General features: G+C 59.4%; 38 protein-coding genes. 19 read left to right on the top strand and 19 right to left on the bottom strand.

All coding sequences use genetic code 11. The features are described from left to right. Positions 1-341 precede the first annotated feature (341 nt). Positions 342-590, bottom strand: a complete 249-nt coding sequence (locus VJV58_RS21660; protein WP_324139413.1) for a hypothetical protein — start codon at positions 588-590, stop codon at positions 342-344. A gap of 1,443 nt (positions 591-2,033) precedes the next feature. Here VJV58_RS21660 and VJV58_RS21665 point away from each other — a divergent pair. After that, positions 2,034-4,262 carry a fused MFS/spermidine synthase gene (locus VJV58_RS21665; RefSeq protein ID WP_324139414.1) on the top strand — a complete coding sequence of 743 codons (2,229 nt, stop codon included), beginning with the start codon at positions 2,034-2,036 and terminating at the stop codon, positions 4,260-4,262. Positions 4,263-4,615: 353 nt separating this feature from the next. Then, the gene (locus VJV58_RS21670) at positions 4,616-4,888 is read left to right on the top strand and encodes a hypothetical protein (RefSeq protein WP_324139415.1); all 273 of its coding nucleotides are present in this window, start codon (positions 4,616-4,618) and stop codon (positions 4,886-4,888) included. A 282-nt stretch (positions 4,889-5,170) separates the two neighbouring features. On the opposite strand, the gene VJV58_RS21675 is transcribed toward VJV58_RS21670, so the two are convergent. After that, positions 5,171-6,310, bottom strand: coding sequence for a TIGR03118 family protein (locus tag VJV58_RS21675; RefSeq protein WP_324139416.1), 1,140 nt, complete (start codon positions 6,308-6,310; stop codon positions 5,171-5,173). 1,053 nt (positions 6,311-7,363) lie between these two features. Here VJV58_RS21675 and VJV58_RS21680 point away from each other — a divergent pair. After that, positions 7,364-8,029 carry a protocatechuate 3,4-dioxygenase gene (locus VJV58_RS21680; protein ID WP_324139417.1) on the top strand — a complete coding sequence of 222 codons (666 nt, stop codon included), beginning with the start codon at positions 7,364-7,366 and terminating at the stop codon, positions 8,027-8,029. A 324-nt stretch (positions 8,030-8,353) separates the two neighbouring features. On the opposite strand, the gene VJV58_RS21685 is transcribed toward VJV58_RS21680, so the two are convergent. The 7 genes from VJV58_RS21685 to VJV58_RS21715 all read right to left on the bottom strand — a co-directional run bounded on the left by VJV58_RS21685 (position 8,354) and on the right by VJV58_RS21715 (position 14,295). Next, positions 8,354-9,685, bottom strand: a complete 1,332-nt coding sequence (locus tag VJV58_RS21685) for an aminotransferase class III-fold pyridoxal phosphate-dependent enzyme (RefSeq protein ID WP_324139418.1) — start codon at positions 9,683-9,685, stop codon at positions 8,354-8,356. Positions 9,686-9,855: 170 nt separating this feature from the next. Beyond that, entirely contained in the window at positions 9,856-10,704 is an 849-nt protein-coding gene (locus tag VJV58_RS21690; protein ID WP_324139419.1) for a carbohydrate ABC transporter permease, read from the bottom strand. A gap of 1 nt (position 10,705) precedes the next feature. Next, complete coding sequence (locus VJV58_RS21695) at positions 10,706-11,638, bottom strand: sugar ABC transporter permease (RefSeq protein ID WP_324139420.1); 933 nt, start codon at positions 11,636-11,638, stop codon at positions 10,706-10,708. A gap of 3 nt (positions 11,639-11,641) precedes the next feature. Then, positions 11,642-12,940, bottom strand: a complete 1,299-nt coding sequence (locus VJV58_RS21700; protein ID WP_324139421.1) for an ABC transporter substrate-binding protein — start codon at positions 12,938-12,940, stop codon at positions 11,642-11,644. A 247-nt stretch (positions 12,941-13,187) separates the two neighbouring features. Next, positions 13,188-13,679, bottom strand: coding sequence for an isoprenylcysteine carboxylmethyltransferase family protein (locus VJV58_RS21705; RefSeq protein ID WP_324139422.1), 492 nt, complete (start codon positions 13,677-13,679; stop codon positions 13,188-13,190). A 101-nt stretch (positions 13,680-13,780) separates the two neighbouring features. Beyond that, entirely contained in the window at positions 13,781-14,170 is a 390-nt protein-coding gene (locus VJV58_RS21710; protein WP_324139424.1) for a RidA family protein, read from the bottom strand. Continuing rightward, positions 14,167-14,295 carry a hypothetical protein gene (locus tag VJV58_RS21715; protein ID WP_324139425.1) on the bottom strand — a complete coding sequence of 43 codons (129 nt, stop codon included), beginning with the start codon at positions 14,293-14,295 and terminating at the stop codon, positions 14,167-14,169. The genes VJV58_RS21710 and VJV58_RS21715 overlap by 4 nt, the downstream gene beginning before the upstream one ends. 102 nt (positions 14,296-14,397) lie before the next feature. Between VJV58_RS21715 and VJV58_RS21720 the strand changes: the two genes are divergently transcribed. The 5 genes from VJV58_RS21720 (at position 14,398) to pncA (ending at position 18,489) form a co-directional block, all read left to right on the top strand. Then, positions 14,398-15,351, top strand: a complete 954-nt coding sequence (locus tag VJV58_RS21720) for a LysR family transcriptional regulator (protein WP_324139426.1) — start codon at positions 14,398-14,400, stop codon at positions 15,349-15,351. Between the two features lie 432 nt (positions 15,352-15,783). Continuing rightward, positions 15,784-16,269, top strand: a complete 486-nt coding sequence (locus VJV58_RS21725; RefSeq protein ID WP_324139427.1) for a GreA/GreB family elongation factor — start codon at positions 15,784-15,786, stop codon at positions 16,267-16,269. Between the two features lie 14 nt (positions 16,270-16,283). After that, positions 16,284-16,697 (top strand): nucleoside diphosphate kinase regulator, encoded by a 414-nt coding sequence (gene rnk, locus VJV58_RS21730; RefSeq protein ID WP_324139428.1) that lies wholly within the window; start codon positions 16,284-16,286, stop codon positions 16,695-16,697. A gap of 467 nt (positions 16,698-17,164) precedes the next feature. Further along, positions 17,165-17,785: a hypothetical protein gene (locus tag VJV58_RS21735; RefSeq protein WP_324139429.1), complete on the top strand. Its 621-nt coding sequence runs from the start codon at positions 17,165-17,167 to the stop codon at positions 17,783-17,785. Positions 17,786-17,862: 77 nt separating this feature from the next. Then, positions 17,863-18,489 carry a bifunctional nicotinamidase/pyrazinamidase gene (pncA, locus tag VJV58_RS21740; protein WP_324139430.1) on the top strand — a complete coding sequence of 209 codons (627 nt, stop codon included), beginning with the start codon at positions 17,863-17,865 and terminating at the stop codon, positions 18,487-18,489. Between the two features lie 4 nt (positions 18,490-18,493). Here the strand turns inward: pncA and VJV58_RS21745 are convergent, their stop codons facing one another. Together VJV58_RS21745 and VJV58_RS21750 are read right to left on the bottom strand one after the other, a co-directional pair. After that, positions 18,494-19,090, bottom strand: a complete 597-nt coding sequence (locus VJV58_RS21745) for an ANTAR domain-containing response regulator (RefSeq protein ID WP_324139431.1) — start codon at positions 19,088-19,090, stop codon at positions 18,494-18,496. A 2-nt stretch (positions 19,091-19,092) separates the two neighbouring features. Further along, positions 19,093-20,271, bottom strand: a complete 1,179-nt coding sequence (locus tag VJV58_RS21750; RefSeq protein WP_324139432.1) for a transporter substrate-binding domain-containing protein — start codon at positions 20,269-20,271, stop codon at positions 19,093-19,095. A 340-nt stretch (positions 20,272-20,611) separates the two neighbouring features. Here VJV58_RS21750 and VJV58_RS21755 point away from each other — a divergent pair, with 340 nt between their 5' ends. Genes VJV58_RS21755 through VJV58_RS21795 form a run of 9 tightly spaced genes read left to right on the top strand, consistent with a single transcriptional unit; the run spans position 20,612 to position 30,201 of the window. Further along, complete coding sequence (locus VJV58_RS21755; protein WP_324139433.1) at positions 20,612-22,129, top strand: amidase; 1,518 nt, start codon at positions 20,612-20,614, stop codon at positions 22,127-22,129. Positions 22,130-22,179: 50 nt separating this feature from the next. After that, positions 22,180-23,175, top strand: a complete 996-nt coding sequence (locus tag VJV58_RS21760; protein WP_324139434.1) for an acetamidase/formamidase family protein — start codon at positions 22,180-22,182, stop codon at positions 23,173-23,175. A 33-nt stretch (positions 23,176-23,208) separates the two neighbouring features. After that, positions 23,209-24,432 (top strand): ABC transporter substrate-binding protein, encoded by a 1,224-nt coding sequence (locus tag VJV58_RS21765; RefSeq protein ID WP_324139435.1) that lies wholly within the window; start codon positions 23,209-23,211, stop codon positions 24,430-24,432. 36 nt (positions 24,433-24,468) lie between these two features. After that, positions 24,469-25,335 (top strand): branched-chain amino acid ABC transporter permease, encoded by an 867-nt coding sequence (locus tag VJV58_RS21770; protein ID WP_324139436.1) that lies wholly within the window; start codon positions 24,469-24,471, stop codon positions 25,333-25,335. Continuing rightward, positions 25,332-26,405 carry an ABC transporter permease subunit gene (locus VJV58_RS21775; protein WP_324139437.1) on the top strand — a complete coding sequence of 358 codons (1,074 nt, stop codon included), beginning with the start codon at positions 25,332-25,334 and terminating at the stop codon, positions 26,403-26,405. The genes VJV58_RS21770 and VJV58_RS21775 overlap by 4 nt, the downstream gene beginning before the upstream one ends. Continuing rightward, a complete protein-coding gene (locus tag VJV58_RS21780; protein ID WP_324139438.1) occupies positions 26,405-27,127 on the top strand; it encodes an ATP-binding cassette domain-containing protein in 723 nt (240 codons plus the stop codon). Before VJV58_RS21775 ends, VJV58_RS21780 begins: the two co-directional genes overlap by 1 nt. After that, positions 27,124-27,831, top strand: coding sequence for an ABC transporter ATP-binding protein (locus tag VJV58_RS21785; RefSeq protein WP_324139439.1), 708 nt, complete (start codon positions 27,124-27,126; stop codon positions 27,829-27,831). The genes VJV58_RS21780 and VJV58_RS21785 overlap by 4 nt, the downstream gene beginning before the upstream one ends. A 39-nt stretch (positions 27,832-27,870) precedes the next feature. Continuing rightward, on the top strand, positions 27,871-29,385 hold the full coding sequence (locus VJV58_RS21790) for an amidase (protein ID WP_324139440.1): 1,515 nt from the start codon (positions 27,871-27,873) through the stop codon (positions 29,383-29,385). 60 nt (positions 29,386-29,445) lie between these two features. Further along, positions 29,446-30,201, top strand: coding sequence for an SDR family NAD(P)-dependent oxidoreductase (locus VJV58_RS21795; protein WP_324139441.1), 756 nt, complete (start codon positions 29,446-29,448; stop codon positions 30,199-30,201). A 65-nt stretch (positions 30,202-30,266) separates the two neighbouring features. Here VJV58_RS21795 and VJV58_RS21800 read toward each other — a convergent pair whose 3' ends face one another. The 8 genes from VJV58_RS21800 to VJV58_RS21835 all read right to left on the bottom strand — a co-directional run bounded on the left by VJV58_RS21800 (position 30,267) and on the right by VJV58_RS21835 (position 39,058). Continuing rightward, the gene (locus VJV58_RS21800; RefSeq protein WP_324139442.1) at positions 30,267-31,358 is read right to left on the bottom strand and encodes a HupE/UreJ family protein; all 1,092 of its coding nucleotides are present in this window, start codon (positions 31,356-31,358) and stop codon (positions 30,267-30,269) included. Beyond that, positions 31,355-32,416, bottom strand: a complete 1,062-nt coding sequence (locus VJV58_RS21805) for a DUF4340 domain-containing protein (RefSeq protein WP_324139443.1) — start codon at positions 32,414-32,416, stop codon at positions 31,355-31,357. Before VJV58_RS21805 ends, VJV58_RS21800 begins: the two co-directional genes overlap by 4 nt. After that, positions 32,413-34,026 (bottom strand): Gldg family protein, encoded by a 1,614-nt coding sequence (locus VJV58_RS21810; RefSeq protein WP_324139444.1) that lies wholly within the window; start codon positions 34,024-34,026, stop codon positions 32,413-32,415. Before VJV58_RS21810 ends, VJV58_RS21805 begins: the two co-directional genes overlap by 4 nt. Positions 34,027-34,034: 8 nt before the next feature. Continuing rightward, positions 34,035-34,736, bottom strand: coding sequence for an ABC transporter permease (locus VJV58_RS21815; protein WP_324139445.1), 702 nt, complete (start codon positions 34,734-34,736; stop codon positions 34,035-34,037). Continuing rightward, positions 34,733-35,680: an ABC transporter ATP-binding protein gene (locus VJV58_RS21820; RefSeq protein WP_324139446.1), complete on the bottom strand. Its 948-nt coding sequence runs from the start codon at positions 35,678-35,680 to the stop codon at positions 34,733-34,735. The genes VJV58_RS21815 and VJV58_RS21820 overlap by 4 nt, the downstream gene beginning before the upstream one ends. Positions 35,681-35,786: 106 nt before the next feature. After that, the gene (locus tag VJV58_RS21825) at positions 35,787-36,677 is read right to left on the bottom strand and encodes an N-acyl homoserine lactonase family protein (protein WP_324139447.1); all 891 of its coding nucleotides are present in this window, start codon (positions 36,675-36,677) and stop codon (positions 35,787-35,789) included. 155 nt (positions 36,678-36,832) lie between these two features. Beyond that, entirely contained in the window at positions 36,833-37,927 is a 1,095-nt protein-coding gene (locus VJV58_RS21830; RefSeq protein ID WP_324139448.1) for an alpha/beta fold hydrolase, read from the bottom strand. A gap of 42 nt (positions 37,928-37,969) precedes the next feature. Next, a complete protein-coding gene (locus tag VJV58_RS21835) occupies positions 37,970-39,058 on the bottom strand; it encodes an alpha/beta hydrolase (RefSeq protein WP_324139449.1) in 1,089 nt (362 codons plus the stop codon). Positions 39,059-39,345: 287 nt separating this feature from the next. Between VJV58_RS21835 and VJV58_RS21840 the strand changes: the two genes are divergently transcribed. Both VJV58_RS21840 and rbsK read left to right on the top strand, forming a co-directional pair. Next, positions 39,346-40,332: a nitronate monooxygenase gene (locus tag VJV58_RS21840; protein ID WP_324139450.1), complete on the top strand. Its 987-nt coding sequence runs from the start codon at positions 39,346-39,348 to the stop codon at positions 40,330-40,332. A gap of 59 nt (positions 40,333-40,391) precedes the next feature. Continuing rightward, entirely contained in the window at positions 40,392-41,291 is a 900-nt protein-coding gene (gene rbsK, locus VJV58_RS21845) for a ribokinase (RefSeq protein ID WP_324139451.1), read from the top strand. Positions 41,292-41,321: the final 30 nt, after the last annotated feature.

A 41,321-nucleotide genomic window follows, 5' to 3' on the forward strand; every position in this document is an offset into this window, starting at 1 on the left:
AAGTGATCGAGTTGCCGGTGGAAGGCACCTGCAATCGCCTGATCGTATCCTCGTTTAGCTTCTGAGGTGCGCGTGTCCGCATTATGTCCGCACTATCAATTCACTTGAGTGTCCTTCATTGTGGATCCGATGTCTTCCGAGCGTCAACGCAAATGCTTGGTAGTGTTAATGTCTTGTACAAAAATCGAAGGGCATTTTGCAGGATCAATAACTTGCCGAAATCGGGTGCGCGTGACTCTTAATCATCGGGTCCCAGGTTCGAGCCCTGGTGCGCCCACCAACTTTATCAAGCAGTTACCGATTTAGCCGACGCGAATATCAGCCGCGTTTTACAGCTCATTTCACAGTTTTGTCCTCGCTCCGAGCTTGAGTACCGCCGCTTCCGCCAGCTGGACGTCGCGACCGAGGTAGTGCACGTCAAGGATCGCCTCGACGTCCTTGAGGCTGTGGCCAGTGAAGGTCGCGATCTGCAGCACGGTCGCCTCGGCCAGCGCCAACCGCACCACCGCCGACCCACGCAGATCGTGAAAGATCAAGCCACTGACGCCAGCGCGATGGCATGTCTTGGACCACGACGTCCGTGTTAACACCGGGTGATCCATGCCCGCCGAATGTGTTCTGTGCCAAACCGCCTGCGAACGCTTCAGATCCTAACGGGCCCAAGGTCCCGGGATACCCGGGGCGACCCGGAAACTGGCCACCCGGATTATACAGATCCGAAGGGAGGACCTGATTGGGTTCCGAATCCGAACGGCCAGGGTATGGGTTGGCGGGATGCAAATGGGGATGTAGGTCCCGACACGTCAAGGTGGGGCTGCGCATGGGGGACCTCACTGCGACGTGCAAACTCCAGGTGGCGGAGATCGCAACGTGCGCCCACTCAGGTAAGCGCAGGAAACTAGAAGTTCGTCCAAGGATGGAACTATGAAGAACATCCAAGTCATCGACGGTGCTGACAATTGTACGTTCAGCATTTTTCAAGCGACCGACGAGGAATTTGCGGCGATCTTTCCTCTGAGCGGACAAGACATTCAGCTTTCTGAGGATCTCTCCGAGTTCGCTCTATCTGCATACGAGCTATTTGGGAGCGCCTGTAGCAAAACCGCAGGCGAAAGGAATTCACGGTACATTGTTCTACGGGTTCGAACGGAAGCGAAAATATTCCCCTGCATCGAAAGGCGAGGCTGATTGGGAACGTTCTGCAACTAACCGCGCAGAACGGCGAATGTACCAGCAGCTTGGCTGACGACGTACTCAGGTCGTAATGTGGCTATCGCTTAGTCACGCCGTGGATCGGTGGCGTAGGCACCACTGCCTAGGCGGTGGGACAGTTTACCACCTTCGATGCCTGCTTACATGGAATAGGCAATCGTAGGGTCGAACCAGTTCGTGACCGCAGACAACTCGAAGCGCGTGACAGACTCGCGCAGCGAATTGGGTATCCGCACCGACAAATCACTCGGCATGGCCACCGGCATTCTCACGCTGCGTGGCTGTCTCGCTTGAGCCCATGTTTGTTTTCAATCCCGACCGCTCGATGACGGGGACATTTCCAAATCTTGGCCGGTGCATCCTTCAGCGCGAACTGCGCAGGCAAGCGTCTGATTCCGCACTCGCGACGGCGTCTGCCGATGGAAATGGCTCAACGGCTGGATTGCGCCTACGAAGCGCTTGCTGCAGCTTGGGCATACCTGGAGAACCAGTTTCTGCCCGCTCATTCACATGCAGCGGGCTGGCGATTGTGGGCAGCGGCGCTTCCCCCTCGCCTACGAGGAGGCGAGAGCGCATAGGGTCGCTGTCGCAAGCCGCCATTGGCTCACAGACGGAAAATACATCGCGATCACATCTATATTCATGGTGAACGCTGGGTTTTGACCGGAGCGGACGTTAAGCCTTGCTAAGCAAGAGTCCTTTGGGAACTCGCCCGAAGGCTTTCGATATGCAGTCGTTGCTGTAGCGACTTCGCCCCCGCGAACAACTTTTGATTGACGATTCCCATTTACGTTCCCTTGGCATTCAACCTGGAGCTGAGCATGAGGACATTCGAACCAGCTGCGACCGCCCCGCGCATCTCGGCCGCGCCCTCGCGGATTCGTACGCTCTACGTCCTGTTCTTCTTCTCCGGGTTTCCGGCGCTCATCTATCAGCTGACCTGGCAGCGCAGCCTGTTTCGTGTTTTCGGCGTCAATACCGAATCCGTGACCATCGTTGTCACGGCGTTCATGCTTGGCCTTGGTATTGGAAGCATCGCTGGCGGATGGATCACACGGCGGCGCAAAATCAATGCGCTACTCCTCCTAGGTATGATTGAACTCTCCACCGCACTGTTCGGGATCGTATCGCTTGCGATGTTCGAGTTCGTGGGACGGCTCGTCCTGGACTGGCCGTTGCCGGCGGTAGCTGTCGTCAACCTTCTGCTCGTTCTGATTCCGACACTCCTGATGGGCGCAACGCTGCCAATCCTCGTCTCACATCTTGTGCGGACATCCGGGCACACCGGAGCAGCCGTGGGTACTCTCTACTACGTTAACACGATCGGCGCGGGCGCTGCCTCCCTTTTGTGCGCTACACTCATTTTCCCCTATACCGGCATGCACGCCGCAGTCTGGATTGCGGCGAGCATCAACGCCATTGTCGGTCTCGGCGCGCTGCTGGCGCAGAATCGATATCGCGAGCGCGTCGTGGAGGATGCATCATCAATAGCAGCCCCGCTTCAGCGACCCATCCTTTCGATCCCCTTTGTCATGGTAATGGCCGCAATGGGCGGTTTCATCTCCCTGTCCTACGAGATATTCCTGTTCCGTACCGTTTCGTTCGCCTCCGGATCGAGCTCATTCGCGTTCGCACTGGCGCTTGCCGCGTTTCTGATAGGGATTGCCGGCGGGTCTTATGAAGCCGGTACTATCTGCGCGAAGCATTCGCAGCGCGACGCGATGCGGAAAATTGTCGTCAACCTCACTTGGGCGAATGTGTTTGCCGCAATCTTCCTGCCGCTGATCACTCAATTTGCTTGGATGAGCATGGGGGTGATCAGCGTTGCGCTGGTTCCAATCTATCTGGTTGCCCGGCAGTGGGGTGGACTTCTGCCTTATCTCTCCGAATTGGGCATCGCCGCCGATGATCGTGCCGGCATGCGAACGGGGTTACTCTATTTCTCAAATATTGTCGGATGCACGATGGGCTCGGTACTGACCGGCTTCGTCCTGACGAGCTATTTCGACCTGCATGGCATTGCCATCCTGCTTCTTTGTGGCGGGACGGCTTGCGTGATGCTCATGATAGCAAAGCTCGATGTTGCTGTTCGCGAGCGGTTATGTCGCGGCAGCACCGCCTTCGCGGTTCTGACGATGGCTGCGCTTCTCATGCCTTCGACGGCGGGCCGCCTTTTGGAAAATTTGCAGTACAAGCGTATCTCGGATCACGCCTTTGTCGATGTCGTCGAGAACAGGGACGGCATCATTACCGTGGACACTGATGGTAGTGTGTTCGGTAATGGCATGTATGACGGCCATTTCAATGTCGACCTCCATCATGATCAGAACGGCATCATCCGTCCCTACGCACTAAGCCTGTTTCATCCAGCTCCGCGCGATATTTTGATGATCGGCCTGTCATCAGGCTCATGGGCGCAGGTGATTGCCAGTAACCCGGCCGTTACTTCAGTTACGGTGGTCGAAATCAATCCCGGTTATCGTGACTTGATCGCGCGACGGCCCGAAGTTCAGTCGATCCTTCAGAACCCAAAGGTCCGGATCATCAAAGACGATGGACGCCGGTGGCTGAACCGGCACCCCAACGAGAGATTCGATGCCATCGTGTCGAACACGACCTGGAATTTCCGGATGAACGCCACAAATCTGCTTTCGACCGAGTTCCTGGAGCTCGCCAAACAGCATCTCAACCGTGGCGGTATCCTCTTCTACAACACGACGGATTCGGCTCGCGTCCAAAGAACAGGCTGCCTGGCGTTTCCGTTTGGTGCGCGGTTCACCAATCATATGGTGCTCTCGGAAAGCCCGATGAATTGGGACTTCTCGCGTTGGCGCGGCGTGCTGGAGAACTACACGCTTGACGGTAAACCCAGCTTCAACATGGCGACGGCCAACGATCGCGCCGCAATCGATTCTGTTCTGTATCAGTATGGTCCCGCCGGCGGTCAGGTCGAGGATTGCCGGGCAGTGCTTTCGCGGACGGCGGATATGAAGCCTATCACCGACGACAACATGGGGACGGAGTGGCGCCGCTATATCCGGCTTGAGTAGTACCACCGGTCGTCTGGCGACAGTACATCCCCTAGTGGCAGGCAAGCAGCAAAGACCAGCGATTTACAATTCAGATGTAAGCCATTGTAGAGACCTAAAACGCATCAGTTTACAGGTAAGTACCTGATCTACTTGGAAACAAGTCAGACTCTTAATCATCGGGTCGTAGGTTCGATCCCTACTGCGCCCACCAACAAACGCTTATAAATAGCGAACAACTTGAAACGCCCGGAGAGCCGGCGGACAACTCCGCTCAATTTGAGCTTTTTCTGTACGACGCTGGACATTCGTTCTGAACTCCGAAGTCGGACACCACTCGGCTGCGGCAAAGGCGCGGAGTTAGGTTCGATCCCATGCGTAGCCTTATCAGCGCCGCGGTCCTGATCACTACCTCCTCGGGCATTGCCGATGCTGGAGGCCGCGGATATCGCGGGCACGGCCACCGGCACATCGACTGGATCATCCCCACAGGCCCGCAAGTGATCATCGCGCCCGAGATGAGCGAGACCGAATGGGCCTACGATCGTGCCCGAAGGCTGGAATGGCAGGCCCGATGCAAGCCGCGCAGCGTCAACGGTCGGGTCGCGTACGCGGCGCCGGGCTGTGATCTTCAAATCCTGAACTAGGCGCAAGCCCATCGGGCGAAGACAGCGCCGCGAGTCACGCCGGCGAAAAGAACGATTTTAGGATCGCAAACAAGTTCGGCCCGCCCTAGACAAGACCAACAATGCGAGCGCAGCTGCCGATGAACGCCGCTTGGACGCCCCCATCTCCCTCATCAGGGTAACGGTATGAGAAGCGCGTGCGCCGCATCTTGTCGCGTGTGGGCAAGGAGCACGTCACGCGTCCTTCGAGGGCATACTCAGGTTTCATCGGGCGGCATGTCACGAGGTACCATGTGGCACTCCCTACTTCATCTCAACGTTTGATGAGCCACGCAAGCGAGCCATGAACCCAAGGCTTACGAATCCAAGGATCATCATTGCCCACGTCGAAGGTTCGGGGACAGCGCGTATCGATCCAAACAATCCATGTTGCTCGCCGTCAATGCCGTCCGTAAAAAACAGCGTGTTCGGATCACCATTATTGCCCGCGTTTCCGAAAGCCAGTGACCAAAGCCCGCCCGCGGATTGACCAGCACCTGGATCAATTGGGATCGAGCCAAGGAATTGGCCGGTGAGCGGATCGAACGCATTAATCTCGCTGGCAAGGAAGCTGAAATTGCCTACAAGCAAGTCGCCGCCGAACTGGCCGAAACCTGAAGGTGCAAGAGTAATTCCCCAAGGCGACGCTAGCTGGCCACCAGATATCAAGCGTTGCTGAAAGTTGCCATTCGTATCGAATACACTCACAAACCCGGCACCCGGAAGGGCCGCTATCTGAGCTGGTCTGCCCGCCGGAGCGTAAGTAACGTAAATTTTGCCGCCGATGTTTTGCACGTTGAAGGGGACGAAACCAGTGGGGAGGTTGGGATCGACAAAGCCCCCTGGAGCTGTGACTGCGTGGAAGGAGCCATCGAAAACATCGATGTGGTTCTGCGCGCCATTGGCCGCGTAGAGCTGCGTTCCTGCTAAAGTCAAACCGGTGTAGACGGCTCCAGGGGTCATGGCTGCAACTTGCGCCGTGGTGCCGGCCCCATTATTCCAAGCTGAGATCGTGCCGTTCAGATTTGCGAATATGAAGGTGGCTGGGTTTCCATTCGACGGAACCGCAAATGACGAAGTGGGGTTGAATACCTGTCCTGTTGGCCCCTGCGGCCCCACGCTTGTCGTCGGAATTGAAACGATCAGAGCCGCTTGTGTTACGGGTCCGCCGCTGGGAACATTGTAAAGGGTGGCGACCCCGGTGCCTTGATCCGAAACCCAGAACGGAGTGCTGGGACCGTGCGATACTCCCCACGGATTGACCAGATGTGGATCAGTAATAGCCGCTAGTCCGGCGATATCCGACACAAGATCGGTCTGCAGGTATGCGGAGGCGTGAGCAGAACAGGCCATCGAAGAAAACAGCCCAACCGCGGCTAGCAACTGTGGCCAACGTTTACGCATGACATGGTCCTCCCGACGTTCGAGGCCTGCCCTAACAATGCTGAACAGTCCCTGCGGTCATTTATTCCAGACCGTTCTGAAAGCGCGGCGACAAGATAGGCGTCGAGCCTGGGGTCGCGGTGCTGGGTCTCCAGGCTGACGATTTGTGCAACGACTGCTCTTCGGTCCGGAACGAACTGCTGCTTCAGACGTGATGTATTTTGCGTCGTTGAGTCACCGAGACAGCCGCAAGGGAGGATTGGGAATGTTTAAACGTATGCACACATGCTCGTTTGCTGCCGTGTCGGCAGCAGCGCTTCTATTAATTCCGATCTCGGCCTTTTCCCAATCTATTGAAATTGGACCGGGCGGCATCCGCGTGGGCCGAGGCGGGGAGTGCGAACGATTGCGACGTGCCTGCGAATACAAGGACGTTCGAGGAGAGCAGGGCGAAGGCAATTGCCGCAGATACCGCGAAATCTGCCAGAGACCGGCAAGAAGGGATGTTTGCGGGGAGTTGAGGCAAGCTTGCCTTAACAAGGACCGATTGGGCGAACAAGGCGAAGGAAATTGCCGTAGGTATCGCCAAACTTGCCGCTGATGGTCAGGGTTGCATGACCGGTTGAGTATCGGCGGAGCCCCGCAAGGTCGCGCTTGCTCAGATGGCGGTCTTAGCCGCAACTAAGATCGCCTTCCGACATCGTTGGAGCGAGAGGATCGCGTCCTGCGCACGGGCAGAGCGCGCAACCTCATGCATGGCATATCTTTTATTGCGGCGCACGATCCGAGCGAGACGTTTGCACACAAGCGAGGCCGAGGATCGTTACTCGATTATACATCACGCTCAATTACCCGGGTAATAGAGGCGTAATTCCGAGTAATACGGGTGTACTTGGTTTTGATAATGGCAAGGTGCCTTACCCGCGCCGATTAGGCGATATGCAAGGTGAACGAGACCGCTATTGGACAATGTCGCTGTCCGATAGGGCGCTGCGCTAATGTGATTTCGGGGTCCAATTCCATCCTGATCCGCAAAGAACTCATTTTCATTTTGGAGACGTCTTGGAGGACGAAATGGGTACATATTCTATAAATAATTTCAGCCGCCGTGAAATTGCAAATATGTCAGCAGCGTTGCTGTGCGCCAGTGTTCTGCCATCAAGGCTGATTGCAGCAGAGAAGCTGTTACGTACTCCGGGCCAAATCCTCGGTCCGTTCTATCCTCTGAAGGAATTGCCTCAAACTTCAGACCTAACGAGAGTGCCCGGCCGCGCGGGTCGAGCGGCTGGACAGATACTGAACGTAATGGGTCGCGTGCTGAACCTCAAAGGGGAGCCAGTTCGCAACGCAAAAATCGAGATTTGGCAAGCCAACGCCTATGGGCGTTACACACATCCAAGCGACACAAACCCTGCGCCCCTCGATCCGAACTTCGATGGATCAGCACTACTGGCCACTGACTCGGAAGGGCAGTATCGCTTCAAAACAATCAAGTCTGCTGCTTATCCCGGTGGACCCAACTCTATGCGGCCGGCACACATCCACTTTCAGGTGAGCGGACGAGAGGACAGGCTCGTCACTCAAATGTATTTTGAAAACGATCCTTACAACGATAGCGATCCGTTCCTGAACAGCGCCGGCCGCAAGCAATTACTCATAGCAAAACTGCAGGACCCCACCCCGGAATTCGAACCGGATTCAAAGCTCGTCCGATTCGATATCGTCCTGTACAACGGATGAGAACGTGGAATAGAAACGATGATGAGCCGGATGCGCGACTAGTCGCACTAGTCCAAGCGTTTCGAACTGGCGGGCCCATTCGGCCGGAGGATCGCGAAGGCGCTCAATGCCGATACCGCCGGGGAGGCGAGCCTCGACCGCTGTCTCGACGAGAGCCGGTAAGCGAGATGTTCATCTTGACTTGACGGACGCTGCACTTCTCCCGATCGGCAATTCTGTGCTGAGCGGCTGCTGCGTTCAACTCGAGGATCATCGCTATCGGCTATTATCGATACGTTGGCGTCGATGCACGGCGGCATCGCCGCGGTCCGTCGACTCAGTATCTCACAACGTCCGAATGCCGTTCTTGATGCCGTCGGCGATCTGACCAATTTGCTCCTCGTTGATGATAAGAGGCGGCGACAGGATCAGTGTATCGCCAAGGGCGCGAACAAAGATGCCGCTTTCGAGACAGTGGTTCGCAACGGCTCGAGCCCGTTGTCCGGGAGCATTCGGCGCAGCTTCGATCTCCACGGCCCCAAGCAGGCCGAGGTTGCGGATATCGCGCACCACGCCGCCGGCGCTTTTGATGTCGTGAATGGCGGCTTCCCAGCTTCCGGCGATGCGCGCGACCTTTTCAAAGATACCATCCTCCCGGTACACATCGAGACTGGCAAGCGCCGCAGCACAGGCGAGCGGGTGGCCGGAGTACGTATAGCCGTGCGCGAACTCGACTGTCGCCTCCGGACCCTGAGACATGGCCTCGCGCACGTGGTGGTGAACCAACACGCCCCCCATGGGAACAGCGCCGTTACTCATCCCCTTCGCACAGGTGAGGAGGTCGGGTGTAACGCCTAAAGCTTGGGCGGCAAACGGTGCACCCAGTCTTCCGAAGCCGGTGACGACCTCATCGAAGATCAGCAGGATACCGTGCTTGCTGGTGATCTCGCGCAGCCGCTCGAGATAGCCTTTGGGCGGCGGCAGCACGCCGCCGGCGCCAGCCACCGGTTCGACGATGACGGCTGCGACGGTCGAGGGGTCAATCGCGGTTAGCAGGTCTTCCAGCGCATCCGCAAAGTCGACCCCATGCTCGGGCTGGCCCTTGCTGAACGCATTACGAGAGAGGTCAAGCGTATGGGGTAGGTGCGACACCCCCGGAAGCAAGATGCCGAATTGCGCCCGCTGCCATCCGATGCCGGAGACCGAGAGCCCGCCGAACCCCATGCCATGGTAGCTGCGCTGGCGTCCGATTAAGCGCTGGCGATGACCCTCGCCTCGCGCCCGGTGGTAAGCCAGCGCCAACTTCAGAGCGGTGTCGACGGCTTCGGAGCCCGATCCGGCAAGGAAGACGTGGTCATATCCCGTCGGCGCGATCTCGATCAGTCGATTGGTGTAGTGAAACGCGAGTGGATGGCCAAGCGAGAAGCTTGACGCGTAATCGAGCTTGCCCGCCTGGTGACGAATGGCCTCAACGATCTTGGGATGGCAGTGCCCGGCATTGACGCACCAAAGGCCGGCAATGGCATCGAGCACAGACCGGCCTTCAGGCGTCTTGTAGTGCATCCCCTTGGCCTCGACAAAGAACTCCGGCGCTGACTTGAAGCGTCGGTTCGGCGTCATCGGCATCCAGTAGGCTTCAAGATTGTTCGGCGGAATGTCGAGGTTCGTTTGAGACATTTACGCTGCTCCAGTCTTGTTTGATCTCGATGGGGATGATCGTGGATTGTCGACGACCTGCCGCCTTCCGCTACGTTGCGAACAGACCGCCGCTACAGGTTGACGACGGATGACCACTTGGCCGCCAGCGTCAACGCCGCATCTTTGACTCATCGATCAGATTTGCCGGTTCATGCCTTGACCGAGCCGGCGGTGAGACCGGCGACATAGTGCTCGACGAAAAACGAGTAGATGATCGCCACCGGGATCGAGCCGAGCAGGGCGCCGGCCATCAGCTGGCCCCAGTAGAACACGTCGCCGCGGATCAGCTCGGCGATGACGCCGACCGGCACGGTGCGCACCGAGCTCTTGGTGAGGAATATCAGGGCATAGAGAAACTCGTTCTGTGAGAGCGTGAAGGCGAAGATGCCGGCAGATATGAACCCCGGCGTGCATAGCGGCAGGAAGATCGTCCACATTGTCTGGAGCCGGCTGGCGCCGTCGATCCGCGCCGCCTCCTCAAGCTCCTTCGGCACCGTCTTGAAATAGCCGAGCAGCAGCCAGGCGCAGAACGGCACCAGCATGGTCGGATACGTCAGGATCACGGAGGTGAGCGTGTTGCCGAGGCCAAGTCGGTTAATCACGTCCGCAAGCGGGATGAACAGCAGCGGCTGCGGCACGAGGTAGATCGCCGCAATGGTCATTGCGATCAGCGACGATCCGGCAAAGCGCATGCGCGCCAGCGGATAGGCAAGCATGGTGCCGAGGATCAGCGAGATTCCGGTTGCTACCACCGCCACCAGCATCGTGTTCCACGTCCACAACAGGAAGCTCGACTTGGTCAGAAGGTCGACATAGTGCTTGAGCGTCGGCGCATGAACGATCAGCGGCATTACATTCTTGTTGTAGAGCTCGGCGTTGGGTTTGATCGACGTGATCGCCATCCAGTAGAACGGAAACAACGCCAGCACGAGAAAGAAGCCGACCGGCAGCCATACCCGCAGCGCCTGACGGATGCGTCCTTCGCCGCTGACGACCATCTCATTCCCTCCGCAAGTAGATGGTCAGCGCCACTATCAGCAGCGCCAGCGCCGGCAGCATCGCTAGCGCGATCGAGGCTCCGAGCCCGAGCTTGCCAGCGCCCATTGCGATATCGAACGCGTAGGTCGCGAACAGTTGCGTGGCGTTTGCCGGCCCGCCATGGGTCAGTACGTAGATGAGCTGGAAATCGGCGAAGGTGAAGATGACCGAGAACAGGGTGACGATCAGGATGATCGGCCGCAGCAGCGGCAAGGTGATGAAGCGAAACCGCTCCCATCCGCCAGCGCCGTCGATGGAGGCTGCTTCATACAGCTCGGAAGGCACCGTCTGCAGGCCGGCGAGCAGGGTGATTCCATAGAACGGCAGCCCGCGCCAGGTGTTGATGATGATGATCGAGACCATCGCAAGCGTCGGATCGCCGAGCCATGATGGGCCGGGCTTGGGCCAGCCAAGCGCCACCATGAGGCGGTTGACGACGCTGAAAGCCGGATCGAGCATCCACAGCCAGGCAACTGTGCTGAGCACGGTTGGCACGATGAACGGCAGCAGCAGCAGCGCGCGTACCAGGTTCTTCATGCGGAAGTGCTGGTTCATGGCCAGCGCCAGGCCGAGCCCGCCGATCATCTTCAAGAGCGTCGCGACGCCGGTGTAGATGAACGTGTTGATCGCCACCCGCCAGAAGACCGGATCGTGCGCGTCGGTGATGAAATTCTTCAGCCCGACGAAGGTGCCGGTGTGCGCGACCGGCCGGTCTTCCAGGCTGAGCAGAATGCCGTAGCAGAACGGATATCCGACGAGTGCGGCCAGGAAGGCGAGCGGTAGCGCCATCATCAGCCAGCTAAAGACGCTTTGGCGGTCAAGCACCACCGCCAGCGACACACGCTTGCGCGCCGCTGGGGCAGATACGAGAATACGCTCGGATGCAATCGTCATCTGTCAGGCCGAGCGATAGATGTCCTTCAATTGACCCGCGGCATCCTTGATGACGTCCTTGGTCGACGCACCGGCACAGGCCTTGGCGAACATGTCGATGACGACATATTTGGCGACGACTTCGGCCAGTTGCCGGCTCGCCGGAGCGGGCCACCCCGGCAGATGGGCGTTTGCGAGCGCATCCCGGAACGGCAGGTTGCGCGGCTCGACGTTCCACATCGGCGCATTCTCATAGCCGTGCACCAGGGGCTGGTAATAGGAGTCCGCGATCGCGTACCAGCCGCCCAGTTGCTTCGGCTGCATCAGCCAGCGCATGAAGGCCTGGGCCTCCTGCCGGACCGGCGAGAAATCGAAGATCGAATGGCTGATCGCGTTGAGCAGGTGGAAGCGTCCCTTCGGTCCCGCCGGGTTCATCGCTTGGTCGGTGACCTTGCCGATTTCGGGAAACTCGCGCTTGGCGAACCACAGGATGCTTTCCGCATTGTTGGTGCAGGAGATCTGCTCCGCCATCCATGCCTTGTTGTTGCTGACGTCGGTCCAGCCGAGGACGTCGTCGAGCATGGTGTCCTTGAAGAACTTGCGGCAGAAATCGACAGCGCGCGCGGTCTCGTCGGAATCGATGACCACGGTTTTGCCGTCGGCCGCCACCTCGGAGCCGCCATAGGACCACAGCAAGGGATAGAGCCAGCCGTGGTTATCGCCGAAGCCGTGGCCCAGCTCGAAGCCGAAGGGATGGTCCTTGGCCTTCAGCTTCTTGCCGACCTCGTAGAGCTCTTCCCAGGTCTCCGGGAATTTCTTGACGCCGACCTCGGCGAACAAGTCGGTGCGCCAGTTCATCAATTGACCGATATTGGCGAAGGGAATCGCCTTCCATTTGCCATCGACGACAACGGCCTCCCTGCCGGCGTCGTACCAGCCGCCTTGCGCCTTGCCGACCTCTTCGGCTATGTCGCCGACGTCGAGATATTTGTTGCTAAACTGGATCACCTGCAGCAGGCCGTTCATCGTGATGTCCGCGCCCGAGCCGGTCTCGGCAATCGTGCTGATCCGCGTCGGCAGGCTGCCAACGCTGGTCACCTCGTAGACGATCTTTATGCCGGTCTCTTTTTCGTACGCCGGGGCGAGCGTGTTCGCGACATATTCGTCGAACGGTTTGATGAACGAGCTTTCGTGCAGGATAGTGATGGTCTTCTCGGCAGCGCCCGCTGGTAGGGACCGGCTCAACGCCGCTGCGGTGCCCGCGGCAGCGATCTTGAGAAATCCCCGCCGGTTCGTCAGATGATTGGTTGCCGGCCCTGTCATACTGCTCCTCCCTGGGTTGATGTCCGGGCTGATTGCCCCCTCCTTTTTGTTTGGGCGCAAGACTACAGCAGGATCGGATTTGGTACAGTCGGGAATCGCGGCGGGCTCAGCGTCCTTAGTATCAGATGGTTTGAACTGGCTGAGCAGCTCGATGCTGCATGCACCGCAGCCGCAACAAGGACAACATTGTTGACGGATGTGGGATCGTGCAAGCGTCGCTCCCATCGCCTCCATCCCCGGCCGCGGTTTAGATCGGCCAGATGTACCTCGGCGTCCTGGCGTGGTAGCGAAGGTACGCATCGCCGAATTTTGCGCGCAGATAACGCTCCTCCGGCAACACGACGCCCCAATGCAAGATCAATTGGCTCGGAACGAACAGGATCAGAAGCCATCCGTTCGCCGAGATCAAAGCCAAGCCAATCATCAGCAGGGATCCTCCCACGTAAATCGGATTTCGCGTGAACCTGAAAACGCCGTCCGTTACGAGCGCGGTGGCCGGCGAGGAGGGGCTAACGTTGGTGCCCAGCCGCGCCATCGCGTGGATGGCACTTGCGCCCACCAACAGTCCGATGATCACGATCACAAATCCGGCGATCCACCGTAGCTGCCAATCAATATGCGACAGCGTTTCAACGGGAGCGAGCCGCTGCAGCACAAAGCTGATCACGACAGTCGAGATGATGATCACGGGCGGAAATATGATGACATCAGGCGCATCGGGTTTCACATTTTTCGACATAACAGCTCGCTATCTTTGATTTTGGCCGCTCCGCACAGGCTACGTCTTGAACTGGTCGCGGCGCATGCCGGAGGTGAGACTGACCGCTCCGGAAATGTTCATCATTTCGCGGCGGTTACCATGATTTCGACGAGCATGCCCGGATACCATAGCTGAGGCGAATGCAGGCACGCGCGCGTCGGCGGACTAGCGGCATCCACCCAGCCGTTCCAGGTCTCGTTATGCGCCGTGAAAAGGCTCATGTCCGTCAGCCATACCAGCGCGCTTAGCAGTTTGGATTTATCTGTGCCGGCTATCTTCAGCAGGCCGTCGATCCTGGCGAGCACTTGCGAAGTCTGGTCCTTGACGTCGCCGAGATGCTCGGGATCTGCGGTGATCCCTGCCAGATAGACCATGTTATCGCGAACCGTCGCGTAGCTGATGATGGGAGCGACGCTGGTGAGGGGCTTCCGACTGGATGGCCCGATGACGACGTGTCGCTGAATGCTCATCGTTGGTTCTCCTGTGCTGAATCGTCCAGCGCGCTCAGCCGCGCGCTGGGTAACCCGGAAAATGCGATTGTCGCGAGAACGCTCGCCGAGACGTTGCCAACTTCGCGGCGCGTGATGCCGGCCATGAAGCGCCTCCCGGTCGTCCTGTCCGGCCGAAGAATTGTCTGGTGGACGGCATCTGTCCAATGCATAGTTTGTCGTGTTGCCATCAGTAATCTGGATAGCTCGTGGACATAAATCAAATTCGAACCTTCGTGACGATCGCCGAGGCGCGTAGCTTCAGCGGCGCGGGGACTACCTTGCACCGCTCTCAGCCGGCGATTAGCCGCCGCATCGAACTACTCGAACAGGAAGTGGGTATCGCATTGTTCGAACGGCTTCGCGGCGGTGTAGCGCTTACTGATGCGGGCGCGGCGCTGCTGCCTTACGCAGCTTCGGTACTCGCCGCGATGAAGGATGGCTTGACGGCTGTGCAGGCCGTGCGCACCGGCGATGCTGGCCAAATATCGCTAGCGCTGGTGGGCACGCTTGCGAGCGACGCGTTGACCAAGGTACTACGCAAATTCCAACGCAAACATTCCGCAGTTCGCCTCGATATTCAAACTGCCACAAGTCAAGAAGTTGAAGAACTGGTGCTGCGCGGGGAAGCGACATTAGGCCTGCGATATACTGGGAGCCAAAACTCTGATCTGGTCTCGCAGGTGGTTTGGGAAGACAGGCTACTGTTGGTCGCTCGCCCGGATCATCCGCTTGCTGATGGGCGTAACCATCGGCCGATCGAACTCACGGGCGAACGGTGGGTTGCGTTTACATCCCGGAGGTCACCAGAAGCGTTCGTCAAATTTTTGGAGCGAAAGCTGCTCATGGCCGGTCTCGACCAACCGGAAATAGTTCCGATTGACGGGCTGACGGCCCAGAAGCGTCTTGTCGAAGCTGGCTTCGGAATCGCGCTGCTCGCGGAGAGCAACATTCGGGAGGAACTTCGTGCTGGCTCCCTCCGGATAATCGAGGTGCCCGCGCTGCGAGCCACTATCCCGGTCGCGTTGGTTCATCGGCGCAAGGCTTATCTCGGGGAAGCCGCGCGGTATCTGTTGGCCATGATTTCTGCCTTGGCGCCCCTCGCCAAACCCAACCGCAGAAGCTCTGGCGCAAACAGGAAAAGCGCGCTGCGAACCCGCTGAAGTCTGAGCTTTCCTGATGACGTTCACCGTCTCGGCGCTGGCGTTTCCGACCGGCGCTCGATCGCGCGCACTCCAAGCGCGTTGACGGTTTCACAGAGCGCCGACGTGTGACTTTTCAGATTCCGTCAAAACGATGATGCGCTGAACATAGGCGCAGAAGAGAGCTTGCGCTCTCGTCCCGACGTGGAGCGCATTTTGGGATGTGTGCTCTTTGGTCGCAATACCGCGCGCGGCGGAAGGTCCTATGTTGGGTACGACATGGCCCACATCTTCGAAATCGATCCGCGCATTGCGCGGCGTTGCTTGCACGCCGGACGCCTCCAAGCAGGAGCTTAGCCGGACGGTACTTCTGCCGTCCGGTGGCCGTTCTTTCACAAAACAGCTTTGGCCTGTGGCTCTCCGACTGGGGGAGCCCAAACGACGAGACATGCCGTGAACAACTCCTCTAGCCCGGACATCATTCTTCCAGTGTCCGACCACCGCCGCTTGGAACGGCTCGCGCGCGTTGGCGCACATCAAGACGATGCGGACGCACGCTTCCTCTTGGCTGAGATCAATCGTGCAGAAGTCGTCCCTGATCGCGCAGCCAGACTGGACAGCGTCGTCACCATGGGCTCCTGGGTCACCTTCTGGATCAGTTGTGGCTTTCCTCCCGAGACGAGGCAACTGGTGTACCCCGAGGACTATACGTCGGAGCGAAGCCAAATCAGCGTGATCTCCCCGCTGGGTGCTGCGTTGATCGGGCTGAGCGTCGGAAGCGAAATCCCGTTCTTCGCAGCGGGGCGCACCGGCCTCGTCAAAATCGAAAGCGTCAGTCGGCGCGATCCGAAGGATGTTGTCAGGGCTCTGTTTAGTAATCAGGTCTTCCAAGGCCAAGAGGTCTTTGATGACGATGATCCGGGACCATCAGCCGCTTAGGAAGGAGAGAGGTAATGAGCAAGACTGATCGAAAGCGCGGACCGGAAACCGTATTGCCACCGATCACTGTGATGGAGGACGAGGCTAAGCGTCTAAACGCTCTCGCCAGTTCGAGCGCGATGCTCTTCCCGCGTGTAGCCCATTTCCTTGCACGGGAGATGGAACGTGCAAGCGTTGTGGCGGACGATTCTGATCTGCCGGGTGTGGTCCGCATGGGCTCGCAGGTCCGCTACTGCGATGACAGCTCCGGTGAAATTCGAGACGTGGTGTTGGTGTATCCGCATGAGGCGGACATAACGCTTAAGCGCGTCTCGGTTCTTACGCCGGTCGGAGCTGCGCTCATCGGCCTGAGCGTTGGTCAAGCCATCGAGTTCCGAACGCCGGGCCAAAACAAACGGTGCCTGACGGTACTAGATGTGTCGAACTGAAGGAGGCTTTGATGTGAGCGACGTTTCAACTAAACAGGCCGCCTTCACCCTCATCATTATCATCGTCGTTTTGGCTGCCGGTTTCTATCTGGCCACCTTCCTCAAGCCTTGAACACCGAACGTCTGGGGTGGCCCTTCTCGGTCTCTATGGTCTGAGCTGGGCCCCTCAGTGCCATCCCACCGCTTAATTGGGTTCACGGGAGAAGCTAAACGATCCCTCCCAATCATCGCCGTGCCCGCGCTAGGAGCCAGAAATCCCGTAAAAGCGCGCTGCGCATCCGCTGAAGTCTGAGCTTTCCTGATGGCGTTGGCCGTCTCGGCCCTGGCGTTTCCGACCGGCGCTCGGCCCGACAACCAGCAAACTGCCGGATCTGACCGCCTAAAGGTTCCAAACGATTTGCAGGCTCATTTGCAGCGGGAACTTGGAACGCATTGACGGCCTTCGCTTTGAGTCGGGTGGAGGAAACATGGCTCGAGTCTGGAACGGCCCCGTCTTCATTCTTGCTGCGTTGTACTTCGTTGTCGACGGCGTGTTCTCTTACGTCACGCAGCCGATAGCGGCATGGCTTGCGGAGAGAAGGCTCCTCGAGCGAGTGCGACGCTGGATCATTTCCTTGGGTCCTTATTCGTCGCTCGCGCTTTTTGCGGTGCCGGTTATCATTCTCGAGCCGGCCAAGCCCCTAGCCGGGTATTTGATTGGCACCGGCCATTTCTTCGCGGGCGCGGTTACCTTCATCAGCGCCGAAGTTGCCAAGCTTACAGTGGTCGAACGGCTATTTCAGCTCAACCGCGAAAAGCTGCTGTCGATCCGGGCATTCGCATGGGGGTACCAGTATTGGCGTCAGATCATGGAAACGATTGAATCGCTCGAGGTCTGGAAAGCTTCACGAAGACTAGCGGCAAAGGCTGGACGTCTCGTGCGGACTCAATGGCTCCAGGTTCGGACGCGATGGGCTCATTACAAGCGTCAGTATGGAATCTCTCGATTTCCAATGCCATCGCAGCACAGGGTGGTGAGAGTGGATGAGCAATCGCGCCGGCGTTCGCCGCGCGATTGGACCGAGACTCGACTCTCGAGGAATAACTAGCTGCATTTCTTCTGCTGTCGGAAACCCGTGCAATGGGCTAAGGTTCAGCTACCGGTCCCAATGCGCGGTGATAAGTGATGAATACGACGCTCGGTGACGATGACTTGTTGTTGGTCATCGACGTGCAGAATGATTTCTGCGCCGGCGGCGCGCTTGCCGTTCCCGATGCTGACGCGGTGGTGCCGGTCATCAATCGGCTCACTGAGCGTTTTGACCATGTCGTGCTTACTCAGGACTGGCATCCCGCAGGCCATAGCTCGTTCGCAAAATCGCATCCGGGCTCGGCTGCGTTTGAGGCGATCAATATGCCTTATGGTCCTCAAACTCTTTGGCCAGATCATTGCGTTCAGGGTACCATCGGGGCGGAGTTTCATTCGCAGCTCGAGACGAAGCGGGCTGAACTCGTCATCCGAAAGGGGTTTCGCGCCGGAATCGATTCTTACTCCGCGTTTTTCGAGAACGACCGGCGTACTTCCACGGGATTGTCCGGTTATCTGCGCGAGCGCGGCTTCAATCGGATATTCCTCGCCGGACTGGCTACCGACTATTGCGTCTATTATTCAGCCCTGGACGCGCGCCGGCTCGGCTTCGACAGCGTCGTGATCGAGGCAGGATGCAGGGCCATCAATTTGGCTGGGTCGCTGGATGCCGCATGGAGCGCGATGGCCGACCTTGGCGTGCAGCGCCTCGGCGATCTGTCTTAAGTAGCTACGCCGTCCGAGGCGTCCGGTTCGGCATCCCACCTGCAGCAATGATTTCCGCGCTCAATTGTTCGATCGTTGTGCGGTGACGCATTGCAGTCTGCCGGATGAGCACAAAAGCCTCCGTTTCCGACAGACCGTGGCCGCGCATGATTTGCAGAACCGCGGCGAATACCAGCCGTCGCGAACGAATTCGATCCTCCAGCTTCTCGATGTGAGCAGCCGCATCCTTTTTGCGCAGCGCGGAATCGAACGCGACGACCAACGCGGTGTAAAGCCCCGCCGAGCGCAGCGGCTTGACCAGGAAAGACGCCGGCTGCAGGTCGAGCAGCCACTTCAGGCGGCTTGGGGTTTCGGTGCCGATCAAGGCGATAATCGGCGCATGGGTCTTCCACGCAGGGGCCGCATCGGACCTGATCGGAATAGCATCGGCATCTACAATGATGATTTCATGGGCGTCATCCTGCGGCCGCACCTCGGCCGGATCGCATTCCCCGACGATCATGCCCAACCGGCCAAGCTGACGGCGCAGGATCGAGATGTCCCGCTCGTCCCTCATCGCCACGAGAGCGCGACGGCCGCGAACGGAGAAGGGCGATGTCATCGTCATTTTACGATACGCAGATGTTTGGGCTTGCTCATCGCATCATTGCTCTTTTGCGGTCCGGTGCCAATTGCCGCGAGATCGAGATTCGAAAGATAAGGGTCGGGGCGCTCGGGAGCGTCCGCTTCCCAGAAGATCTCGAACTGGCATCCGCGCACGGAGCGCGCCAAACGCGGAGTCAGAAAGCAGTGGTTGTTGTCGGGATCGACCCAGGTCGGGCCTTGAGGGGAATCGTAGCGGTGATTGGCCGCGGCACGCCGGACGGCAGTCACTTCCGCGGAGCCGGCCCGACGGATGGCACGCGCCAGCAGCATGATGCAGACATAGGTCGATTGCCCGTCGACAGAGGGGCTTGAATGGGGGCCGTAACGCTTCTTCCACCGCGCAACAAATGCGCGGTTCTCAGGTATGTCTATGCTCTCGAAATAAGCAGACGAGGTGATGCATCCGATGGAGGCCGCCGATCCGATCAGCTTGAGCTCGGGCTCGCAGAGGCTGCAGCTCAGCATCGGAATCGTGAGTCCCGCGCGCGTGGTCGCCTCGTGAAGCGCGCGGACGAAGACATAGCTGGATTCGCCGACGAGCGTATTAAACACGACCGGCGGCCTGCGATCGATAATCTCGGAAACGATATGATCCACCGCAGTATCGCCGAGTTCAAGCAGCCGTTCGGCAATAACGCGCCCACCGGCGCTGGTGACGATTTCGCGGAGCACGCGGTTGGTTTCCCAGGTCCAGACGTAGTTGGAGCCTGCACAGAACACCTCGCTCGAAATCTCATCGAGCATGTGTCGCACCAGCGGCACCACCGTGTGATTGGGCGCGGCGCCGACATAGATAACATTGTCGCTGCTTTCGAATCCTTCGTACCGCGCCGGATGCCATAGCAGCCGCTCGGTGCGTTCGACGATCGGAATAACTTGCTTGCGCGAGGCCGATGTGTAGCAGCCACAGATGTGATCGACCCGCTCTTCGCGTATCAGGTCAGCGCAAGCCGTATGGTACGCGGCAACGACTCCGCCAGGATCGCGCAGATGCGGTGCAAAGGTAAAGTCGAAATCGTCGCTCTCGTTTATTTCCTCGACAGCCATCAATGCACTCTTCTGCATCTGGCGTCCCATCATCGCGTAAGGTCCTGACTGGGAAAATACGAGTCCGAGGGGAATGGATGGCTTTTTCATCGGACAGGCCTGCCTGGCAAATCGTACGAGCGCGACAACATCGCTCTGTCATCTTTGTATCGTCAAGCCGGTCCGCGGGCGATCGGCTTGCTCCCGCTTAAAAAGTGACCGGCTCGCATTGACAAGTCTGGTAACGCTAAGACACAATAACCTGGTACGCGAACGCTTGCATGACGAAACTAGTTTCACGCAGCCGATGCTGTCTGCGTGACCTCGATATCTCGTACTGCAACGCAATCCTACGCGAGCATCGATAGCAGGGCATTGAAGCCATTCTTGGTCTCTTGAGGCCACGGATGGCTTTTTTCATTTTGTCGTTTCGAAAGCAATCAGGTGGAGCATGCCGGTTCGGCTTCCGAGCGTTGAGCAGATAAGCGAATTAGGCTCGGGCTTCGGCCTGGTCCTCTCCGCTGATGAAGTCGCCGCTTTTCAGCAAGCATTCAAAGGACCGCTGGCTTCATATGGCCGGCTCGAAGAACTGGTCGCGCCTGATCTGGGGCCGGTCGCACCACGCTCACCAGGATATCGGCCCGGCGCTGCCGAAAATAAGTACGGCGCCTGGTACTGGAAAACGGAGATCAGCACTGGCGCGAAGGGGCTTTTGAGCGGCAAAAAAATCGCGATCAAGGACAACATTTGCGTGGCCGGCGTTCCCATGATGAATGGTTCGGCCCTGCTCGAAGGCTACGTTCCGGAATTCGATGCCACGGTGGTGACGCGAATTCTTGAAGCGGGCGGTACGATCGCGGGAAAAGCGGCCTGTGAAGACCTCTGCTTCTCGGGCGCGAGCCACACCTGCGCGAGCGGCGTGATACGCAATCCGCATAATTCCGCCCACAGTGCCGGCGGTTCATCCGGTGGAAGCGCCGCGCTGGTCGCAGCCGGCGAAGTACCGATGGCGCTCGGTGGAGACCAGGGCGGCTCGATCCGCACCCCATCGAGTTGGTGCGGTGTGTATGGTCTGAAACCGACCTGGGGACTCGTGCCCACGACGGGTTCGATGCCGATCAGCTATTCGGTCGATCACTGCGGCCCGATTGGCGCCAGCGTCGAAGATGTGGCGCGCCTGCTTACGGTGATTGCGGGCCACGACGGCTGGGACACACGGACAATTTCAGCCCGCACCGGCGATTACATGGCCGCGCTTGGCCAGCCGCCGGCGGGATTGCGTGTCGGCGTCCTGCGCGAGGGATTTGGCCATTCCGAGAGCGATCCCGCGGTGAACGAGAAGGTAAGGCGCGCGATCGCGTCGCTCGCCAGGGCCGGCGTTGAAAGCGAAGAAGTATCGGTGCCCTGGCATCTCGATGGACCTCACGTCTGGAGCGGCATCATCCTGGAGGGAGCGGCCGAGATGATGCTGAAGGGATATGGCGTCGGCAATAACATCCACGGCTATTACCCGCTTTCGATGCAGGACGCATTCGCCCGCGGGATGGGAACGCGGATCAACGACGTGTCGCCGACCGTGAAATTGGTGCTGATGCTGGGAGAATATATGCATCGCAACTATCACGGGCGTTATCATTCGAAAGCACAGAACCTGCGGGTTCTGCTGCGCCGGGCCTACGAGCAAGCGCTGGAGAAGTACGATGCGCTGCTGATGCCCACAATTCCCTTTACTGCAACTGCCATTCCGCCGCCCGATGCGCCTCTCGGCACTGCAATCGATACGGCGCTCAACATGCAGGCCAATACTTGCTCGTTCGACGTGTCCGGCCATCCAGCCTTCACTGTACCCTGTGGGCTTGTTGATGGCTTGCCGGTTGGATTGATGATGGTGGGCCGTCATTTCGACGAAACAACATTGATACGGCTTGCTTCGGCGATCGAAGCTGCCGGCAACTGGAAAAAGAACTAGCACGAAAATTGCACCGCAAAGCCGCGTGACTGACTATTGAGGCAATCGCGATGATCAACGATTCTTGGCTGCAGAGTTCCATTATGGCGAAACGGGGCGTCGCTCGCGGTCAGGCTGGAAAACGTCACGAGCTTTCGATCGCCGCGCAGGGCGATTATCACTACGTGTACGGGCCGTATGCCAAGCCGGTGCTGACGATCAACCCTGGTGACGTTGTCGCGGTGGAGACGGAAGATGCCTTTGGCGGCGTCATCACCAGCGAGACCGACAGTCCGACGGCGAAATTGAAATTTCCGTTTCTCAATCCGCAGTGCGGTCCGATCGCGGTGAGCGGCGTGGAAAAGGGCGATTGCGTCGCGATCCTGATTCATGCGGTCGAGACACGCGGCGCCCAGCCTGCGGGCACCACCTGCATCATCCCGGAATTCGGCGGCTTGGTCGGGACGGCCGCGACCGCCATGCTCAACCCGCCGCTGCCGGAGCGCGTTCGCAAGATGCATGTCGACACCAATGGCGTGCGCTGGAGCGACAAGATCACGCTGCCATATCAGCCCTTCATCGGCACGATCGGGATTTCACCGGAGATTGAAGCGATCTCTTCGCTGCAGCCGGACTATCATGGCGGCAATATGGATTTGCCTGATGTGGCGCCCGGTGCAATTCTCTACTTCCCTGTACATGTCAAGGGCGGCTTTATCTATGTAGGCGATTGCCACGCTGCACAAGGCGACGGAGAGTTGTCGGGGGTCGCGATCGAGCAACGCGCGACGGTGACCATGCAGATCGACGTCATCAAGGGATGGAGCTTCGCCTGGCCGCGGCTGGAAACTGAGACCTTCCTGATGGCCATCGGCAGCGCGCGGCCGCTCGAGGACGCCGCACGCATTTCCTATCGCGAGCTGGTGCGCTGGATGAGCGCAGATTACGGTTTCGACGAGATCGATGCGTACATGCTGCTCAGTCAGGCAGGACGCATTCGGCTCGGCAACATGGTCGATCCGAAATACACAATGGGCGCATCGATCCTGAAAAAATACCTGGTCTGATAAGAGGTGTCGGCAACAAGGAGGAGTAGGGCAATGAAGGTCAATCGCAGAAGCTTTTTGCAAGCTACAGCCGGCGCTGCTGCTGCCGGCGCGTTTTCCTCTCCCGTCTGGGCGGAGGATCCAATCAACGTCGCAAGTATTCACGACCTTTCGGGCGGGCTCGATATCTACGGCAAGCCGATGGTCGATGCACTGACGTTGGCGGTGGAAGAGGCTAACGCCGCCGGTGGCCTGCTTGGACGCCAGATCAAGCTGATAAATTACGATACGCAGTCGAACATGCAGCTCTACACGCAGTTTGCGCAGCAGGCGGCACTAAAGGACAAGGTTGCCGTCGTCCATGGCGGCATCACCTCGGCCTCGCGCGAAGTGATCCGGCCCGTGCTCGATCGATTCAAGACACTTTACTTCTACAATACCCAATACGAAGGCGGTGTCTGCGACCGCAACAATTTCGACACCGGGGTTACTCCCGCGCAAACCGTGGAGAAGCTCGTTCCCTACGCGATGAAGAAGTGGGGCAAGAAGGTCTATGTCATCGCCGCCGACTACAACTACGGCCAGATCACCTCGCAATGGGTGAAGAAATATGTGCTGGAGAACGGCGGCGAGGTACCCTCGATCGACTTCTTCCCGCTGGACGTCACGAATTTCGGCCCAACCGTCTCTAAAATTCAGGCAGCAAAGCCGGATTTCGTGTGGTCGGCGCTGGTCGGCGGCGCGCATATCTCGTTTTACCGCCAGTGGGCGGCGGCCGGAATGCACAAGAGCATTCCGATGGCCTCGACCACGTTCGCGGTGGGCAACGAGCACATCGTGTTGTCGCCCGAGGAATGCAACGGCATGCTGATTTGCTACAATTACTTCCAGGATTTGAAAAATCCCACCAACGCTGCTTTCGTATCCAGCTTCCACAAGCGGTTCGGCGCCGATTATCCCAACATTACCGAACTTGCGATGGGAACCTATCAGGGCTTCCGGCTATGGGCCGAGGCGGTGAAGAAAGCGAAAAGTGTCGACCGCATGAAGGTCATCGAGGCACTCGAGACCGGAATCAGCATCGATGCTCCCTCCGGTAAGGTGACGATCGATCCGCCGACCCACCATTGCGTGCTCGACGTTCATATCGCCGAGGTCAAAGACAAGAAGCTCAACGTGCTGGAGGACTTCCCCCAGCAGAAGCCCGCGGACACCGCCGCGGTGTGCAATCTGATCAAGAATCCGAACGATAACCAGCAATATGTGATCAAGATCTGAGGCCGGAGGGCGTCGTGTCCTGATCGGGATGTGAATGTGGATTTCGTTGTTCTACTCGCGATCCAGGTGCTTTACGCAATCGCCAGCCTTGCGCTGATCAGCGTCGGGCTGGCGGTTATTTTCGGCATGATGCGGGTGATCAATCTCGCACATGGTGAATTCCTGATGCTTGGCGGCTATGCCGCGATTGTCGCCACCAGTCATGGCGTGTCGATCTGGGTGGCAATGCTGGTGGTGGCGCCCCTTGTGGTCGGCATCATCGGCGTCATTGTCGAGCGGACGATCATTCGCTTCCTGTACGGCCGCATGATTGACACCATGCTGGCGACCTGGGGACTGAGCCTGTTCCTGGTGGGGCTGACCACCGCGATCTTCGGCAACACGACGGTCGGCATTTCGGCGCCTCTGGGCAGTTTTGAGATCGGCGCCTATCGCATCAGTGGCTATACGTTTTTTGTCATACTCGTGGCCGTCGTCGTTCTGGGCGGCATCTATCTAGTGATGCGCGGTACCCGGCTCGGTCTGCTCGCGCGCGGTACCATGCAGAACGCCAACATGGCGGCCGCACTCGGCGTCAATCCGCCGCGCGTCTATGCGATTACGTTTGGGGTCGGCGCCGCGCTGTCGGGCCTTGCCGGCGCGGTGCTAGCTCCGGTATCCGGCGTCTTTCCCACCATTGGCGTGGCCTATGTGGCGAAGTCCTTTATCACGGTGATCGGAGGCGGCGCCGCCATTCTCAGTGGAACGGTTTCGGCTTCCGCGCTGTTCGGCACCATCAACCAGATCGCGACATTTGCCACCACCCCGGTGTTCGGGGAGGTGGCTTTGCTGGCGGCGGCAATCGTGCTCATTCGGCTTTTGCCGCAGGGAATTACCGGGCGCTTCTTCCGGAGGGGCCTGTGAACGATCGCGCAGTTACTTTCATCGGGCTGGCGCTGGTTGGCGTTGTCGGCATGGCGTTCCTCATCCTGACGCCGCGCTTCGCTGAGCTTGATGTCGTGCTTGAGCTCACCGTTTACGTGATCATGGCGATACTGGCGCTCAGCCTCGCGCTGGTCTGGGGCTACGGCGGCATTCTCTGTTTCGGCCAGTCGGCGTTCTTCGGCTTGGGCGCCTATACCTATGCGATCTCGATGTTCAATATCGGCGAGAGCACCGGCCCGCTGTTACTGGCAATCGCGTTGCCGGCGGCCTTCGCTGCGCTACTCGGCTATTTCATGTTCTACGGGCGCATCAGCGACGTCTATCTCGGCGTGATCACGTTGACTGTGACCCTGATCCTGTTCAATTCGGTGAATTCCACCGCAGGGCCGGAATTCCACATCGGCGTGGCCCGGCTCGGAGGCTTCAACGGCATTCCCGGAATTCCGCCGCTGAATATTCCGGGCAACAAGGCCGCGGCGGTCGACCTCGAAGGCATGTTTTATCTGGCCACGGCTTCATTGCTCGCAACCTATTTTGGTTTGCGCTTGTTGCTGGCGAGCCGCTTCGGTCGGGTCATCGTCGGAATCAGGGAAAACGAGCGTCGCGCCGAACTGCTTGGCTATGATCCCCGCGCCTACAAGCTTGCAACCTTTACCATTGGCGGCGCGCTCGCCGGCTTCGCTGGATGCCTTTTCGCCAACTGGGGCGCCTTCGTAAGCCCGACCATTTTCGGGTTGGCGCAGTCAGCGCAGATCATCATCTGGGTCATCGTGGGGGGACGCGGAACGCTAATCGGGCCGATCCTCGGCTGCATCGGCATTCAGTGGCTCACCACTGCGTTGGGGGCGAACCAGCCGAGCGGTACAGATTGGTTGAGCAATCTACTGGCCAACGCGCCGCTCATTCTCGGTATGATACTGGTCGCGTTCGTGCTGCTGGTGCCGAAGGGTTTGGTACCGACGCTCGCCGAGCTCGGACATTGGCTGCTGCGCTTGCGCGCGCGACGCGAAGCACCAAGCCTCAAGCCGAAACAGGCCAAGGAGGTGTGATGGCGGCGCCGATCCTGGAAACCCGCGATCTCAGCATGCACTTCGGTGGCGTGCACGCCGTACGCCATGTCGATTTCACGCTGGCCGAAGGCGAGCTGCGCTGCCTTATAGGTCCAAACGGAGCTGGCAAGAGCACGTTCTTCAAGATGCTCACCGGCCAGCTGGAACCGAGCCAAGGCCAGGTGCTATTCCGTGGCCGCGATATTTCCTCCGCACACGCGCACGAGATCGCCCGGCTCGGCATCGGCATCAAGACCCAGGTGCCAAACGTCTTTGACGGCCTGAGTGTGCGCGAAAATATCTGGCTTGCGGCGTGCCGCATCCATTCCGGCGCGCGGGCCAACGGCGTTGTCGACGAAATGCTTGCGCGTATCGGTCTGGTACAGGTGGCTGACCGTCTGGTCGGCCAGCTCGCTCACGGACAACGGCAATGGGTTGAGCTCGGCATAGTCCTGTCGACCGACCCGGAGCTCATTCTGCTCGACGAGCCGGCCGCGGGCATGACCCATGAAGAGGTGCATAAGACCGCCGAACTCGTGCGCGAGATCAATCGCACCAAGGCACTGATCGTCGTGGAACACGACATGCAGTTCATCCGAATGATCGCCAAGCAGGTCACGGTTTTCAACCAGGGCAGGGTGCTGGTGGAGGATGCGATGGAGAATATCCTGCGCAATCCGCTGGTCCGTGACATTTACCTGGGCAAGCAGGCCGCCGCATGATGCTGGATGTGCAGGGACTACGAACCGGCTACGGCCGCATTCCGATTCTCAACGGTATTACTTTCGCCGTTAGGGAACGCGAGTTCATCGGAATTCTCGGCCACAACGGAATGGGCAAGACAACGCTCTTAAAGGCGCTGATGGGATTCCTGCCCGCGACCGGCGGGCGCGTGCATTTTGGCAGCGAGGATGTGACCGCAGTTGAGCCCTACCGACGCGCGCGTCTGGGGCTCGGTTATGTACCGCAAGGCCGCGAGATTTTCCCCGCTCTTACGGTTCACGAGAATCTTCGCATGGGATGCGCCAAGCAGACCGACGCGGAAGATGATGTGATCGAAACCGTGCTGCATGAATTTCCCCGCCTCAAGCCGCTGCTTGATCGTCTTGGCGGCGCGCTTTCGGGTGGGGAGCAGCAGCTGCTCGCGATCGCGCGTTGCCTGTGCGGCAAGCCCAGACTGGTGCTGCTCGATGAGCCGACCGAAGGCATCCAGCCCTCGATCATCGACGAAATCGTGGATGCCCTGCAAAGGCTGCGCGATACCAGCGGCTTGACGATGATCCTGGTCGAGCAGAACCTCGATTTCATCGCAGCGATGTCGCAGCGCATTCTGATCATTCAAAAAGGCACGATCACGCGAGAAGTGCAGCCTGGCGATCTCGGGGATTCCAGTCTTGTCGGAGAGTTCATCGGTATTACCACCTAAGCCCCACCAAGCGGGCGGCAACAACAGGGAGAAGAAGTCATGGCAGTCAGACGACCCACCCTCGACCAATTGCGCAGCGTGGCCGACGATCTTGGAATGCATATGGGCGATGAGGAGCTCAAATCCTACGACGCCCTGATGCAAGGCAACTACGCCGCTTACGAAGCTGTCGACGCGCTGCCGGACTATATCCCGGCTGTGAAATATCCGCGCACGCCCGGTTACCACCCGGAGGCTGCGGAAAACAAGCACAACGCCTGGTATGTCAAGACAACCATAAAGGGTGCGCCAAGCGGCAAGCTGTCCGGCAAGACCATCGCGCTAAAGGACAACATATGCCTGGCCGGCGTTCCCATGATGAACGGCGCCTCCACGTTGGAAGGCTACATTCCCGATATGGATGCGACTATCGTGACCCGCATTCTCGATGCCGGCGGCACTATCGTCGGCAAGACTCACTGTGAATATTTCTGTTTCTCCGGAGGCAGTCACACCGGCGCCAAGGGCCCAGTTCACAACCCCTACAAGATGGGATACTCCGCCGGCGGGTCGTCGTCCGGCAGCGGCGTCGTCGTGGCAACCGGCGAGGTCGATATGGCGATCGGTGGGGATCAGGGCGGCTCGATCCGCATGCCCTCATCCTTCTGCGGACTGTACGGCATGAAGGGAACGCACGGCCTCGTTCCTTATACCGGCATCATGCCGATCGAAATCACACTCGACCATACCGGTCCGATGACCGGCACAGTTCGCGACAATGCGCTATTGCTTGAGGTGATCGCAGGCGCGGACGGGCTCGACCCGCGGCAGTATGCGCCTCAAACCGCCGATTACGTCAAAGCGCTTGAAGGCGGAGTCACGGGTCTTCGTATCGGCGTCGTCAAGGAAGGGTTCGGATTGGCGAACTCGGAAGCCGACGTTGACGCCAAGGTCAAGGCCGGTGCGGCGCTCTTCAAGAAACTCGGTGCGACAGTAGAAGAAATCTCGGTGCCCATGCATTTGTTGGGCCCCGCCATCTGGCTACCGATAGCCGCGGAAGGGGCGACGGAGTTCATGATGAAGGGTAATGGCATGGGGACCAACTGGCGCGGTCTCTACAACACGACGCTGCTTGATTTCCATTCTGCATGGAGATATCGCGCCGACGAGCTGTCCGACAGCCTCAAGATCACGATGCTGTTGGGGCACTATTTCACGAAGCATTATCGCGGGCATTTCTATTCGAAGGCGCAGAATTTGAGCCGCAAGCTCCGTGCGGCTTACGATGAAGCGCTGGCCAAGTACGACTTGCTCCTCATGCCAACCTTGCCGGTAAAGGCAACGCCGCTGCCGCCACCGGACGCGAGCCGCGAACTGTACATCCAGCGCGCGTTTGAAATGGTGACGAACACGGCGCCATTCGATGCCACGGGTCACCCGGCAATGACCGTTCCCTGCGGGATGAGCGAGGGCCTGCCGATCGGGCTGATGCTGATCGGCAAGCATTACGACGAGTCGACCATTTACCGCGCCGCTGCTGCGTTCGAGGCAGGCGGGGACTGGAAAAAGATGTAGCGCCGCAAAGCGGCCCGCCTCGCGGTTGGGCGGGCCGCATCGCTTTCAACGGAGGTGAGGATGGATCTGCGATTGAAGGGCAAGAACGTACTCGTGACCGGGGCCAGCAGGGGTATCGGCCTTGCGATCGCCGAGCTATTCGCGGAGGAGGGAGCCAACGTGGCGATCTGCGCGCGCAACAGCGAGGAGGTCGCCAAGGTCGTACACGCCTTGAAGGCAAAAGGCATCAAGTCGTGGGGCAGCGGGATCGATGTCGCCGATCCCGTTGCGCTGAAGCGCTGGGTGGACGACGCGGCCGCGCAACTCGGCGGTATCGACACGATCGTCTGCAACGTCAGTGCTCTGGCAGTGGGAAATACTCCGGAGACCTGGGATAAGTCGTTTCGTACGGACATGATGCATACCGTCAATTCCATCGCGGCGGCGCTGCCTTACCTTGAGAAATCCAGCTCCGCATCGATTGAGATCGTTTCGAGCGTTTCGGGATTCGAGGTCGATTTCGCCGCCGGCTCCTACGGCGCGATCAAGGCGGCGCTGATCCACTATTCAAAGGGGCTCAGCAACCAGCTTATCGCCAAAGGCATCCGCGTTAACGCGGTATCGCCAGGCAACACTTATTTTGAAGGCGGCATCTGGCAAAACATCGAGCGCGGCATGCCGGATCTCTACAAGACAGCGATGTCGTTGAACCCGACGGGGCGCATGGGTACGCCGCAGGAAGTGGCGGCAGGCGTGGTCTTCCTGGCGAGTCCCGTCTCGAGCCGTATCTCCGGCACAAATTTGATCATTGATGGTGCACTGACCAAAGCCGTCTGAAGCATTGTACTCCGAACTGCCGAAGCGATGAGCCACCTGAAAAATCTGGCGCTCACCGGACTTCGCTACGCATCGAACACGCGCGTGAGAAACCAGTAGCTGCCGAGCACGGCAATGAGCGCGGACAGCGCGTAAACCAGGGTCGCTGCTCTCGCCGGTTTGTTCCGGTCGACCGCCATCAACCTGTCCAAAGCGATCAGCGCCGGAATGACCATCGAGACGATCGCCACCTGGCCTATTTCAACGCCTATATTAAATGCTGCAAGCGCGGGGGCGAGGGCGTTCGGCGGCAGCCCGATCTCCCGGAGAGCGCCGGCGAAGCCGAAGCCGTGAATAAGGCCAAATGCAAACGTGATCCGCCAGCGCTTATCGATATCGCGCGTGATGAAGTTTTCCATCGCGACATACACGATTGAGGCCGCGATTGCGGGCTCAACAACTTTGCTGGGAATAACGATGATGTTGAGTGCGGCAAGTGAGAGCGTCATTGAATGGGCGATTGTAAATGCGGTGACGATCTTGATCACCGGTACAATTCGCCGCGCCCACAACACGACAGCGACCAAAAATGCGATGTGATCATAGCCCAGGAAGATGTGCTCGATGCCGGTGACCAGATATCGGTTAAAAGTCGAGAGCAGGGATGGCGCCGGCGCCGAGAGCGTGACGGCGTTGTTACCGGCATCGAGCAGCGCCTGCGGGGCGTTATCGCCTTCGCCGATCAGCACCACCTGGCGGGCGGACGGATCGGTGTCGGTCAGCACGGTCGAGCGATAGACGATATCGCCCTCGACATCCCGGCACGAGAAACGGTTACGAAAGATCACGCCATCCCCGTCGGGCAACAGCGTCGGGGGACCGGCCACGCAAGCCTTGCCGCTGGCGCCGGTCACGGCGACATGCGTGCTGAGATAGGCGATGATCAGTGGGGCCAACGTCGCAACCAGGGTCGGGTCGACTTGATCGCGTTCCGCATCGAAGATGTTGGTGCGGGCAAGGCGGTCGGCGTCGCTGCCCTTGAGCCCGACTTCGACGCTGACGCTGCGATCGGCAGACAATGTCACGCGCGCGGTCGAAAGATTGACCTGATGCGCGTGCCCGGGGAGGGCGGCACCTGATGCAATTGCTGCCGCGAGCAGCACGGTTCGCAAACTCACGAACCTGCTCCGACGGCTTTGAGGAGTTCGGTCAGGCGCCTGGGCTCGAATTCCGCGACCGTGACGACCGCGCCGTCCGGCGCCAGTCGCGCGAAGCGATCGAGACCGTCCGCAGGAGCGCCGAATTCGAGCCGCGCCAGCGGTGTCGAGCTGTCGCGTCCGTAAAACATCACGATCAGCGTCGGCAATGCGAGGCCATACTGCGCGAGGTGCGCAGCATCGGCATGTCCAACGCGTTTTTCCGTCACAGACGCATCGAGGGCGCGGAAGGCGGCATCGATGATCGGCGCCTGGATGGGATCGGCGACATGAACATCGCCGCTCGACGCGTGAGCGTGCTGACCGAGGTGTCTGAACCATGTTCCTGCCACGTCGCGCTCGAAACGGGTGAGTTTGCCGTTGGCTACGATCTCGACGGCCCACACCTGCGCCATTGAGACCGGCAACAGCAGGTCCGCGCCGCGGCTTGCAAACGCAGAACTGGCTTGGCCTTGTAACCGTCCTGCCATGTCGAGCACCAGCCGCCACTCTTCATTTAGATGGCGCGGCATCAGATAGACCGTCGGCGCGCCGCCGAGCCTGACATAGTGCGATGTGCCTGCCGGATTTGTTGTCCCGAAGTTCACGGTTGCGGCGAGGCCGGAATGGGTTTCGAGCACCGCAACCTCGGATGGCGGATCGAGCCCAAACGCCACAAAGCGTTCCGGCGCCAGTTCGCCTGCGGGAATCTCGCGAGCCGGCTCACTGACCCTCAGGAATTTCAGGCCCGTATCGATATGTGAGGAGAGTTGGGCCGGAGCGGGCCCGTCCATGCCATCGATTGCCCATCCGCCGGGCCGGCGGCGTAAGGTGATGCCCTGTGTGCCGGACCGAAGTCCGATGCGCTCAATCTCGTTCGGCGCGACGGCGAGAAGGCCTTTGGGCGAGGAGGACAGCTTGCTACGCAGCTCCGGCCATTGCCCCGAAAAAACCAGGGCAAGAAGTAGCAGCAGCAGCACGATGATGCCGAGCGGCGTTTTCCATCGCCCGGCCGCGCGCATCGCCGCCGCGCCGATCAACGCCGTCTCCACCACATCGCGACGCCGAGAAGCGCGGTGCTGAGCGGCAGCAATATCTCAAGGGCGATGAAGGTGTCGCGCATCTGGGCGCTCGTCAGCACGATTTCAGGTACATTATAGGTCTTTGGCGCGAGGTTCGGCGACGCGTCGTCTTCGGCCAGCCAGCGCATGATGGCCACCGACAGCTCGCCGTTCGAGACGTAGGAAAAATATTCGTTGGTCGCGAACTTGCTGGTGCCCGACATGACAAGGCGAAAGCGCTTGTCGGTTGAGGCTCCGGGAAATATGCCTTCAAGTGCGACCGCGAGCGCCTGTGCGCCATGCTCGACCTCGGCGGGGACCGGTCCAGCACCGGCGACGGTGATGCCGCCGGCGGCGGAGGGCGGCCGCAGGTAGCTGTCTTTGCTGCTGGTGGCCAGCACAGTGGCCCTCACTATCGAAGGTGGGCGGCTGACGCGTATCGGCCGCGCTTGGGCGAACACCGTGAGCGCGAGACGCGCCGTGACCGGATGCGGAGGATAATAGGGCACCGCGACCTTGTCGGGCTCCGTGCGAAAATGGTTCAACGGATCGATGATGATGGCCGCTTCGCTCGAGAGACCGAGCGGAGTAAACAAATGGCTTTGCAGCTCGTCTCCGATGGGGAACTGCGGATCGATCAGCATCACGAGCCGTCCGCCATTCCTGAGGTAGTCGGCCAGAAGATCCGCTTCGCCCGCCGCCAGCGCCGTTCGTGGGCCAATCTCGGCAACGACGGTGCAATCGGCCGGAATGGCGCTCGCCGTGGCCATAACGAGCGGGCGCATCTCGAAACCAACCTCGTTGAGTGCCAGTTGGAGCCGATCGAGTTGCTCGGGCTCCGCGACCAGCACGTCGCCAGCGCCGGGCGTGTCATGGCCCCTCAGTGTCTCGACGTGACTGAAATGGTAGTGGTCAGACATCGGGCGGAATGTCTCGCCATGACCGGTCACGAAGCAGATGGTCTCGGCGCGCTGTCGAAGGACGCGCAGCGCGGCGTAGCCGAGACGGGCGGCATCGGTGACGTTTGCCACCACCACCTTGCGATCACCAGCTTGCAACAAAGCCGTATTGTAGGAATGCACGCCGATGTCGCGCGCAAGCCCTGGCTCCTTGTCGAGGTCGATGGCGCGGAACGCGAGCAGCGGATGGTTGCGGGCCGCGCTCTCGATCATATCCCGCGTAGCGAGCGCGTTGGGATCGCTGGCGTTGTAGAAATAAGCCAGCGAAAGCGGCGACCGCAGTTGATCGACAAGGTCAGTGAGCTGCTGCGGAGGCGTGTTCAGGCCCTCGCGGGTTGCATCGAAATGCACATCGTGTCGATAAAGCCCGACATTGGCGCCAATCACCACGCCTATCGCGCCGCAGACGATCAGCGCGTTGGCGGCCCAGGCGGTCCACCGTGATCCGCGGCCGCGCAGCGGCAGGCGGACTGCGAGTGCGAACAGCGTCAGGAGCGTAAGCGACCAGGCTACAAACAGGAGGCTGTTTGAGATTTTCTCGCCAAGACCTGCGAAGCCTAGCGCGCCCAACAGGATCGCGGCGGAGATGAGCGCGGCGACGATCAGATCGGATCGGGTAAACCGCGACATCGTTCCTCCTATCGTCGCGCCAGTGCCCGCACGGTCAATAGCAGCGTCAACAGCGTGGCGCTGAGAAAGAAGCCGACGTCGGAAAGGTAGATCGAGCCCACTGCAAAGGGGCGGAAATGCACCGCAAGCGACAGGTTCACCACCAGCGTGTCCGCCGGACTCGGCAGCAGCCAGCCGAAATTGTCGATGATCCACAGCAGCAGGAACACGGTAAGCGACATCAGCGCCGCGATCACCTGGTTGGCCGTGAGTGCGGAGGCCAACAGTCCCGTCCCGACCAGCGCCGAACCGAACAACAATAGCCCGAGATAGCCGCTATAGATGGGTCCGAAATCGGGATCGCCGAACCAGGCCAGGGCCGCCGCGTAGCAACCTGACAGCAGCAGCATCGTCACGATCAGGCTCATGCTGGCGACATATTTCGCAAGCACGATCGCGACCTCGGACACCGGCGAGGTCAGCAACACTTCCATCGTCCGCAGCTTTCGCTCCTCCGCCAGGAGCCGCATGGTGATCAGCGGCGCGGTCAGCATGAACAGCACGAACATCTGAAAGAACACGTGCACCATGCTGGGCTGATGGCTGATAAACAATGTGAGCGTGAAGCTGTAGCCCATGATGAACAGGAAAACGGTCATCACAGCGTAGGCGATCGGCGAGGAAAACAGCGCCATCTGCTCCTTGCGCAAGAGGATCGCAAAGCTTCTCATGCGGCCACCTTCGAGGAGCGGCGCGTCAGGTCGAGAAATATCCGCTCGAGATCGGGACGGCCTTCGGAGAGTTGCGACACGGCAATGCCGGCTCCGACCAGCGCCGCTACGATATCGGCGGCAAGAGATGCGCGCGGCTGGCCCCTGATCAGGTAGTGCATCGTTTCCGGGTGGGCCTCCGCTTCGAGCGCGACGTCGCGCACGCCGGCGATGCCGGTGAGGATGCCTCGCACAGTCGCTTCCGGAGCGGCCGCCGTAAGCCGCAACATTGTCCCTTCCGCCTGCTCCTTGAGTGCATCGGCGGTCAGAAGCGCGCCATCGAGCAGTATCATGACCCGCGAGGCGATCTTCTCGATCTCGGGGAGGATGTGTGAGGCGATCAGCACGGTGTGGCTTTCCCCGAGCGACTGAATCAGATCGCGAACGGCAATGACCTGGTGCGGATCGAGTCCGCTGGTCGGCTCGTCCAGCACCAGCATTTGCGGATTTCCCAACAGAGCTTGCGCGATCGAGACGCGCTGGCGGAAGCCGCGCGAGAGCTTGCCCGTCAGAAGCGACATGACGCCGGTGAGATCGAGCCGCTCGGCCGCTGCGTTCACCGCAGCTTTCGCCGCTGCGCCCCGCAGTCCTTTGAGATTGGCCATGAAGTGAAGAAACTCGCCGACCCGCATGTGATCGTACAGCGGCGCGTCTTCCGGCACATAGCTGATCACGCGGCGAACCGCGAGCGAGTCGGCGACAACGTCATGGCCGGCAACCTCGATATGCCCGGAAGTCGGCACGAGGTAACCAGTCAGCATGCGGAAGATCGTACTCTTTCCCGAGCCGTTCGGCCCAAGCAGGCCCACGATCTCGCCCTGTTCGATTGCAAAGGTGACGTCGGTTACGGCGCGGCGGGGGCCGTACCATTTCGTCACATGTTGCGCCAGCACAACCGGGGACATCAGCTCGCAAGACCTGGATGCCGCAGGGAATCGCGCGGCGAGCCGCCCGAACACGATCCCGGGCGCGAGGCCCGGGATCGCGAACTACGCACCGCGTGTGTTTCGATCACTCGTAATATTCGGGCGAGTGCTTGTGGGCTTTGTAAACGTCCGGATCATGCGCGTAGATGATGTCGCCACCCTCGGCGTCGTGCACCCGCTTCACCCAAGCATAGGCGTCGAGCATGCCGACCGGATCGTAAACGCTGCCGATGCTCGGCAGGATGTTCTTGTCGAGATTTTCCTGCAGATAGACGGCATCGCTGGTGAGCACGACCGTTCCGGTTTTCGGCAGGCGCACGACCAAGATCTGGCTGCCCGGCGTGTGCGACACAGATCGATGGATATAGACACTGTTGTCACCGAACAGGTCGAGATCGCCGTCAAGCTCGATTGTCTTGTATTTGCTGGGCATCGGGCCGCCCACGCTATTCCGCAGCATGGCGAAATCGTCGGTGATGAAGAAGGTAGCGTAGCCCGGCGCCGGCCAGAACGCATTCCTGATCTCATCGCGCTGGTACACAAACGTCGAATCCAGGAACTTGCCGATGTTGCCGGCATGGTCGACGTGGAAATGACCGAGCACCACATATTTGATATCGGAAGGCTTGACGTTGATCTTGCTGAGTTGGGTATCGATGGCGATGTCGGGCGAACGACCAGGATCAAGCGCCTTTACGAACGGTCCCCAGTAGTCGGCATTTGTGATGATCTTGTCGTTGTTGCCGCAGTCGAACAGTACGTCACCCTTGGGGTGACGGATCAGGAAAAAGCCGACGGGAATCTGCACTTTGCCGCTGGCGCCGTTCTGGATGATCGACTTGTCGAGGCTCAGCGCCCCGGAGCTGAATACGTAAAGCTTCATCTCTTTCGGGGCATCAGCGGCCATCGCCCCGGCGGCTGACAAAAGAAGTCCTAAGGTCAACGAGCCAAGGACTTTCGCATAGCGCAGCAGCATGTCGTCCTCCCTGTTTTGTCGTAAATTTCTTTTGGACGCCAGCTTCATACCACAAAATTGTGGCACTTGTGCAGACCCTTGTTCGCCCGGCGGATAAAATAGCGTTTGCCACTTGCTGCGTGGCAACAAAGGCGGGGGCTTCCAGCGACGTTTGCCTATCGCCCGTTGGTAGCCATGTTGAGAAAGTTGCCGACCTCGCGGTTGAGGAACTCCACATCGGCTGTGTTAAAGCCGCCGGCGGAGGCATGTCCGGTCACCGTCCCCGGGCTAATCGTCATCATCTTCACGCCCGGTATGCTCTTCCCCATTTGCGTCGGCTCGAATTCCGGATTGAGCAGATCCTTCGTGCCGGTGAGGATCAGGGTTTTGGCCTTGATCGAGGCCAATGCCTTCGCGGTGTCACCGCCGAAGCCGGCTGTGGTGCCAACGTCGTGACGCTCATACGCCCAGGTCTGATATATCCAGTCGTTGGCGTCGAACGCCTTCATCGCCGCGGTCTCCTGCTGCTGCATCCAAGGCAGCACGTCCATGCCGTTCTTGAACTGAGCCTGATACATATCGGGCGTGCGGGCTGCGAGCAGGTTGAGAATGTCGCGCCATAGCCGCACGCCATTCTCGGGCGGAGCATCGTAATTGCCGTCCTTCCACGCCGGATCGTTCATGATGGCCTTGCGGGAGGCTTCCAGCACCACGACGGTCCAGGCGGGCGTCTTCGCGAGCGGTACCATTGCAACAAGGGAATCCATGTAATCCGGATGGCTGACGCCCCACTGCAGCGTCTGCATGCCGCCCATCGAAGGGCCGATCACGGTCACCACGTGCTCGATGCCGAATTTTTCCTTTAGTAGCCGGTATTCCGACTCCACCATGTCGCGGATGGTGAACTTTGGAAACTGCATGCGCGGTTGCGCCTTGGAATTGCTGGGCGACGAGGTAAGGCCGTTGCCGATCGCATCGGTGCAGATGATGAAGTATTTCTCGGGATCCAGCGCCTTGCCGGGGCCGATCATGAAATCGATCCGATGATGATTTCCCGAGATCGCCGTCACCATGAGAATGGCGTTCGATTTGCTCTGATTTAATGTGCCGTGGGTGACGTAGGAAATCGAGAAATCTTTGATCACCTCGCCGCTTTCAAGCTTCAGGTCGCCTTCTTGGAAGAGCTGGTGCGGAGCTTGCTGCGGCGTATGTGCGCTGGCCGGCGCGGACGCAAGTAGCACAAAGGCAATCAGACGGACGATGCGCTTCATCGTTTCCTCTTCTGTTCGTTTTGAAGGTTCGTTGGTCGCAATCTATTTTCCGAGGTGGTTATCGAAAAAGAGCGCAATCTCTTCGAAGGCGGCCTTTGCCTCGGGTGAGGTGTCATCGCGATAGTATTGCGCGTGCGATTGGGCTTCGAACACCTGAAGTTGGGCTTCGACGCGTGCTTCGCGCAGCTTGCGATGCACCCGCACCGTATTGCTGAGTAGCAGGTCCCGCGTCCCGCTCGTCAGGATGGTGGGTGGAAAATCCTTCATGTCTCCATAGACGGGCGACAGCAACGGATCCTTGAGGTCATGACCGTTGGCATAGACGACGGTTCCGGCGTCGCAGAAACCATCGGGTGAGACCAACACGTTGTCGAGCATGGCGTTCGTTACGAAGGTGTCGCCGACTTTCGTGACGTCTGACATCGGCGTACCCGGCGCGATAGCGCCCGGCATTGCCAATCCGTCCGCTTTGGCCTTCAACATCATTTCCAGGGTCAGCGCGCCGCCCGCGGAACTCCCGAAGACCGCGACATTCTTTGGGTTGCTGGTTTTGAGAATAGACTTGTAGACCGTCATGCCGTCGTCGAGTGCGGCCGGGAAGTAGGCCTCCGGCGGCATTCGATAATCGACCGAAATCACTTTGAAGGCGCCGAAAGCCGCCATGAACATGGCTTCAGGCAGCGCCGCTTCGCCGGGGTTTAGGACGTAACATCCTCCGTGCATGTGAAGGAGGACGCGGTTTCGGTTTTGAGGTGGAATTGTCTCGGGAGTGACGATGAAGGCCCTGACTCCGTCGATGGTAGTTTTCTCCACCTTGACATGCAGCCGCTCCTGCATCGCCGGAATATTCTTCATGGTGGCGGCGGCGCTGGCCTGAACGATCGGCGTCCACTCGTCGCCCGTCTTCGGCAATACGTCCCAGCCTTTTCGCAGCGGCATGCCGACGATTTTCGCCAACTGCGGGCTGACCGTGGGGGGTACAGGTACTGACTTGGCCGGCACCTGCAGCGTGCCTTCCTGCGCCGATTGGGCGCGGGCCAGCGATGGCATCGTAGCCATGATGCAGGCCGCAACGATCAGGAAAGGGCGCCTCGCGCGATCGGAAGCGTGCGTGCTGGCTACACTGAGCATGGTTTCCCCCGGTAAGTTTGATGCTTTGAGACCAACCTACCCATGTGAGCCGTCCCTTCAATCTGAAATTTTTTGCCAGGTTGTAGGGAATAAACGGGCTGGAGCTTTGGAGAATGCTATTTCTCCGCCGATCCCGACCCGGTCAAGCGCGGGACGCCCGATATCCAGGTCCGCATTCGCGCGGCCGAACTGGTTTTGGGCCGTTCGCGCTTTAGCTGTGTTGCGCAAGGCGTGTAGCATTCCACCTTCCATGCTAGCTTTACCTGAGCATGCGAGGACTGGTCCGAATGGCACTGCATACGCGATTGACTGAAGCACTTGGCATCGAGCATCCGATTATCTCGGCACCCATGGCATTTGCCGCCGGTGGCAAACTGGCGGCCGCGGTGACCGCAGCCGGTGGCCTCGGCCTGATCGGTGGCGGATATGGCGATGCCGAATGGCTGGAACGTCAGTTTGCTGAAGCGGCAAATGCGCGAGTCGGCTGTGGCTTTATTACTTGGTCGCTTGCAAAGCGTCCCGAGCTGCTTGATCTGGTGTTAGCGCGGTTGCCGGCTGTGGTGATGCTATCATTCGGATCGCCCCTGCCTTTCGGCAAACAGATCAAAGCCGCAGGTACGAAGTTGATCTGCCAGATCCAAAATATCGAGCACGTCCGCGCGGCTGTTGACGTTGGGGCCGACGTGATCGTGGCCCAGGGAGCAGAAGCCGGTGGGCATGGTCTGCTACGCTCAACATTCACCTTGGTGCCTGAGGTCGCGGACTATTTGGCAAAGGTTGCGCCTGCGACGGTGCTGGTTGCCGCCGGTGGCATTGCGGACGGACGGGGGTTGGCCGCAGCGCTAATGCTCGGAGCCGAGGGCGCGCTGATCGGTTCTCGATTTTGGGCGAGTTCGGAGGCGCTTGTACATGGTGCCATGCAAAGCGCGGCAATTGCTGCTGATGGTGATGCAACCATTCGAACGACGGTAGTTGACATCGTTCGTAAGATCGACTGGCCCAAACCGTTCACGGCACGGGTGGTGAACTCCGGTTTTGTAAATGATTGGCACGGGCGCGAAGCCGAACTCAATGATCCGCAACTGCTCGAGCGTGAAATGAATCGCTATGTGTCTGCCATGCAAAATGGCGATCCAGCCAATACCGGCGTTTGGGTTGGTGAAGCCACCGGCCTCATCCACGATGTTCGTCCTGCCGCTGACCTCCTGGCGAGCATCGTAGACCAAGCCGAGCGGCTGCTCAGTGCAAGGGCGCGCAGCTTCGTCATGAGATGAACTGCGCTTCCAGCGCGGGAAGCGATGGGCTTCGTACAATCTGGACGCAGTAAGCATTCATGAGCAAGATATTGGTGATCGGCAGCGCGAACGCGGATCTCATGATTGCGACGCCCACGCTCCCGAAGCCAGGGGAGACGGTACGCGGGCATGATTTCCTGGTCGCACCAGGCGGAAAAGGAGCAAATCAAGCGATAGCCGCGGCACGCCTTGGCGGTGATGTGAGTTTCATCGGCAGCATCGGCGATGACGATTTTGGCAGAAACATAAGGACATCATTGTCCGAAAGCGGCGTCGATACCGCCAATCTCTGCGTCAGATCAAGATTTTCCACGGGAGTAGCCTTGATCCTCAGCGAAACGTCCGGTGAAAACATGATCGCCATCGCTGCCGGAGCCAACGATTTGCTGTTGCCGGCTGACATTGACGCAGCAGCCTGCGCAATTGCGAAGGCTTCGATGATCGTCTGCCAGTTCGAGTCTCCTGTCGCGACGATTGAGCGCGTGGTTGAGGTCGCGAAGCTGTCCGGCGTTCCGGTTCTGCTTAACCCGGCGCCAGCGCGGCGGATGCAGGACGAGATGCTTGATGGCATCCGTTTTCTGGTACCCAATCGCCAGGAACTTGCGCATCTGACCGGATTGCCAACGCGCACTCTGGCTGACGTCGAAGCGGCCGCGAAAACGTTGCTCTTTCGCGGAGCTCAGACCGTGATCGTGACATTGGGGCCGGAAGGCGCGCTGCGAGCCTCGGCAGACGGAGCGTGCGTCTTCCCAGCTCCCATCGTTGAAGCTGTCGATACGACGGGTGCCGGCGACACGTTCGTCGGCGGCTTTGCCGCGGAGTGGTGCAGAACATCTGACGTCGACGCGGCGATCAGCTTTGCGCAACGTGCGGCGGCCTACAGCGTCACCGGCCGGGGCGCGCAGGCTTCCATGCCCTGGCTGTCCGATTTGGATTGAGCTTCACGCCTCACCGCGGGGGCGACAGAT

This window comes from Bradyrhizobium sp., from assembly GCF_035273305.1.
Lineage (GTDB): Bacteria > Pseudomonadota > Alphaproteobacteria > Rhizobiales > Xanthobacteraceae > Bradyrhizobium.

Excerpts from the sequence above, each read along its gene's own strand:
- VJV58_RS21665 (WP_324139414.1), top strand. The coding sequence starts at position 2,034 with ATGAGGACATTCGAACCAGCTGCGACCGCCCCGCGCATCTCGGCCGCG.
- VJV58_RS21670 (WP_324139415.1), top strand. The coding sequence starts at position 4,616 with ATGCGTAGCCTTATCAGCGCCGCGGTCCTGATCACTACCTCCTCGGGC.
- VJV58_RS21675 (WP_324139416.1), bottom strand. The coding sequence starts at position 6,310 with ATGCGTAAACGTTGGCCACAGTTGCTAGCCGCGGTTGGGCTGTTTTCT.
- VJV58_RS21680 (WP_324139417.1), top strand. The coding sequence starts at position 7,364 with ATGGGTACATATTCTATAAATAATTTCAGCCGCCGTGAAATTGCAAAT.
- VJV58_RS21685 (WP_324139418.1), bottom strand. The coding sequence starts at position 9,685 with ATGTCTCAAACGAACCTCGACATTCCGCCGAACAATCTTGAAGCCTAC.
- VJV58_RS21690 (WP_324139419.1), bottom strand. The coding sequence starts at position 10,704 with ATGGTCGTCAGCGGCGAAGGACGCATCCGTCAGGCGCTGCGGGTATGG.
- VJV58_RS21695 (WP_324139420.1), bottom strand. The coding sequence starts at position 11,638 with ATGACGATTGCATCCGAGCGTATTCTCGTATCTGCCCCAGCGGCGCGC.
- VJV58_RS21700 (WP_324139421.1), bottom strand. The coding sequence starts at position 12,940 with ATGACAGGGCCGGCAACCAATCATCTGACGAACCGGCGGGGATTTCTC.
- VJV58_RS21705 (WP_324139422.1), bottom strand. The coding sequence starts at position 13,679 with ATGTCGAAAAATGTGAAACCCGATGCGCCTGATGTCATCATATTTCCG.
- VJV58_RS21710 (WP_324139424.1), bottom strand. The coding sequence starts at position 14,170 with ATGAGCATTCAGCGACACGTCGTCATCGGGCCATCCAGTCGGAAGCCC.
- VJV58_RS21715 (WP_324139425.1), bottom strand. The coding sequence starts at position 14,295 with ATGGCCGGCATCACGCGCCGCGAAGTTGGCAACGTCTCGGCGAGCGTT.
- rnk (WP_324139428.1), top strand. The coding sequence starts at position 16,284 with ATGAGCAAGACTGATCGAAAGCGCGGACCGGAAACCGTATTGCCACCG.
- VJV58_RS21735 (WP_324139429.1), top strand. The coding sequence starts at position 17,165 with ATGGCTCGAGTCTGGAACGGCCCCGTCTTCATTCTTGCTGCGTTGTAC.
- pncA (WP_324139430.1), top strand. The coding sequence starts at position 17,863 with ATGAATACGACGCTCGGTGACGATGACTTGTTGTTGGTCATCGACGTG.
- VJV58_RS21745 (WP_324139431.1), bottom strand. The coding sequence starts at position 19,090 with ATGACATCGCCCTTCTCCGTTCGCGGCCGTCGCGCTCTCGTGGCGATG.
- VJV58_RS21750 (WP_324139432.1), bottom strand. The coding sequence starts at position 20,271 with ATGAAAAAGCCATCCATTCCCCTCGGACTCGTATTTTCCCAGTCAGGA.
- VJV58_RS21755 (WP_324139433.1), top strand. The coding sequence starts at position 20,612 with ATGCCGGTTCGGCTTCCGAGCGTTGAGCAGATAAGCGAATTAGGCTCG.
- VJV58_RS21760 (WP_324139434.1), top strand. The coding sequence starts at position 22,180 with ATGATCAACGATTCTTGGCTGCAGAGTTCCATTATGGCGAAACGGGGC.
- VJV58_RS21765 (WP_324139435.1), top strand. The coding sequence starts at position 23,209 with ATGAAGGTCAATCGCAGAAGCTTTTTGCAAGCTACAGCCGGCGCTGCT.
- VJV58_RS21780 (WP_324139438.1), top strand. The coding sequence starts at position 26,405 with ATGGCGGCGCCGATCCTGGAAACCCGCGATCTCAGCATGCACTTCGGT.
- VJV58_RS21785 (WP_324139439.1), top strand. The coding sequence starts at position 27,124 with ATGATGCTGGATGTGCAGGGACTACGAACCGGCTACGGCCGCATTCCG.
- VJV58_RS21790 (WP_324139440.1), top strand. The coding sequence starts at position 27,871 with ATGGCAGTCAGACGACCCACCCTCGACCAATTGCGCAGCGTGGCCGAC.
- VJV58_RS21795 (WP_324139441.1), top strand. The coding sequence starts at position 29,446 with ATGGATCTGCGATTGAAGGGCAAGAACGTACTCGTGACCGGGGCCAGC.
- VJV58_RS21810 (WP_324139444.1), bottom strand. The coding sequence starts at position 34,026 with ATGTCGCGGTTTACCCGATCCGATCTGATCGTCGCCGCGCTCATCTCC.
- VJV58_RS21815 (WP_324139445.1), bottom strand. The coding sequence starts at position 34,736 with ATGAGAAGCTTTGCGATCCTCTTGCGCAAGGAGCAGATGGCGCTGTTT.
- VJV58_RS21820 (WP_324139446.1), bottom strand. The coding sequence starts at position 35,680 with ATGTCCCCGGTTGTGCTGGCGCAACATGTGACGAAATGGTACGGCCCC.
- VJV58_RS21825 (WP_324139447.1), bottom strand. The coding sequence starts at position 36,677 with ATGCTGCTGCGCTATGCGAAAGTCCTTGGCTCGTTGACCTTAGGACTT.
- VJV58_RS21830 (WP_324139448.1), bottom strand. The coding sequence starts at position 37,927 with ATGAAGCGCATCGTCCGTCTGATTGCCTTTGTGCTACTTGCGTCCGCG.
- VJV58_RS21835 (WP_324139449.1), bottom strand. The coding sequence starts at position 39,058 with ATGCTCAGTGTAGCCAGCACGCACGCTTCCGATCGCGCGAGGCGCCCT.
- VJV58_RS21840 (WP_324139450.1), top strand. The coding sequence starts at position 39,346 with ATGGCACTGCATACGCGATTGACTGAAGCACTTGGCATCGAGCATCCG.
- rbsK (WP_324139451.1), top strand. The coding sequence starts at position 40,392 with ATGAGCAAGATATTGGTGATCGGCAGCGCGAACGCGGATCTCATGATT.